At 49.7% G+C, this 57,671-nt stretch carries 52 protein-coding genes, 1 other RNA gene and 1 pseudogene (2 of these 54 running past the window's edge); 37 read left to right on the forward strand and 17 right to left on the reverse strand.

All coding sequences use genetic code 11. The features are described 5' to 3' along the window. Positions 1–185 carry the final stretch of an O-methyltransferase gene (locus BFJ94_RS02175; protein WP_120460788.1) on the forward strand. The gene continues 445 nt to the left of window position 1, outside the view, so the window shows 185 of its 630 coding nt (coding positions 446–630); its start codon lies off the left edge, out of view; its stop codon occupies positions 183–185. Positions 186–191: 6 nt separating this feature from the next. Here the strand turns inward: BFJ94_RS02175 and BFJ94_RS02180 are convergent, their stop codons facing one another. Beyond that, positions 192–1,397 (reverse strand): MFS transporter, encoded by a 1,206-nt coding sequence (locus tag BFJ94_RS02180; RefSeq protein ID WP_120460790.1) that lies wholly within the window; start codon positions 1,395–1,397, stop codon positions 192–194. A 194-nt stretch (positions 1,398–1,591) separates the two neighbouring features. Here BFJ94_RS02180 and hemE point away from each other — a divergent pair, with 194 nt between their 5' ends. The 6 genes from hemE (at position 1,592) to BFJ94_RS02210 (ending at position 8,982) form a co-directional block, all read left to right on the forward strand. Beyond that, positions 1,592–2,641 (forward strand): uroporphyrinogen decarboxylase, encoded by a 1,050-nt coding sequence (gene hemE / locus BFJ94_RS02185; RefSeq protein WP_120460792.1) that lies wholly within the window; start codon positions 1,592–1,594, stop codon positions 2,639–2,641. A 42-nt stretch (positions 2,642–2,683) separates the two neighbouring features. Beyond that, positions 2,684–3,631 carry a ferrochelatase gene (gene hemH / locus BFJ94_RS02190; protein WP_120460794.1) on the forward strand — a complete coding sequence of 316 codons (948 nt, stop codon included), beginning with the start codon at positions 2,684–2,686 and terminating at the stop codon, positions 3,629–3,631. Between the two features lie 144 nt (positions 3,632–3,775). Continuing rightward, positions 3,776–5,134: a CapA family protein gene (locus tag BFJ94_RS02195; RefSeq protein ID WP_120460796.1), complete on the forward strand. Its 1,359-nt coding sequence runs from the start codon at positions 3,776–3,778 to the stop codon at positions 5,132–5,134. Between the two features lie 326 nt (positions 5,135–5,460). Continuing rightward, a complete protein-coding gene (locus BFJ94_RS02200) occupies positions 5,461–6,105 on the forward strand; it encodes a fumarylacetoacetate hydrolase family protein (RefSeq protein WP_438803676.1) in 645 nt (214 codons plus the stop codon). Continuing rightward, positions 6,105–6,935, forward strand: a complete 831-nt coding sequence (locus tag BFJ94_RS02205; RefSeq protein ID WP_120465051.1) for a DUF92 domain-containing protein — start codon at positions 6,105–6,107, stop codon at positions 6,933–6,935. The genes BFJ94_RS02200 and BFJ94_RS02205 overlap by 1 nt, the downstream gene beginning before the upstream one ends. A gap of 43 nt (positions 6,936–6,978) precedes the next feature. Continuing rightward, positions 6,979–8,982, forward strand: a complete 2,004-nt coding sequence (locus tag BFJ94_RS02210; RefSeq protein WP_120465052.1) for an ABC-F family ATP-binding cassette domain-containing protein — start codon at positions 6,979–6,981, stop codon at positions 8,980–8,982. Between the two features lie 56 nt (positions 8,983–9,038). Here BFJ94_RS02210 and BFJ94_RS02215 read toward each other — a convergent pair whose 3' ends face one another. From BFJ94_RS02215 to BFJ94_RS02235, 5 genes are all read right to left on the reverse strand, one after another. After that, entirely contained in the window at positions 9,039–10,076 is a 1,038-nt protein-coding gene (locus tag BFJ94_RS02215) for a M42 family metallopeptidase (protein WP_120465053.1), read from the reverse strand. A gap of 69 nt (positions 10,077–10,145) precedes the next feature. Beyond that, positions 10,146–10,469 carry a LapA family protein gene (locus tag BFJ94_RS02220; RefSeq protein ID WP_120460800.1) on the reverse strand — a complete coding sequence of 108 codons (324 nt, stop codon included), beginning with the start codon at positions 10,467–10,469 and terminating at the stop codon, positions 10,146–10,148. A gap of 102 nt (positions 10,470–10,571) precedes the next feature. Then, positions 10,572–12,362: an oligoendopeptidase F gene (gene pepF, locus BFJ94_RS02225; protein WP_120460802.1), complete on the reverse strand. Its 1,791-nt coding sequence runs from the start codon at positions 12,360–12,362 to the stop codon at positions 10,572–10,574. Positions 12,363–12,581: 219 nt separating this feature from the next. Further along, positions 12,582–12,758, reverse strand: coding sequence for a hypothetical protein (locus BFJ94_RS02230; RefSeq protein WP_162944125.1), 177 nt, complete (start codon positions 12,756–12,758; stop codon positions 12,582–12,584). Positions 12,759–12,861: 103 nt separating this feature from the next. Next, entirely contained in the window at positions 12,862–13,095 is a 234-nt protein-coding gene (locus tag BFJ94_RS02235) for a hypothetical protein (protein WP_120460807.1), read from the reverse strand. Positions 13,096–13,345: 250 nt separating this feature from the next. Here BFJ94_RS02235 and BFJ94_RS02240 point away from each other — a divergent pair, with 250 nt between their 5' ends. The 3 genes from BFJ94_RS02240 to BFJ94_RS02250 all read left to right on the forward strand — a co-directional run bounded on the left by BFJ94_RS02240 (position 13,346) and on the right by BFJ94_RS02250 (position 15,877). Next, on the forward strand, positions 13,346–13,543 hold the full coding sequence (locus tag BFJ94_RS02240) for a cold shock domain-containing protein (protein ID WP_068780385.1): 198 nt from the start codon (positions 13,346–13,348) through the stop codon (positions 13,541–13,543). Between the two features lie 448 nt (positions 13,544–13,991). Next, entirely contained in the window at positions 13,992–14,942 is a 951-nt protein-coding gene (locus tag BFJ94_RS02245; protein WP_120460809.1) for a helix-turn-helix transcriptional regulator, read from the forward strand. Positions 14,943–14,974: 32 nt separating this feature from the next. Then, complete coding sequence (locus tag BFJ94_RS02250) at positions 14,975–15,877, forward strand: hypothetical protein (RefSeq protein WP_120460811.1); 903 nt, start codon at positions 14,975–14,977, stop codon at positions 15,875–15,877. Between the two features lie 290 nt (positions 15,878–16,167). Here the strand turns inward: BFJ94_RS02250 and BFJ94_RS02255 are convergent, their stop codons facing one another. Beyond that, positions 16,168–17,367 (reverse strand): MFS transporter, encoded by a 1,200-nt coding sequence (locus BFJ94_RS02255; RefSeq protein ID WP_120460813.1) that lies wholly within the window; start codon positions 17,365–17,367, stop codon positions 16,168–16,170. 598 nt (positions 17,368–17,965) lie between these two features. Here BFJ94_RS02255 and BFJ94_RS02260 point away from each other — a divergent pair. Genes BFJ94_RS02260 through BFJ94_RS02270 form a run of 3 tightly spaced genes read left to right on the forward strand, consistent with a single transcriptional unit; the run spans position 17,966 to position 21,442 of the window. Continuing rightward, positions 17,966–18,895: an ABC transporter permease gene (locus BFJ94_RS02260; protein WP_438803675.1), complete on the forward strand. Its 930-nt coding sequence runs from the start codon at positions 17,966–17,968 to the stop codon at positions 18,893–18,895. A gap of 15 nt (positions 18,896–18,910) precedes the next feature. Then, complete coding sequence (locus tag BFJ94_RS02265) at positions 18,911–19,819, forward strand: carbohydrate ABC transporter permease (RefSeq protein ID WP_120460817.1); 909 nt, start codon at positions 18,911–18,913, stop codon at positions 19,817–19,819. A gap of 42 nt (positions 19,820–19,861) precedes the next feature. Beyond that, the gene (locus tag BFJ94_RS02270; RefSeq protein WP_120460819.1) at positions 19,862–21,442 is read left to right on the forward strand and encodes an extracellular solute-binding protein; all 1,581 of its coding nucleotides are present in this window, start codon (positions 19,862–19,864) and stop codon (positions 21,440–21,442) included. Positions 21,443–21,521: 79 nt separating this feature from the next. Here BFJ94_RS02270 and BFJ94_RS02275 read toward each other — a convergent pair whose 3' ends face one another. Continuing rightward, positions 21,522–23,813 (reverse strand): helix-turn-helix domain-containing protein, encoded by a 2,292-nt coding sequence (locus BFJ94_RS02275; protein WP_120460821.1) that lies wholly within the window; start codon positions 23,811–23,813, stop codon positions 21,522–21,524. A gap of 175 nt (positions 23,814–23,988) precedes the next feature. On the opposite strand from BFJ94_RS02275, the gene BFJ94_RS02280 reads away from it, so the two are divergent. The 12 genes from BFJ94_RS02280 to pfkA all read left to right on the forward strand — a co-directional run bounded on the left by BFJ94_RS02280 (position 23,989) and on the right by pfkA (position 39,899). Beyond that, entirely contained in the window at positions 23,989–25,383 is a 1,395-nt protein-coding gene (locus BFJ94_RS02280) for an alpha-L-fucosidase (RefSeq protein ID WP_120460823.1), read from the forward strand. Positions 25,384–25,454: 71 nt separating this feature from the next. Continuing rightward, positions 25,455–26,741 (forward strand): alpha-L-fucosidase, encoded by a 1,287-nt coding sequence (locus BFJ94_RS02285; RefSeq protein ID WP_120460824.1) that lies wholly within the window; start codon positions 25,455–25,457, stop codon positions 26,739–26,741. A 63-nt stretch (positions 26,742–26,804) separates the two neighbouring features. Continuing rightward, positions 26,805–27,827 carry a carbohydrate-binding family 9-like protein gene (locus BFJ94_RS02290; protein WP_120460826.1) on the forward strand — a complete coding sequence of 341 codons (1,023 nt, stop codon included), beginning with the start codon at positions 26,805–26,807 and terminating at the stop codon, positions 27,825–27,827. Between the two features lie 9 nt (positions 27,828–27,836). After that, entirely contained in the window at positions 27,837–30,479 is a 2,643-nt protein-coding gene (locus BFJ94_RS02295) for a transglutaminase domain-containing protein (RefSeq protein ID WP_120460828.1), read from the forward strand. Then, positions 30,480–31,517 carry a glycoside hydrolase family 18 protein gene (locus tag BFJ94_RS02300; RefSeq protein ID WP_120460830.1) on the forward strand — a complete coding sequence of 346 codons (1,038 nt, stop codon included), beginning with the start codon at positions 30,480–30,482 and terminating at the stop codon, positions 31,515–31,517. Positions 31,518–32,073: 556 nt separating this feature from the next. Next, positions 32,074–32,913, forward strand: coding sequence for an MBL fold metallo-hydrolase (locus BFJ94_RS02305; RefSeq protein WP_120460832.1), 840 nt, complete (start codon positions 32,074–32,076; stop codon positions 32,911–32,913). A 506-nt stretch (positions 32,914–33,419) separates the two neighbouring features. Further along, a complete protein-coding gene (locus tag BFJ94_RS02310; protein WP_120460834.1) occupies positions 33,420–34,430 on the forward strand; it encodes a LacI family DNA-binding transcriptional regulator in 1,011 nt (336 codons plus the stop codon). Between the two features lie 545 nt (positions 34,431–34,975). Next, positions 34,976–35,638: a helix-turn-helix transcriptional regulator gene (locus BFJ94_RS02315; protein ID WP_120460836.1), complete on the forward strand. Its 663-nt coding sequence runs from the start codon at positions 34,976–34,978 to the stop codon at positions 35,636–35,638. Positions 35,639–35,661: 23 nt separating this feature from the next. Next, positions 35,662–36,480, forward strand: coding sequence for a pyruvate, water dikinase regulatory protein (locus BFJ94_RS02320; protein ID WP_120460838.1), 819 nt, complete (start codon positions 35,662–35,664; stop codon positions 36,478–36,480). Between the two features lie 60 nt (positions 36,481–36,540). Beyond that, positions 36,541–37,533: a class II fructose-bisphosphatase gene (gene glpX, locus BFJ94_RS02325; RefSeq protein ID WP_120460840.1), complete on the forward strand. Its 993-nt coding sequence runs from the start codon at positions 36,541–36,543 to the stop codon at positions 37,531–37,533. A gap of 260 nt (positions 37,534–37,793) precedes the next feature. Then, a complete protein-coding gene (locus BFJ94_RS02330; protein WP_120460841.1) occupies positions 37,794–38,873 on the forward strand; it encodes a tetraprenyl-beta-curcumene synthase family protein in 1,080 nt (359 codons plus the stop codon). Between the two features lie 54 nt (positions 38,874–38,927). Next, on the forward strand, positions 38,928–39,899 hold the full coding sequence (pfkA, locus tag BFJ94_RS02335; RefSeq protein WP_120460843.1) for a 6-phosphofructokinase: 972 nt from the start codon (positions 38,928–38,930) through the stop codon (positions 39,897–39,899). Between the two features lie 107 nt (positions 39,900–40,006). Here the strand turns inward: pfkA and BFJ94_RS02340 are convergent, their stop codons facing one another. From BFJ94_RS02340 to BFJ94_RS02355, 4 genes are all read right to left on the reverse strand, one after another. Then, on the reverse strand, positions 40,007–40,453 hold the full coding sequence (locus BFJ94_RS02340; protein ID WP_120460844.1) for a peroxiredoxin: 447 nt from the start codon (positions 40,451–40,453) through the stop codon (positions 40,007–40,009). A 19-nt stretch (positions 40,454–40,472) separates the two neighbouring features. Continuing rightward, on the reverse strand, positions 40,473–41,846 hold the full coding sequence (locus BFJ94_RS02345; RefSeq protein ID WP_120460846.1) for an MATE family efflux transporter: 1,374 nt from the start codon (positions 41,844–41,846) through the stop codon (positions 40,473–40,475). Between the two features lie 161 nt (positions 41,847–42,007). Beyond that, positions 42,008–42,208 carry a hypothetical protein gene (locus BFJ94_RS02350; RefSeq protein WP_188831392.1) on the reverse strand — a complete coding sequence of 67 codons (201 nt, stop codon included), beginning with the start codon at positions 42,206–42,208 and terminating at the stop codon, positions 42,008–42,010. 182 nt (positions 42,209–42,390) lie between these two features. Beyond that, positions 42,391–43,212, reverse strand: coding sequence for a YitT family protein (locus tag BFJ94_RS02355; RefSeq protein WP_120460848.1), 822 nt, complete (start codon positions 43,210–43,212; stop codon positions 42,391–42,393). A gap of 305 nt (positions 43,213–43,517) precedes the next feature. Here BFJ94_RS02355 and cshA point away from each other — a divergent pair, with 305 nt between their 5' ends. Next, positions 43,518–45,083, forward strand: coding sequence for a degradosome RNA helicase CshA (cshA, locus tag BFJ94_RS02360; protein ID WP_120460850.1), 1,566 nt, complete (start codon positions 43,518–43,520; stop codon positions 45,081–45,083). A gap of 76 nt (positions 45,084–45,159) precedes the next feature. On the opposite strand, the gene BFJ94_RS25720 is transcribed toward cshA, so the two are convergent. Next, the gene (locus BFJ94_RS25720; protein WP_229716858.1) at positions 45,160–45,282 is read right to left on the reverse strand and encodes a YjcZ family sporulation protein; all 123 of its coding nucleotides are present in this window, start codon (positions 45,280–45,282) and stop codon (positions 45,160–45,162) included. 185 nt (positions 45,283–45,467) lie between these two features. Between BFJ94_RS25720 and BFJ94_RS02365 the strand changes: the two genes are divergently transcribed. From BFJ94_RS02365 to BFJ94_RS02375, 3 genes are all read left to right on the forward strand, one after another. After that, positions 45,468–46,280 carry a YesL family protein gene (locus BFJ94_RS02365; protein ID WP_120460852.1) on the forward strand — a complete coding sequence of 271 codons (813 nt, stop codon included), beginning with the start codon at positions 45,468–45,470 and terminating at the stop codon, positions 46,278–46,280. A 97-nt stretch (positions 46,281–46,377) separates the two neighbouring features. Continuing rightward, positions 46,378–46,568: non-coding RNA, 6S RNA (gene ssrS / locus BFJ94_RS02370), on the forward strand. Positions 46,569–46,762: 194 nt separating this feature from the next. Beyond that, positions 46,763–47,155, forward strand: coding sequence for a DUF1499 domain-containing protein (locus BFJ94_RS02375; RefSeq protein ID WP_120460854.1), 393 nt, complete (start codon positions 46,763–46,765; stop codon positions 47,153–47,155). An 82-nt stretch (positions 47,156–47,237) separates the two neighbouring features. Here the strand turns inward: BFJ94_RS02375 and tpx are convergent, their stop codons facing one another. Then, the gene (gene tpx / locus BFJ94_RS02380; protein WP_120460856.1) at positions 47,238–47,759 is read right to left on the reverse strand and encodes a thiol peroxidase; all 522 of its coding nucleotides are present in this window, start codon (positions 47,757–47,759) and stop codon (positions 47,238–47,240) included. 110 nt (positions 47,760–47,869) lie between these two features. Between tpx and BFJ94_RS02385 the strand changes: the two genes are divergently transcribed. Both BFJ94_RS02385 and gltC read left to right on the forward strand, forming a co-directional pair. Next, positions 47,870–48,484 (forward strand): rhomboid family intramembrane serine protease, encoded by a 615-nt coding sequence (locus tag BFJ94_RS02385; protein WP_120460858.1) that lies wholly within the window; start codon positions 47,870–47,872, stop codon positions 48,482–48,484. Positions 48,485–48,656: 172 nt separating this feature from the next. Further along, positions 48,657–49,568 (forward strand): glutamate biosynthesis transcriptional regulator GltC, encoded by a 912-nt coding sequence (gene gltC, locus BFJ94_RS02390; RefSeq protein WP_120460860.1) that lies wholly within the window; start codon positions 48,657–48,659, stop codon positions 49,566–49,568. A 62-nt stretch (positions 49,569–49,630) separates the two neighbouring features. On the opposite strand, the gene BFJ94_RS02395 is transcribed toward gltC, so the two are convergent. Continuing rightward, the gene (locus BFJ94_RS02395) at positions 49,631–50,311 is read right to left on the reverse strand and encodes a zinc metallopeptidase (RefSeq protein WP_120460862.1); all 681 of its coding nucleotides are present in this window, start codon (positions 50,309–50,311) and stop codon (positions 49,631–49,633) included. A 63-nt stretch (positions 50,312–50,374) separates the two neighbouring features. Next, positions 50,375–50,806 (reverse strand): MerR family transcriptional regulator, encoded by a 432-nt coding sequence (locus BFJ94_RS02400; RefSeq protein ID WP_120460864.1) that lies wholly within the window; start codon positions 50,804–50,806, stop codon positions 50,375–50,377. Positions 50,807–51,094: 288 nt separating this feature from the next. On the opposite strand from BFJ94_RS02400, the gene BFJ94_RS26290 reads away from it, so the two are divergent. From BFJ94_RS26290 to BFJ94_RS02415, 3 genes and pseudogenes are all read left to right on the forward strand, one after another. Then, the gene (locus BFJ94_RS26290) at positions 51,095–51,346 is read left to right on the forward strand and encodes an ammonium transporter (RefSeq protein ID WP_120460866.1); all 252 of its coding nucleotides are present in this window, start codon (positions 51,095–51,097) and stop codon (positions 51,344–51,346) included. After that, a pseudogene (locus tag BFJ94_RS02410) lies at positions 51,318–51,645 on the forward strand (ammonium transporter); the annotation flags it as partial. The gene BFJ94_RS26290 and the pseudogene BFJ94_RS02410, both read left to right, overlap by 29 nt. Before the next feature lie 89 nt (positions 51,646–51,734). After that, positions 51,735–52,331, forward strand: coding sequence for a TlpA family protein disulfide reductase (locus tag BFJ94_RS02415; RefSeq protein ID WP_120460868.1), 597 nt, complete (start codon positions 51,735–51,737; stop codon positions 52,329–52,331). Between the two features lie 262 nt (positions 52,332–52,593). On the opposite strand, the gene cimA is transcribed toward BFJ94_RS02415, so the two are convergent. Beyond that, the gene (cimA, locus tag BFJ94_RS02420; protein WP_120460869.1) at positions 52,594–54,216 is read right to left on the reverse strand and encodes a citramalate synthase; all 1,623 of its coding nucleotides are present in this window, start codon (positions 54,214–54,216) and stop codon (positions 52,594–52,596) included. Between the two features lie 182 nt (positions 54,217–54,398). Between cimA and BFJ94_RS02425 the strand changes: the two genes are divergently transcribed. The 3 genes from BFJ94_RS02425 to BFJ94_RS02435 all read left to right on the forward strand — a co-directional run. Then, positions 54,399–55,697, forward strand: a complete 1,299-nt coding sequence (locus tag BFJ94_RS02425) for a DNA polymerase IV (RefSeq protein ID WP_120460870.1) — start codon at positions 54,399–54,401, stop codon at positions 55,695–55,697. Positions 55,698–55,818: 121 nt separating this feature from the next. Next, positions 55,819–56,061 carry a ferredoxin gene (locus BFJ94_RS02430; protein ID WP_120460872.1) on the forward strand — a complete coding sequence of 81 codons (243 nt, stop codon included), beginning with the start codon at positions 55,819–55,821 and terminating at the stop codon, positions 56,059–56,061. A 336-nt stretch (positions 56,062–56,397) separates the two neighbouring features. Then, positions 56,398–57,671: the 5' portion of a L,D-transpeptidase gene (locus BFJ94_RS02435; protein WP_120460874.1), read on the forward strand. The gene runs 187 nt beyond the window's last position; 1,274 of the gene's 1,461 nt are visible here — the first part of the coding sequence; it begins with the start codon at positions 56,398–56,400; the stop codon falls past the right edge of the window.

Consider the following 57,671-nt stretch of genomic DNA (forward strand, 5'->3'; position numbering starts at 1 on the left):
CGAAGCCGGGTGCGCTCATTGCCGGAGACAACACCCTGCTCAGGGGCAGGACGCTGAATCCAGACAAGAACGGGCCCTCCGTCCTGGCTATGCGGCGATTTAACGAGAGGATCGCCGCGGATGAACGCCTGATCAGCACGATGCTGCCGGCCTATGATGGTCTGGCGCTCGCACTGGTTAAATAGAACATATCAAGCGTGGGCCCGCGGCTTATTGTACAGCTTGATTCTCACCCAGAGGGTGTTCAGCAGTAATAGAATGCCGGAAATGATGAACAAGCCTTCGATGCCGATGAAGCCGGACAGAGTTCCTCCAATTAATGCTCCGAACATATTGCCCAGGGCCAGCGTGCTGCTGTTGAAGCCGAAGGCCCGGCTCTCCATTCCGTCAGGGGTATAGAAGCGGATCAGAGCATTGACGCTCGGTAACAGTCCTCCCATGAAGATCCCCATCAAGAAGCGGACGAGAATCAACTGCCAAACACTCTGGACAAAGGCCTGGGGAATAAGCATTGATGCGGCACCGATCAGACAGATGGTCAGAATTCGGTGCGCCCCGATCTTGTCGCTGATCCGGCCGAGAATCGGTGAGGTAATCATATTGGACATGCCGGTGACCGCGCTGACGAAGCCGGCCCAGAATGAAGCGTCCACTGCCGTTCCATGCAACCTCTCGACGTAAAGGGGCAGCAGCGTCATCGGACTGATCATGGCGAACTGTAATAGAAAAGTCACTGCAAAAAGAGCGGTTAACTGCTGGGTCTTCGTCAATTCGCGCAGGCCTGCCATTACGGAAATTTGCGGCGCACTGGCCGCTTCTTCTTTATTGAAGTTCTCACGCACGAACAGCAGGCAAGCGACCGAAGCGATGAACAGCAGGCTGCCGGTAATATAGAAGATGGGACGGAAGCCTACCCAATCAGCCAAGAGTCCGCCGATCAGCGGGCCGAGAATCGTTCCGGCTACGTTGCCGGACTGGATCGTCCCCATCGCAAAGCCCATTCTTTCCTTCGGAGCCGTCCCGGAAATAAGCGAGATAGCCGCCGGATTGAAGCCGGAGATGGTGCCGTTCAGCAGCCGCAGCAACAGCAGATGCCATGGCTGAGTAGCCAGACCCATGAGGGCGATGACGATGGACATGCCGAAGCCGGAGCGAAGCAGCATGATCTTCCGTCCATATTTGTCGGCAAGCTTGCCCCAGACGGGCTGGAAGATGAAGGAGGTAGCGAAGTTAGCCGCGAATATGCTGCCGGCCCATAAGCCGATCGCATGCTCTCCGTGAACATTCAAATCCCTGGATAGATAGAGGGAGAGGAACGGAGTGATCATGGTCATTCCGGCATTAACCAGGAAAGCGCCGAGCCAGAGCACAATGAGGTTAACTTTCCAGGATTTCAATGTGCCTCACTTCCTTTCTGGCTGTATTCTAGGTGTGAAAGTAACCTTTCTAGTATACCACAATTAGCTAAATTCATCGTCAAAGCCAGTTGTCATATGATTGTCATCAGTTACATAAATGTGATAGTTGTTACATCTATCCAAAGGAGTCATAATGTATAATATAGATTTTTTGAAAATAGGAGGAGAAGTGGTTGGCATATAATGATCGGTTTATTCGCGCATGCAGACGGCAGCAGATCGATACAGTTCCCGTGTGGTACATGCGGCAAGCAGGCAGGTATGATCCGGAATATCGCAAGATCAAAGAGAAATACAGTCTGCTTGAAATTTGCCGTCAGCCGGAGCTGGCTGCTCAGGTGACCCTGATGCCGGTTCGCAAGCTCGGTGTCGATGCGGCTATTCTGTATTCGGATATTATGAATCCGGTTGCTTCCATCGGCATTGACTTCGACATCGTCAAGAATATCGGGCCGGTGATCGAGAATCCGATCCGTTCAGCGGCGGATATCGACCGCTTGACACCGATTGATGTCGAACGTGATCTATCCCATATTTTAGAAACTATAGAAATTCTGGATCGAGAGCTGGAGGTTCCGCTGATTACCTTTGCCGGGGCTCCGTTCACGATTGCCAGCTATCTGATCGAGGGACGTCCGTCCAAGAGCTACATACGCACGAAAAGTATGATGTATGGCGAACCTGAGCTATGGGATAAGCTGATGTACAAGCTTGGGGATATGGTAATCGCCTATTTAAGAGCGCATATCAAACATGGCGGCAAGGCGTTCCAACTGTTCGACAGCTGGGTAGGTGCCTTGACCCGACAGGACTTTGAACGGTATGTATGGCCGACGGTTTCCCGTATTTTTGCCGAGCTGGCTGATTTAGATGTACCGAAGATTTATTTTCCGGGTGTCAGTTCTGGGGAATTGCTGCCGGCATTGACTACGCTTCAGGCGGATGTGATCGGTCTGGATTGGCGCGTATCCATCGAGGAAGGGCGGAGGCGGATCGGCGGGAAATTTGCGGTTCAGGGTAATTTGGACCCATACGTGCTCACTGCGCCTATGCCTGTAATCAAGCAGTATGCCAAGGATATCATAGATCAGGGAGTTCAGGAGCCGGGCTTCATATTCAATTTGGGACATGGGCTGTTCCCGGAGGCATCGCTTGATAAGCTGCGGGAATTGACCGAATATGTACATGAATATTCACATCAGGTGATTACTGGGCAAGAATGAATCACAGGCTATACCAATTCATTGGATGAGGTGAACGAGATCGTGAGCACGACGAAAATTGGCGTATTGGTGATGTCTTACGGCACACCGGAAAGCATGGATCAGGTGGAGGCTTACTATACTCATATCCGGCGCGGACATCCTCCGACCCCCGAGCAGCTTCAAGAGCTGACGGAGCGCTACGAGGCGATTGTCGGGGGGGTATTCCCGCTGCGGGCGAACACCGACAAGCAGGTGGCAGCATTGCAGGAGACATTGGCTCGGATGAGCGCTGGCTCGGATCAGCAGTTTATCTGCTATCAGGGCTTGAAGCATGCGCGGCCATTCATCGAGGATGGCGTGGAGCAGATGTTTCGTGATGGCATCCATCAAGCGATTGGAATTGTGCTTGCCCCGCATTATTCGGTGATGAGCATCGGGGGGTATATCAAGCGCGCTGAGGCTAAGGCAGCTGAACTAGGGATCAAGATGAGCTTTGTGCATAGCTATCATTTGCATCCGAAGCTGATCCAGGCCTTTGCGAACCGGGTGTCAGCCAAGCTGGAGCAGTTCAAGGAGGCCGGAGCGAAGCGGGATCAGGTCAAGGTACTGTTCAGCGCCCACAGCCTGCCTGAGCGCATTCTGCAGATGGGAGACCCGTATCAGGATCAACTGCTGGAGACCGCAGGGGCGGTAGCCGCTGAAGCCGGAGTGAAGGATTGGCAATTCACGTGGCAGAGTGCGGGGAGGACTGCGGACCCATGGCTCGGGCCTGATATTCTCGACACCCTACGCACCCTAAGCCAGGAACAGGTGGAGGATATTCTCGTGGCTCCGATCGGATTCGTATCGGATCATCTCGAAGTACTGTACGATCTTGATATTGAAGCGAAGACCATCGCCAAGGAGCTGGATATGCGCCTCGAACGCATTGATTCATTGGGGAACGATCCGCTTTATATGGAGACGCTTGGCGAGTGCGTGATGAAGCTGGCGGCGGATTGGGCATAGTTGCTGCCGCATGGTGGCTTGTTCAGATAAGTGACAATGATGAACCCTTCCCTGTAAAATAGGCGAGGGGTTCTATTTATTTGTACTCCCCTGATATAATAAAATCAGAAATGTTCAAATATGTTATTTAAAGGGGTCTCATGGATGTATCCACCAAGGTCAGAAAAAAATAAAAAAAGAAAGCAGGAGCAGGAACGCCGCTTGAGCCGCTTCTGGCTGGCATTGAATGGGCTGCTTATCTTCATTATCATCGTGCTCGGAACTTATTTCTATCTTGATTATCGTACGACGCAGGGGAATTTCAACAAAGAGCAGGAGGAGCAGCGAACGCCGGGTCTCTATGAGATGCCGGAGGTCTCTCGGGCCGAGGATCAACCGTCCGATGCCCCGGGGGACGTCCTGGATGAGCAGGAGCCTGATATGAATGGAGACGGGCAGGGAGGCGATCCGGACGATGAGGTGCAAGACGCGGCGAAGCCGGAATCCGAAGCTGAAGCCGAGGACGGGGATGGGGCGATCGTTGACCTCACCCCGGCTGAGGATAGCGTGGATGATGGGGAGCAGGTATGGATTCATTTTGGCGGGGACACGATTTTCTCGGGAAATGTGGCTAAAGTGCTGGAGAAGCAGGGCTATGATTATCCCTATCAGTATGTGAAGGATCTGTTCCAAGCCGATGATCTGACGGTTCTTAACCTGGAGACACCGGTCACGGATGGCGGCACAGCTGCGGAGAATAAGACATTCGTATTCAAATCCCCGCCGCAGGCTCTCGATGCGATGGCCGAGGCAGGGGTAGAGGCGGTCAACCTGGCGAACAATCATACCCTTGATCAAGGGGTCGAGGGACTGCTCGATACGATAGAGCATCTGAAGAAGAGCAAGATTCAATATGTCGGTGCGGGCAGCAATCAGGAGGAAGCCTATGCCCCTGTATATTTCGAGCGCAAGGGAATGAAGATCGCGCTGCTCGGCTTCAGCCGGGTGATCCCGCATTCTGACTGGGCCGCTGGCAAGAATAAGGCCGGTGTAGCCGCCGCCTATGATTCTACCTTGGCGGAAAAGGCGATTCGGGAAGCCCGTAAGAAAGCGGACTTGGTGCTGGTCGTTGCCCATTGGGGCAAGGAACGGGTTACGAAGCTGGAGCAGCATCAGACGACTCTCGCTCACACTTTCATCGATGCCGGCGCCGATCTGGTCATCGGCGGACATCCCCATGTGATGCAAGGAATCGAGCAATATAAGGGCAAGTGGGTCGTGTATAGCACCGGGAACTTTATCTTCACCAAATCAAATGATCCGAAGACATGGGAGACGGCGGTCTTCTCTGCCAAGTGCAGCAAGAGCCGGGATTGCCGATTGAAGCTGACACCTTACTTGACGGAGATCGGGCAGCCAGTGCCGATGGAGGAGAAGGATGGATCGAAGCTGTTGCAAGAAGTGGAGGCTATGTCTCCAGGAATCAAGATCAATGCCTCTGGCGAGGTGAGCACGAAATCCTGATTAATACGGACTACATACACAATCATCGCCGATTCGTTATGAATCGGCGTTTTTTTATGACCCTATACTGGGGAGAATGGAGCTTATGACATGAGTGGAAGCGGGGATAGAAACTTGCAAAAAGAGGCGTATCTATGTCACAATCGACGTAGGTACGCTGAATTCCGTGCTGGACATTTGTGCGAATTTGACAACGGGTACGAAAAGGGGCTCACGACCATTTTCTCAGGGTACAGGCCACGAGGTGCCCGTTGTTTTTGGTTTATTCTGCTTATAGCATACATATCTTATCTTGTTGATTAAAGGGGAATCATCCAGTGAACAGAATGGTATCTAACGTATATTGTGTGGGCCGTAATTATCGCCTGCATGCCGAAGAGCTTGGCAATGCAGTGCCGACTGAGCCGATGATCTTCATGAAGCCGTCGCATGCAGTTGTACCACTAATTGGTGCGCAGCTTGATTTGCCTCAGGAGCGTGGCGAGGTTCACTATGAGACCGAGCTTGTCCTGCGGATCGCCCGTGATTATAAGCCGGGTATGACGGTCGATGAACTCGTCGATGTCATGGCGTTCGGGATCGACTTCACGCTACGCGATGTTCAGAGTCGCTTGAAGGCTGCCGGGCATCCCTGGACAGCGGCGAAGGCCTTCCGTAGCTCGGCTCCCATCACTCCTTATATCGCGTTTCCTGGAGCAGAGGAAGTGGCGGAGCAGGATTTCGTACTGCGCAAGAATGGCGAGATCGTTCAGTGTGGGAATACCGCGAATATGATCTTCCCATTGCAGCAGATAATTGACTTTATAGCGGAACGCTATGGTCTGGGTGAAGGGGATCATATCTTCACGGGAACCCCGGAAGGGGTTGGCCCTGTGTTCAAGGGAGATCAGTTGGAAATCTCCTATGGTTCCACTGTGCTAGGAAGCTGTGAGATTGTCAGCGGCCCGGCACCTCTGGAGCAGCCGATATGATAGACTGGATCATCGGAGCGTTATGTGCTCTCGTTATCGCTGGGGCGGCTTACTGGAAGCAGTCTTTATCCTTATCGGGCGCGGTGGCGGCTGTTGCAATGGGCACGGTTTATTATGGAGCGGGCAATCTGTTCTGGTTCGGGACGCTGATCCTGTTCTTCGTCACCTCTTCGGTATTCTCCAAGCTGCGGGGCGACCGTAAGGCCGAGCTGGAGAAATCCTATGCGAAGAGCGGCAGGCGTGACGCTGGTCAAGTACTGGCGAATGGCGGGCTCGGAATGCTAGCCTGCATTCTGAATGTCATCTGGCCGAGTCCGGCCTGGGGCTGGTTCTTCATCGGCTCCATGGCGGCGGTCACCGCGGATACCTGGGCTACGGAATGGGGCGGCCTCAGCAAGACACCTCCTCGCTCAGTATTGAGCTGGAGGACCGTTCCGCCGGGAACGTCTGGGGGCGTCTCAGCGCTGGGCAGTATGGCTGCATTGATCGGCGCAGGCATTATCGGAGGAGCCGCCTGGTTGCTGCTGAGTTGGACTGGAGAGACGCAGGCAGGGACACAGGACTTGATCCCGATTACACTATGGAAATGGGTAGTTATCGGCGGCGTGTCGGGTTTTTCCGGTGCTATGGCCGATTCGGTATTGGGAGCGACGGTGCAGAAGATGTATCGCTGCTCGGTATGCGGCAAGGTGGTTGAGGTGGAAGCACACTGCGGGCAGACGACAGTGTCTGATCGCGGCTGGAGCTGGATGAGTAATGACGCGGTAAATTTAATAAGCTCTGCGGCTGCTGGCTTGATGGCCTGGGGGCTGGGAGTTATTTTGGCATAGCAGGAGCACTGCATTACTAGAACAGAAAAGTAGGGACATGACGATGAATATAATGACGGTTGAGCATTTAACGAAGACCTATGGCGAGAAGATTCTGTTTCAGGACGCTTCATTCGGGATGGATGAGCATGATAAAATCGGCGTGATCGGGGTAAACGGGACCGGTAAATCGACATTTCTACGGGTTATTGCCGGCCATGATCAGGCAGATGAGGGGAAGGTATCTGTAAACCGAGATGTCCGTATTTCTTTTTTGCCGCAGAATCCGGAATTTGATGCTGAACTGACCGTTCTGCGCGGGGTGTTCCAGGTAGAGGACCCGCAGCTGAAGGTAGTATCCGAATATATGGAGACGATGGAGCTGCTGGAAATGCTGCCGGGCGATCCTTCATTAACGGATAAAATACTGCGGCTGACCCAGGAAATGGATCAGCTCCAGGCCTGGGATTTGGAGAATGAAGCGAAGACGGTTCTGTCCAAGCTCGGGATCACGGATTTCAGTCAGAAGATAGGCAGCTTATCCGGCGGCCAGCGGAAGCGGATAGCTCTCGCTTCTGCGCTAATTATTCCGTCGGAGCTGCTGATTATGGACGAGCCTACGAACCATCTCGATAATGACACGGTCGCTTGGCTTGAAGCCTTCCTGCAGAAGCGCCGCGGCGCCCTCCTGCTGATTACACATGATCGCTATTTCCTCGATCGCGTCTGCAATGTCATGCTGGAGCTGGATCACGGTCGTCTGTTCCGCTATGAAGCGAATTACAGCCGCTTCCTGGAGCTGAAGAGCGAGCGTGAGGAACGTGAGGCTGCCTCGGAACAGAAACGGCAGAATCTGCTACGCACGGAGCTAGCCTGGATTCGCCGTGGGGCCAAAGCGCGTTCTACGAAGCAGAAGGCCAGGATCGAGCGCTTTGAGCAGCTGCAAGCTCAGGAGACGGAGTATAAGAGCGACTCACTTGATATTTCGGTGGCTTCTACCCGGCTGGGCCGCAAGATTCTGGAGATCAACGAGCTCAGCAAATCCTTCGGGGAGCGCCAGCTGATTGCCGGCTTGAATTATACGGCCGTCCCCGGAGATCGCGTTGGAATTATCGGCCCGAACGGGAGCGGAAAATCGACGCTGCTGAATATGATTGCCGGACGGATTGAGCCTGACGGGGGCGAGATCGTCCTCGGCGCGACGGTCAAGCTGGGCTACTATACACAGGAGCATCAGGAGATGGACGGCAAGATGCGCGTCCTGGATTACATCAAGGAGGAAGCCGAGCTTGTAACTACGGCAGATGGCTCGCGTATTTCGGCCAGTCAAATGCTGGAGCGCTTCCTGTTCACAGGCGCCATGCAGTGGACCCCGATTGAGAAGCTGTCTGGCGGGGAGAGACGTCGCCTCTATCTGCTGCGTGTTCTGATGAGCGCCCCGAACGTGCTCTTGCTTGACGAACCGACCAATGATCTGGATATTCAGACCTTGACGGTACTAGAATCCTATCTGGATGAGTTCCCGGGCGCCGTATTCACGGTATCCCATGACCGTTACTTCCTCGATCGTAGCGTGGATAAGATTATGGCCTTCGAAGGTGACGGCCAGGTTGCTGTTCATGTCGGCGATTACAGCGACTATCAAGAGCGTGTACAACGCGGCGAATCTGGCGGAGCTGCGGCGGATATGGGAGCAGATCGCAGCGACGGTCGCAGTGGTGATCATCAGGGTGGCAAAGGTCACAGCGGTAAAGGCGATGGGAGCAATAACGGGATAGCTCAGGATAATGGAGCTAGCTCCGATAGTAGGGGAGCGCGAACGGAGCGGTTGAAGTTCAGTTACAATGAACAGCGTGAGTATGAGGCGATCGATGGAATGATCGAGGCGGCCGAGACGCGGCTCACCGCGATTGCCACCGAAATGGAGCAAGCGGCGAGTGATGCGGTCAGGCTGCAGGAGCTGATGCAGGAGCAGCAGACCGTAGAGGCTGAGCTGGAGCATTTGATTGAGCGCTGGACGTATTTGAACGAGCTTGCCGAGAAAATAGAGAATCAGCGTAATCAATAATGAGAGCAAACGGGAAAAACCTGCATTTCTGCAGGTTTTTTGCTGTTTGCTAGTTATTATTCCGTAACGTAAGCGGTGAGTAGTCTAGTTGTGTTGATGACGGCTTGCTTATGCGTGCGCTCCATAGCATGTGAAGCATGCACGCCCGGTCCGATCAGAGCGGCGCGGATGTCGTTGCCGGCGCGCAGGGCGGCGGAAGCGTCTGAGCCATAATGCGGATAAATATCGACCGCATGCGGAATTTCAAGCTGCTTGGCCAGCTCGATCAGCCGGCTGGTCATATCATAATCATAAGGGCCGCTGGAGTCCTTGGCGCAGATCGACACATCCGTCTCTTTGCAGCTGAGGTCATCGCCCATCGCGCCCATATCTACGGCGATCATCTCGTCGATGCCCTCCGGCAGCCCGGCAGCTCCATGACCGACCTCCTCATAATTAGAGATAAGGAATACGAGATCATGCTTCGGCGTCCAGCCCTCGCGCTTGCTCGATTCGATCAATCCGAACAGAGCGGCCACGCTGGCCTTGTCATCGAGGTGGCGGGATTTCACATATCCGCTTGGCGTAACTATAGCCCGGGCATCGAAGGAGATGAAGTCACCGACAGAGATGCCGAGCTTCAGAACATCCTCTTTATTCTCTACCCTTTCATCGATGCGAACTTCCATATTTGCTTCTTCCCGTTTATAGGTGCGGGCATCATCATAGACATGTACAGAAGGATGCAAAGAGAGAATCGTTCCGGTATATTTCTTGCCATCACGAGTGTGGATGACACAGTATTCATTCTCGATGCTGTTCATCAGGAAACCGCCGACGGAAGTCAGCTTCAACGTACCGTGCGCAGTGATGGAGCGAACCATCGCGCCAAGCGTGTCTATATGTCCACTGAGTGCAATGCGGCGGGAGGAATCGCTGCCCTTCAAGGTAAGCAGCGCACCACCCTTCGCATTTAGCGAGCAGGGCACGCCTAGCGATTCGGCTTCAGCGCGAACCAGCTCGATAGCTTCATGCGTATAGCCGGTTGGGCTGGGGGTATCGAGCAATTTTTTTAATAGATCTAGAATATAAGCTTCATTCGGTTGGATATTCATCATTATAATCCTCCATTGTTCATTCGATGCTACTGCCGGGAAACGTCGCTGTCAAAGCTACGTCTTCCGTTACCCATTAGTCGACGGCTGTTCTTCAGCAGGCTGCTCTTCCGGCTTCGTTTCCGGGAAAACATAACCCGTAGCTTCCTGAATATGTACAAGCTTGGCGTTCAAGGTTTTGACTTCCTTCTGCAGGCGGTAGCCGCGGAAAATACCGAAGGAGCCGACGATAATTCCGCCGAGCAGCGTACAGCCGAGAATGAGGAGAATCTTCGGTAGGCTGACCGTTCCGAACAGCAGGTTCACATCAACTGTATCGACATTGATTACCGCGAATACAGCAGTAATTAGCGCGAAGACCAGTGCCAGGATAAGAGACCATTGAATTTTCATATGAGGAAAACACCTCCTTCTTATTGACAGTATAAAATCCCTCTCCCACAAGGGGCAAGGGATTTTTTAATGGCACTATTTTTGGATTGGAGCCGGTCTATGTTATTTCGTCAGCTCTTCCATTTGCTTGATAACATCCTCGAACACGCTCATGGCCTCACGGATCGGCTGTGGAGACGACATATCGACCCCGGCTTTGCTCAGAATGTTAATGGAATAGTCGCTGCCTCCGCTCTTCAGGAAGCCGAGATAGCGATCGACCGCTGGCTTGCCTTCTTCAAGGATCTTCTTGGAGAAGCTGGTAGCGGCGGAGAAGCCGGTCGCATATTTGTACACATAGAAGCTGTTGTAGAAATGCGGAATCCGCGCCCATTCCATCTCAATATCCTGATCGACCTTCATCTCATCACCATGATACTTCAAATTAAGATCATAGTAGATCGACGACAGCTCTTGCGGAGTTAATGACTCTCCAGCTTCTGCGCGCTCATGAACGATCTTCTCGAACTCAGCGAACATCGTCTGCCGGAAGATCGTCGTGCGGAACTGATCAGCATAGTAGGTCAGCAGATAGAGTCTCTTCTTCGGATCCGTAGACTTCTTAAGCAAATAATCCATCAGCAGCGCTTCATTCGTCGTTGAAGCCACTTCGGCCAGGAAGATGGTGTACTGCGCATCCCGGTATTTCAGCGCTTCGTCTGAGAAATAGGAGTGCAGGGCGTGACCCATCTCATGCGCCAGCGTGAACATGCTGTTCAGGTTGTCCTTATGGTTGAGCAGCACGTAAGGATGTGTGCCATAAGCTCCCCAGCTGTATGCTCCGGTCCGTTTGCCTTCATTCTCATAGACATCGATCCAGCGGTTATCGAAGCCCTGCCGCAGCACGTTGAGATAATCCTCGCCAAGTGGTTCCAAGCCATCGAGCACGGTTTGCTTGGCCTCTTCATAAGTAATATCCCATTTATATTCCTCGACCAGCGGAGCGAACAGATCATACATATGCAGTTCGTCTACGCCGAGGAGCTTCTTCCGCAGCTTCATATAGCGATGCAGAAGCGGCAGGCTCTCGTGGATCGTATCGATCAGATTGGTGTATACCTCTTTGGGAATATTATCGCCATACAGGTACATTTCCAGCACAGAAGGGTATTTCCGGACACGGGAGTAGAACATATTCTTGTTCACATTGGCGCTAAAGGTAGCGGCAATTGTATTCTTTTGCTTGGAATATGTCTCATAGAGAGCCTTAAAAGCACGGCGGCGGACGTCCCGGTTCGGATTCTCCAGGAACTGAATATAGCTGCCATGGGTAAGCTCTACTTCCTTACCGTTCTCGTCCTCGATCTTCGGGAATTTCATGTCGGCATTATTGATCATACCGAAGATATTCTGCGGCGCTTGCGACAGATTGCCGACTTGGGCGAGCAGCGCCTCTTCAGTCTTGCTGAGGACATGTGCTTTCTCGCGTTTGATCTCCTGCAGGGTGAACTTATAGTCAGCCAGATCTGGATTATCGATCAGGGCATCCAGCTCCGTCTCAGGTAACGACAAAATTTCCGGCGTGATAAAAGACAACGCTTCGCTTACCTCAACACTTAGTTTTTTGGCTTTTTGAACAAGTGCCTGATATGTAGGGTTCGTTGTATCTTCATCATGGTGAAGATGGGCGTATACGTACAACCGTTCGAGCTTGTATGAGATATCATCTTCCAGTGCGAATACATCCTTAATCGGCTGCGGTCCGCTTAGCTTGCCTTCGAATTCAGCGGCCTTCTTCTTCAGTTCCTTTAATTCCTTGTAGGATTCATCCCAGGCCTGTTGGCTGGCGAACAGGTCCTTCAATTCCCATGTTTGGTCATGCTCGACCTCGGATCGTTTCGGTAATTTGCTCATTGGTATCCTCCTCTGTTTTGGATAAGATGAAATGGCTGATGCTGGTTGATGAAAGGCGGTCTCGGCGAATATTCCGGAGAGCAGCAGGCAGCTGGACAGCAGGAGAGGAAGTACGGAATGTTGATTCAAGTTGGTAATACCTCCCTTAAGATATAGGGACTAGTATATCCTGACTTGAGGTGTAATATTTGCCGGCAGCTGTACTCCGGAACCCCTGAGTCAACCCAGACTCAAAAAACTGTAAACAATTAAGGCAAAGGCTGCCACGATCATTACGATCGCAGTGATGGCAAGCCCGCGCTTCAGCTTGGGCGGGATGGAATTCTTGCTGAGAATCAGTACCAGCCCAAGACAGAAGGCGCAAATAATGAAGATAAGATAATTGGAGCTCTCCATGAACATACTCGCTTTCTACAATTTTAGAATCGCAGCTGCCAGTTGGAAAACCGCGATTGCATCCCGATTAATGTACTTACGTACTTACGAAACAAGGTCTAGACTAGACAAGCTTAAAGGCATTAATGATCTCATTCCATTCTTCTTCCCGACCGACGAAGTCTTCCTTCGGAAACCGGTCATTAGCCCATTTCATAAGAGCAGGGCGGCTTAGAAAAGTATGGGATTCTTCACCCCATTGGTCCGAGATTTCACGCAGTATGATATATTTGCCTTGAACCTCCACTGTCATCATATTCCATTTGTCATGCTTGTATATTTGGTGTTTTTTAATCATTACGACTCTCCGATCTGTACGTCATTTGTGCGAATTTTGTGTGATGAATTACTTCGAATTTTAATCAACTTGAATTGGAATATTTTTAAGAAAATGATAACGCACTGTCTGAAGGAAAGCAAATAAAATAGGCTTGTATAGACTGGTAATAAACATTTTTAAGTGAAATGACACATTGCATTGTTCAGGGGCATAGAGTATAATATGGTTATTCGTCAATGATGGCGATTATTTTTAGGAGGTTGTTCATTTGAAAGGTACAGTTAAATGGTTTAACGCAGAGAAAGGCTATGGCTTTATTCAAGTTGAAGGCGGCGAAGACGTATTCGTGCATTTCTCCGCAATCCAAGGCGACGGATTCAAAACTTTGGACGAAGGCCAAGCCGTTGAGTTCGAAATCACTGAGGGTAACCGTGGACCTCAAGCTGCTAACGTAATCAAATTATAAGAACTATTCCGATTAACGGATTACTTATAAAGTTTGGTTCCAAGCGCGACATTCAAAGACACAGCTCTAACTAGGGCTGTGTTTTTTTGCATTTCGGGCAGGGAAGCCAGCATTGGCGATCTCGGCGATCGGCTTGGTGTTATGAAAGAGTCCTTGCTGCCTTACCGCCGACCTCTAACGAAACTCCAGAACGCTATTTTCCCGAAATCAGCGGTAAAATAATTTTAACGAAACCTCGTATCGTATTCTGGGGAAATACACCTTTTAGATCCCTAATTTGCTCAAAAAGCGCTACCCAGTTTCGTTAAGATGGAGAACGGTGCTTTTTGGCCCCAATAGCGCTGTCCAGTTTCGTTAGCGGTTGGACGATACATAAATAAAATTGACGACAATCAGTTGTCACCAATAGTCTGATATATTGAAGATGGAACGGGGGACAGGATCAGCGATGAAACGGATGGATCGAATGATGGCGATCGTATTGGCGCTCCAGCATCAGACGGAAACAGCGCAATCGCTGGCCGATAAGCTGGAGGTATCGAAGCGAACGATTCTGCGCGATGTACAGGCCCTGTCTGAGATCGGCGTTCCGATCTATGCGACGAGCGGTCCGGGCGGCGGATACCGCTTGATGGAGGGCTACAGATTGCCCCCGCTGCAGCTGGATGCGGAGGAAGCACTGGTGCTGCTGCTTGCGCTGGACGGGATGACGAAGTACAGCGACAGCCCCTTTCAACAAGCCAGATGGACCGTAAGGGACAAGATCCGCTCCGTGCTCCCGGAGCAAACCTTAGGTCGGATTGCTCCTTTACTGGGACATGTAGAGATGGAGGTGCCGGATCGTCGTTATAAAACTCCATTTTTAAGCGACCTGATGAACTACGCGGCGAGCGGAGAATGGCTCTTAACGCTATACCGTTCCCAGAACCATAGCCGACATCTGACTATCCGTCCTCAACGTGTATATGCCGCCCATGGTTTCTGGTACTGCGAAGCATACTCGGTTCAGCATGGAGAGGTACGGACATTCAGGGTTGATCGCTTCGCTGAAATGGAGGTGTCCGTCGTCCCGCAATCCGAAGAAGGCAACGGTGAGCTGCGCTTCATGAGCCCTTCCAAGGCGACCGAGCATGAGCAGACCGTACATATCTATGCGAAGCTCACCTATCGCGGGGCGCTGCTGGCGGAACAAGATCCTCATATGGGTCATTTGGTCAGACAGACGGGAGATGAGAAGTGGGAGGTCGCCTTCGATTGTCCGGGATCGGAATGGAATTGGGCGGTGGATTTTTTCTACTATATCGGGCTTGATGCTGAAGTGCTGGAGCCTGTCCGACTTCAAGAAGAGATCCGTCAGAAGGCGGGGCAGTTGGTGCAGAAGTATTCGAGGCATGACTGACAGAAACCGGAGTAAATGAGGAGGCTCGTAGAATGAAGACGGAAGGAAAAAAGGTATTGGAGCGCAGCAAGGATTTCATCTATAGGAACGCAAGATTGCTGGACCGGATGCGATTCGCCTACCATTTCGAGAACGGTACTAAGGCGGATGTACTCCGAGCGCTCCAGGCTTATCAGAATGAGGATGGTGGCTTTGGAAACGCGCTGGAGCCGGACATGCGCTGTCCGCACAGTCAGCCGGTAACTACGGAGTCAGCTCTGTTAATCATCCAGGAGGTGAGCGGCTTTGACCATGTCATGCTCGAGGGCATACTCTCTTATCTGCAGGGGATCAGCCTCCCTGGGGGCGGGCTGCCACGGGCTACTACAGCTGTGAACGACTATCCTCATGCGCCTTGGTGGACCACGGAGCAGGATCATATGCCTTCCTTAAATCCTACGGGAAGTATAGTCGGCATACTGCGGAAACAGCAGGAGCGCACTGAGTTCCAAGCTGAGCACTGGTTCCAGGAGCATATAGGCTTTGTATGGCGCTGTCTGGAGGAATCGGCTACAGGTCCTGGAGATTACCATGATGCGATGCAGTGGATCTCCTTCCTGGAATCGGCTTCTGGTGAGCCGGAACGGACGGCTCATTATAAGAGGGTTCTTGATAAATGGCTGACGGGACCAAACGGCATTGAGATGAACATTCATGCTGAAGGCTATGTCCACAAAATCCTTGACTATGCTAGAACGCCAGATAGTTATGCTTCCCGGCTCCTTCAGCCGGATGATGTCGAGCGGCATCTCGATGGGTTGGTAAACAGTCAGCAGGAGGATGGGAGCTGGAACATAACGTTCCCGGCAGTCAGTCCGGCTGGCGAGCAGGAATGGCGCGGCTCATTTACGGTCGACCACCTAATTACGCTGAAGGCGTATGGACGTCTCGACTAGGCTTCACTTCATATACAAAGATAAAGGCCGCCCATACAGGGTGGCCTTTAATGATATGTACGCCTGTCAGGGGCGTCATCCTTAAACTACGCGGGCGTTCAGCTCAGTGTCATGAACGAGCCCTTGCTGCCCTTCCGCCGACCTCTAACGAAACTCCAGAACGTTATTTCCCCGAAATCAGCGGTAAAAAAATTTTAACGAATCCTCATATCGTTATTCTCGGGAAATCCTCTTTTTAGACCCCAATTGGCTCAAATAGCGCTACCCAGTTTCGTTAGAAGGAAGCTTCTTCAAACGTTCTTCGAAGAGCCAGTGGATTTCCCTGCCCTCAAGCCGGGGCCGCGGTGCAGATAACGGCTGGCGAAACCGAGACAAGCGGCGAGCGCGAATCCCATCGCAATGAGATAGAATTGTCTGCGGCCGAGCTCCTGGAACACCATGCCGCCGAATGTGCCGCTCAGCAGACCCGAAGCGCTGGACCAGACGATGGTGAACAAGGCCATACCTGTCGCCCGGAATTCATCTGGAATCAGTCTCGTCAGCATTCGGATCGAAGTGACGTAGAAGATCCCGAAGGACAGACTGTGCAGCAGCTGAATACCGACGATCGCATAGGCGGAGTCCGTTAGACCGACAAGCAGGAAGCGGGTTGCAAAGACAAGACTAGCAAAAATAAGCAGCGGCAGCTCTTTGAATCTCTCCCCATAGAGACTAAGGAACAGGAAGATTGGAATTTCCGAGCAGGAAGAGGCCAGTTGCGCCCAGCCGATGATATTCTCCCCGGCACCGAGATCCTTCAATGTAATGGTCAGGAAGGCATCGTTCATCCGCACGGAAAGAGCGAGACAGAAGACACAGCCGAAGAACCACAGCAGCTCCTTCTGACGCAGGATCGACCAGATGCCGGACATATTCATTTTGGCGACCGGAGTGCTCTGATCTTTGATGAACAAGGTAATGATCAGGGCGATAGCAGCGATGGTCATCGTGACCCACATCGTCCGATGCGAACCGATCAAAGATAACACATAACCGATGACAAGCGCGAAGAAGGCGTAGCCGATCGAACCGAAAATACGTATCGTTATAAAGCTCTTACCATGCTCCCTGGCGGCGTTAATCGCCATCGTATCGGATAGGGGCAAGACGGGATAATAGAAAAAGTAAAACACGGTAATAATCAGCATAATCACGGAAAATGAGGTTGAAATCGAGAGTATATAGGACATAATAATCTGTCCGATTAGTAGAATGCACATGATCTTCTTGATCGTTCTATATCTATCACTAGCTATGCTCCATAGCAGATTAGCAAATAAGGAAATCATCGGCCCCAGTGCATACAGAATACCGATTTGACTACTGGTGAAGCCCAGCCCGGCATAGAACAGAGGGAAATAGGTGCTCACCAAGACAGTCGTTCCATAAATAGTGAAGGAGAAAGTGCGCAAGGATGTCAGATTAGACCGGGACAGGGAAGACGATTCCATAAATGGATGCAACCTCGTTTCGATGTAGTGGTCCGCTTGATGAAGCAAGCAGCCGTCTGCATTTACAGATAACGCTAGTATAGCATAATCGGCTGAAAAAGGAGGCGGATTTTGCCACTCGTAGCTAAGACCTTGAAGAGCAGCCTCTTCGGTGCTCGCGTACCCACTACATATGCTGTGTTCCTCATACCCTAGCCTCATCCCACCTTCTCGGTGCCGAAACCTCTCCTTTTTTAACTCGATTCCATATGTCTATTTTGATCCACCTTAAAATGGCGGACTGCGGGGATTGGTCAAATTTGATATTGAATTGAAAACGTTCTCTTTTTGAGCAAATTAAACACATTATCCCCTTGTCAAACAGGATTGTCAAAATGGATGAAGCCTGATGTGGCGAGGGTTCGGCGCACTCATAAACCACATATTTACGTTTAGTTGCTCGTGCCCTATCGTTAAACGTGTAAGCGCTAGCAATCCTGCAGGATTCGCAAATAGCACTAAAAAGAGAGCTTCGAAATCATCCATGAAATCATCAAGAAATCATACTGAAAGGGGTGATCCTATGCAAGACGCCAAAACAGCTGTTTCAGGTGAAGTAATGTTAAAGCCTAAGAAAAGCACCGGTAATAACCTTTGGAAAAGAATCAAACAGAACTGGGAATTGTACATCTTTATTGCGCCCGCCTTTTTCTACTTCCTTATTTTCGCTTATGGGCCGATGTACGGCATTCAAATCGCGTTTAAGAACTTTATCCCGACCAAAGGAATTACAGGAAGCCCCTGGGTTGGATTCGATCACTTTGAACGCTTTTTCCATTCGTATTACTTTTGGGACTTGCTCTGGAACACACTGAGTATCAGCTTGTATGAGTTAGCCGTAGGATTTCCAATTCCAATTATTTTGGCTCTTGCTTTCAATGAAGTCAGAAACGGATTTTTTAAGAAGCTGGCTCAGACGGTTACCTATGCACCTCACTTTATCTCTGTAGTCGTTATGGCCGGGATGATTATCGCCTTCTTGTCCCCGTCCACAGGGATCATCGTTCACTTTATTGAGGGATTAGGTTTTCAAGCGCCTAGTTTTCTGACAGATCCAAGATGGTTCAAAACAATTTACGTATTGTCGGGGGTATGGCAGAGCGCAGGCTGGGGAACGATTATCTACTTGGCAGCGCTTTCCGGGGTGGACCCTGGACTTCATGAAGCGGCCGTAATTGACGGGGCTTCGAGGTTCCAGCGCATCCTTAATATTAACATTCCAACGTTGCTGCCTACGATGACCATTTTACTTATTCTGAGCATAGGAAGCTTGCTGGGGGTAGGATTTGAGAAAATATTGCTGCTGCAAAATCCGCTTAACATGAAATCTTCGGACGTGATTTCCACCTTCGTGTACCGCTCCGGACTCGTGGATGCACAGTATAGCTTCTCAACAGCAATCGGCTTGTTCAACTCTATAATCAACTGCATCCTGCTGGTTACTGTCAACCAAATCGTACGCCGGACGAGCGAGAATAGTTTGTGGTAGGAAGGAGGGGCACGAATGGTATCAGGTATAAAAGAAACCAAGCGCGATAAATTGTTTTTGCTCTGCAACTACTTTTTTGTAATCCTAGCTTTTGTAATCGTTCTATATCCTTTGATCTATATGATCAGCGCATCGATCAGTAATCCGAAATACGTCGCTTCCGGCGAGATGTGGCTGTGGCCGAAGGGAATTACCTTTGATGGATACAGGCGGGTGTTTGAGAATTCGAGTATCTGGATCGGTTATGGGAACACCATTTTGTATACGGCGGTCGGAACGACGATCAATCTGTTGGTTACGCTGCCAGCGGCATATGCTTTGAGCCGTAAGGACTTTGTCGGACGGAATTTCTTCATGGGCATGTTCATGGTCACGATGTTCTTCGGCGGCGGCTTGGTGCCGAGTTACTTGCTGATCAAACAACTTGGCATGGTCAATACGATGTGGGCCTTGGTTATTCCATCAGCGGCATCGATCTGGAACATTATCGTCTCCCGTACCTTCTTCCAGAGTTCTATTCCGAAGGAGCTTCCGGAAGCGGCTCAGGTCGATGGATGTACCAATATGAGACTGTTCATAAAAGTAATTCTCCCACTGTCGATGCCGATTATCGCTGTTATGGCATTATTCTATGGGGTCGGTCATTGGAACAGTTATTTCTCGGCCATGATCTATTTGAATGACGCTGCGAAATATCCGCTTCAACTAGTGCTGCGGCAAATTCTGGTCCTTCAGGAAATGTCCGCGCAGGGCGGCGGGGCGATCGATGTATCTACAGCGGCTGCTATGAATAGTAAGGCGGAAATCGCCGCTCTGGTCAAATATGCAGTCATCATTGTAGCGACTTTACCAGTTATTGCTGTCTATCCGTTCTTACAGCGTTATTTCGTTCAGGGTGTTATGATTGGCTCGGTTAAGGGCTGATCTTTGCAAGCGAAAACATACTAAAGAAGGAGCAATGACATAATGAAAAAAATTTGCAAGGTATCATCCATTATTCTTTGTCTCACTTTATCTGCCGGCCTGTTAGCGGCTTGTGGATCATCCGGTAATGGGGACTCTGCGGCTAAAGTGGAAGGAATTAAGAAAGAAGGATTCCCGATCGTTGAAGAGCCGCTTACACTCACTATGATGTCTCAGGACGCAGGGGTTGCAGACTGGAATGATATGCCTGTGCTTCAGGAGATGGAGAAGCTGACCGGAATCAAATTTACTTATCAGCTTGCACCGATCGATAGCTTCGCCACGAAGAAGAACCTTGTATTCGCCAGCGGTGACCTGCCGGACGTATTCTACGGTGCTGATCTTAAGTCAGCGGATCAGGTAACCTATGGGACACAGGGCGTGCTTATCCCTCTGGAGGGTTATATCGATGATGGATATGCACCTAATATCAAGAAAATTTTTGACGAGCATCCAGAGATTCGCCAATCTTTTACGACTCCTGACGGACATATCTATGCACTTCCGAACGTGGACTTATCCGCAGTGTGGTACCGCAGTCCGATGTGGTATAACGGCAAGTTCTTGAAAGCCCTGAATATTACGGAGCTGCCGAAGACGACAGAGGAGCTGTATGACTATTTGAAACGGGTGAAGGAAGAGGACCCGAACGGCAATGGCAAGAAGGATGAAATTCCGCTGACTTCCGTGAAACTCGATGATTTGCGCATGTATTTCCTCGGCTTCTGGGGAATTTACAGTGAAGGTATTTATGCTGATAAGGACGGCAAGGTTCGCTATGCACCTCAGGAAGAAGGATACAAAGGGTATCTGACCTTCTTGAACAAGCTCTGGAACGAAGAACTGCTCGACCATGAGACCTTCTCCCAAACGCCTGAGCAGAAGAAGGCGAAGGGGCAGAACAACCAGATCGCCTTGTTCAACGACTACTATCCTTACTTTACGCTCGGCGGGGAGCCTAGCACAGAGCATCCGCTGATGACACCGGTGAAGAGTGAGATTGATGGTTCTCCGGTATACGGCAAGCATCCAGGACTTTCTGCTCAAGGAACCTTTGCGATTACGAGTAAGAACCCCGCTCCAGAAGCGACGATGCGCTGGATCGATTATCAATATGGCTATGAAGGAGCAACCTTGTTTGCTCAAGGACCTGAGGATCTGTTGTGGAAATACAAGAACAAAGACACGCATGAGAAAGAGTGGCTGCCGGTTCCAGGAGGCAAGGATCGTGAGGAATACCGCGGTACGGTCACGCCTAACTACGGCATTCTGACACCGGGTATGAACTCCGCTGAGCTGACAGTAGGTTTGAAGAGTGATTTTGATAGATGGATCGATGAGGAGAATCAAGAGAAGCTCGTACCGATCGGCAAGTCGCCATTCCCTAACGTATATTTGACGAATGATGAACAGAGCGAAGCCACAGCCTTGTTCTCTGACCTGAACACGTACGTACAGCAAATGGAAGCCAAATTCGTAACAGGTCAAGAGTCGTTGTCCAATTGGGATAAGTATGTAGACCAAGTGAAGAAAATGGGCGCGGACCGCATCGTTGAATTGTATCAAGCGGCATACGATCGTTAATACGGGACAGCAAGATTCGCAAAATTCAAATGAAGCCAACATTTCCCGGCCGTTTCCGACCGGATGTTGGCTTTCATTATTATTCACCGTCCAAATCGGTTTTCGTTCCGGGTACGGTGTGCTGTGAGAACATTTTGCGGTATTGTCCTGGCGTATAGCCCGTCTCTTTTTTGAACTTGCGGATGAAGTTCGGTGCATCGAGATAGCCGACCTTCTGGATGATCTCCTTGAGCGGATCATTGGTCGTCTTGAGCTGATATTTGACCTCTTCTTCTCTCTTATGCCACACATACTGGATGAAGTTAAGCCCGACCTTCTCTTTGAAGGTGCGGCTGGCATGGGAAGGCGAGATATCGAATTCGAACGCTACCGTCTCCAGACTAAGGGCATTGTCCATATAATGCTCATCAATATAAGCGACGATCTGATCAATGATAGACTGCTCTTCCTTGTGGGTATCCTGCTCAACCTGCTCGCAGATTTGCGAGGCCAGCTTAAGCAGATCGCTCTCCAGCTCATCCAAAGAGTTGCTATAGAGCAGATTAGGAGCTATCTCCTGCATCAGATGATGATGACTGCCTAGCTCGGAAGCGGTCTTCAAGATCGTATTCAGCAGATCGAAGCAGATACAGCGGATATATAATGCCGATAGCTCAGAGGGCTGCAAACCGACGAAGGCGTTATGAATCATCTGCGCCGCTACATCATAGCTGCCCTGCTTCAAGCTCTGTGATAGCTTAATCAGACTATTGGCCGGGATCCAGAATGTATGATCTGGCGAATCGGACAGCTTATCGAAGTAATTGACCGAGCCTTGTTCCGTGGATACACGTAGATCAAAGGCTGAACAGGCTTCAATATAAGATTGGTTCAGCTGGCTCAGGCTTGAATAGGCCGTACCGACCCCGATGGTAGGAACGATATCGAAGCTGTCTAGCAGATTGCTGCGCACGGCTTCGGTGATCAGCCGCTTATGGGCGAATTCATCGGATGAACCATTAAGATCGAAGTTGATAATCAGCCCGATTTGATCCATCCGTGACAATTCAACTCCATAACCATGGGCACCTAGCTCCGGAAATTCAATCTGGGTCAGCAATCCGATAATCTCCTGATGCTCCTGAATACCATTCTGCGTATCTTCATTCCAGCCGATAACCATCACGAAGTAATGAGAGCGGTTGAAGTCGAGATCGAAGGCCTCGCGAAGCTCAGGCGTAAGGTCCTGGGAGTTACCATATTTAAGCAGCATGGACAGAAAATGATGTCGTGCGAACGGTTCCTGCAGGTCGACCCGCGAGGAGTATTCCTGCAGCAGAGTGCGGATGCTCTCCAATTCATTACCGGCAGTGGTGCCGCTTAGATTCGAACCGGATTTGGAGGCGGCAAACTCCACCAGCATGGAAATCGGCTGATATTGCATTCTGGCCAGTACGAGCGCGATCGCTATACCGACAATGACAACGATGGAGAACAGAATGATCATGAAGCTGCGTATATGCAGGACACTGCTGAAGAACTGTGAGCTCGGCATGATCGTGACATAGGTCCAGCCATTGGACTGGGATTTGACGGCGACGATGGAGTGAGCCTCACCGTTAATAACGCGGTCCTCGATACCTGGCTTAAGATCAGCGAATAGCGATTTGGTTTCAACCGTGCTTAACGCTTCACCCTGACGGTTGTCCACCAGAATATGTCCCTCATTATCGAGGATATAGGTCTGTCCCTTGTAGCTCCCCAGGATCGAATCGACCAGGCTGGTCAGCTCGGATTCATTGATCAAATACATGATCGTGGCATGGGGGTTGGGACTGTTGGGTGTAATCGGAACCAAGTAAGCCAGCATCGATTTCTCCACTCCGGAGGGGTTGCTGACGATGTCTGACGGTCGTATCGCAGGGTATTTGGCTGAATTCAAATCATGAAAAAGGGCATTCTCATCCCATGTTTTAAAGCGAAGATTATTCGTGAACACATTGATATTATTCAGGCCCTTACTGGAGTAGATTTTATCGTCCTTGTGAAAGTACAGATAAATCTCGCCGATGATGGAGCTGGTGGCCCTGTATTGGTCGAGAGCCTGGATAGACTCGGAGCTGTAGATTGGATCGTGAACCTGATAGTACGTAAGTCTTCGGTCGTAAGAGATGCGGGTAGCGATTTCATTAAGCTCCTTCATCCGGCCGTCGATCACTACTTTGGCTTGCGTTAATTGGGCGAGGCGTGACTGTTCGATCTCTGTCTGCAGACTAGTGATAGCGTTTTTATAAATCAGCACGCTCATGAACACTAAAGGAATAATCAGAATGAATAGATAAGACCAGATATACTTCAGAAATAATTTGGACTTGAAGTAGTTCAGTTTCAAAATTCTGCCCCCTAGTAAGATGTCATTCTCTCTTTTATTTTTAATGATACCAACAAAACGGAGATTTAGACATAGATATAGACAAGATTTACAGGCGGAATGAAGGTGGACAAAATTTAATTTTCTGACAAGAATCTATCTTTTGGCAGGAGAGCCTATATATCGGAGGGAAGACATGAGTGAGAATAAATGGATAGATGACGAGCTGGAATCCGTGGTGGAACAAGGGGTGCATAATTACAGCAGTGAGGAGCATTGGGTCAAGCCGGAAGATCCGCTGCTGCTGGAGCGTCTGGAGTGGTTCAAGGATCAGAAGCTCGGACTGATGATGCACTGGGGCCCCTATTCCCAGCTTGGCCTTGTGGAATCTTGGGCGCTGAGTGATGTGGACGAGGAATGGTCACGGAATGAGATCGATTGGGATATCGATGCGGAAGAGCTGAAGCGGCAGTATTTTAATCTGAACAAGACGTTCAACCCGCTGCGCTTCCAACCGGATCTATGGGCGGACCTGGCCGCCAGCAACGGATTCAAATATCTGAACTTCACGACCAAGCATCATGACGGATTCTGTATGTGGGATACGAAGACGACGGATTATCGGATCACAGGCCCGGATTGCCCGTTCCATACGCATAAATATGCCGATATCACGAAGCAGCTGTTCGATGCCTTCCGCGCCAGAGGGCTGGGCATTTCCGCATACTTCTCCAAGGCGGACTGGCATACGCCTTATTACTGGGCGCCAGGGATGCGGCCGGGAACGACGACATCGCGGGGGCCGACCTATGATCCGAAGCAATATCCTTGGCTGTGGGAACAATTCGTTAAATTCACCCATGAGCAGATTATGGAGCTGATGACGAACTATGGCCGAATCGATGTGCTATGGCTGGATGCTGGTTGGGTCAATGACTATCGTGATCAGAACATCAGACTCGGTGAAGTGGTCGAGAGGGCCCGGGAAATCCAGCCTTGGCTGCTATCAGCAGACCGTACGGTCGGAGGTCCTTATGAGAATCTGATCACGCCGGAGCAGACGCTGCCGGATCGAGCGCTGCATGTGCCGTGGGAGAGCTGTATTACGATGGGCTCGGCATTCTCATTTCGCTATGAGGACAATTATAAATCGGTGCGCCAGCTGATCCATCTGCTGGTGGAGATCGTGGCCAAGGGCGGCAATCTGGCCTTGAACGTCGGCCCTCAACCGGACGGCCGGATTTCGAAGACAGCGATTTCCCGGATTCAAGGAATGGGAGAATGGTTGAAGGTGCATGGTGAAGCGATTTATGGAACGAGGATTTGCGAGCCTTACTCGGTCGGAAACATCCAGTTTACACAAAAGGATGACAAGGTCTACGCCTTCTATCTGTACAAGAGTGAGCAGGAGAATGTACCGCAGGAACTGATTCTTCCACTGCAGAGAGAGATCAGCCTCAGCCGGATCGACTTGATCGGCGGCAGTGACGCGCTGGAATACCGCCGGACGGAGCAGGGAATCGTGGTCCGGCTGCCAGAGGCGGAGACCGGGGGCAAGGCCCCGATCGCTCATGTATTTCGGATTCAATAATAGATGACGGAGCAACAGGTGATAGATCGACTCTATTTTAGCAAAATGGAAATGGAAGGGTGTTGAGCAGAATGCAGCAATGGTTTGAGGAAGCGAAGCTGGGTATTTTTATACACTATGGCATTTATGCAGTAGACGGAGTTTCGGAATCATGGTCCTTTTATAATGGCAGGATGTCCTATGAGCAGTACATGAAGCAATTGGATGGATTTACGGCGTCGCGATTCGATGCGGATGAGTGGGCCGACCTGATCGAGAAGTCCGGGGCCAAATATGCGGTGCTGACGACGAAGCATCATGATGGGGTGGCGCTCTGGGATACGAAGTACAGCGATTTGAATGTCGTGAAGAAGACCCCGGCCGGGCGTGATCTGATCAAGGAATATGCTGAAGCAATCACCAAAAGAGGCATCCGCCTGGGGATGTACTACTCGCTGATCGACTGGTCGCATCCGGACTATCCGAGCGTATATGAAGGCGGCAAGGTGCCGGAGGATCTGAGCAAGGTTAATCGCTTCTCAAGCCCGTTGGACGGGGTTCAGGATGAAGAGAAATGGCAGAGATTCCTGGAGTTTAACAATAATCAGCTGCGCGAAATTCTGACTAATTACGGCAAGGTGGATCTGCTCTGGTTCGATGGGGATTGGGAGCGGAGCGCGGAGCAATGGAATCTGCCGGAGTTCAAGCATTATCTGCAGTCTTTTAACCCCGATCTGATCATTAATTCACGGCTTCAAGGCCATGGTGACTATAAAACACCGGAGCAAGGGCTGCCGATTACGAGACCGGAAGGTCCGTGGGAGTTCTGTACGACGATCAATAGCTCTTGGGGTTATGTGCCGAGGGATAATCATTATAAATCACTGAATCAGATTATCCGTATGTTCTGTGATTGCATCTCTATGGGCGGGAATATGCTGCTGGACATCGGCCCTAGAGAGGATGGAACGATCGACCAGAGACAGGTCGATATTCTGCTTGGGCTCGGCGATTGGATTCACACCCATGAAGAAGCGGTATATGGGACGCAGGAAGGGATTATGACCAGGTACTATCTTGGGGGAAGCACGCTGTCCAAGGACAAGAAGACGCTGTATCTCTTCGTATATGATACTCCGAAGGAGAGTATATGTCTCAAGGGGCTCTGCAATCCGATCAAGAAAATTACGGTGCTGCATTCAGGCAAAGAGCTGACCTATGACATTCACGGCGGCGTTCCTTGGTTCAATATCCCGGGTACGACCTGGATCCATCTGACGCCTGAAGATACGCATGAGCAGGTCACGGTGCTTAAGCTGGAATTTGACGAGGAAGTGGAGATGTACGGGGGCTCCGGGGCCGTTGTTACCCATAATTGATCGTCAGTGGTCTGTGGCATAAATAGCATAATTATAAATTAACCTACGTTCGGAGGAGACAACATGAATCTGAGTGGAGTACCGGAGCCGAGAATCGAGTATAACCCGAAGCATTATATTTGCCGCCGTGCGGCGGGACCGCTCGTGCTGGACGGCCGACTTGACAAGCCCTTCTGGCAAGGGGCGGAATGGACGGAGGATTTCGTAGATATCGAGGGCGATCTCCGTCCGAGACCCGCCAAGCAGACCCGCGTCAAGATGCTCTGGGACGATGAATATTTCTATTTTGGAGCGGAGCTGATTGAGGATCAGATTTGGGCGACGCTGACAGAGCGTGATTCGGTTATTTTCTATGATAATGATTTTGAGATATTCATCGATCCCGACGGCGATACGCATCAATACTATGAATTCGAGATGAATGCCCTGAACACGGTATGGGATCTGCTGCTCGTCAAGCCTTACCGCGATGGAGGGCCGCCGGTGAACGGCTGGGATATCAGCGGTCTGAAGACGGCGGTTCATATCGATGGAGAGCTGAATTGCCCCGATGCTGAGAACCGGAAGTGGAGCGTAGAGGTGGCGATCCCTTGGAAAATCCTGAAGGAATGCGCGCCGGAGGTGCGCTCGCCACTTGCAGGTGAGTTCTGGCGGGTGAACTTCTCTCGCGTCGAGTGGCGCACCGAGGTGAAGGACGGCAAGTACAGCAAGGTGATTAACCCGGATACAGGCCAGCCGTATCCAGAGGACAATTGGGTATGGTCGCCGATGGGAATTATCAATATGCATTATCCCGAGCTGTGGGGATATGTCGTATTTGCGGATGCCAACGGGCCGGATACTTTTACCTTGCCGCAGGATGAGCTTATCAAGTGGGAGCTGCGGAAGCTGTATTATCGCCAGCGCAATTATTTTGAGAGCAACGGTCAATTTACTCAGGATGTAGAGGTGCTGCTGGGCGGGGAGAAGCTCGGGATCACGCCGACGATGGAGACGACGCGAAGCCTGTTCCAGATCACGGCTCCATCAGCGGACGGAACTGCTATGTATTGCATTCGTGAAGACGGAAAACTGTGGAAGGAGTGAGCGGAGAAGATGACTAACAACAAGGTACTCTCATTGGATTCTAAGACGATGGAATTGATCGATCGCAAGCTGCGCGTCAAGCGGGAGATGGCCCGCGCCAAGGAGCATGAGCTATTCGATGTGTTCGAACAGGATTTGACAGAGGAGGAGACCTGGGCGCTTAAATATCTCTATACTTATATGTCAGTTAATGATATGGCCGATTACGATAGCGACTTATTTCTCAGCTATGTGCGCAAGTCGCTGGAAATCCGCAAGAAAATGCCTTGGGGAAGTCGGGTGCCGGATCATTTATTCCTCCATTTCGTATTACCTTACCGGGTAAATACAGAGAATATCGAGGATTCCCGTGGCATTCTGCATCAGGAGCTGTTCGAGCGCACGAAGTCGCTCTCCATGGCTGATGTGATTCTGGAGACGAATTACTGGTGTCACGAGAAGGCGACCTATATTGGCAGCGACTTGCGGACCATCGCTCCGTTGTCGTTGATTCGGAATGCGCGCGGACGCTGCGGTGAGGAATCGACGCTAGCTGTGGCGGCCTTACGCAGTATTGGCATCCCGGCCCGCCAGGTGTATACGCCGCGCTGGGCGCATTGCGATAGTAACCATGCCTGGGTAGAGGCCTGGGCTGATGGTACCTGGTACTATATCGGCGCATGCGAGCCGGAGGCCCGCTTGAATCAGGGCTGGTTCAGCCCGCCGGCACGCAGAGCGATGCTGATCAACACTCGAATTTATGCCGATTATCCGGGGCCAGAGGATATTACGCTGGCGGACGAATGGTTTACGGAAATTAATTTGCTTGAAAATTACGCTCCTGCGCGGGTGATTACCGTCTCTGTCAAGGATGGGGAAGGCCAACCTGTCAGCGGGGCTAAGGTGCGCTTTGAACTTTATAATACGGCTGAATTTTATCCGATTGCCACGATCCCGACGAATGAACAGGGAGAAGCCGTCTTCAAGACAGGTCTTGGCGATTTGTTGGTCCGTGTAGTGAAGGATGGTCAGTGGGGCGAGGGGAAAATAACGGTGGCGGACAATGATCGCTTCGAAATTGTCCTGGATCAGACGGAACAGCCGAGCGGAACGCAGGATCTGGATATGGTCCCGCCGCCAGAACGCGAGGGCGAAGCAGTTGCTCCATTGAGCGAGGAAAGTGTGGAGCGTCATAATCGCCGTCTGGAGGCAGGCACGAAGATCCGCACCTCTTTCGAGGATACGTTCTTGAACGAAACGGCTGCCTCAGAGCTGGCTGCTGAAGTCGGACTGCCTGCGGATCGGGTATGGAATATGCTGCAGAAGGCGCGTGGCAATAGCCATGAGATCGCTGCATTCTTGCGCGAGCAATCGAGAGAGCATGGGGAGTGGTCGCTGCGCCTGCTTGAGAGCCTGAATGAGAAGGATCTGGTCGATACGTTCCGGGATACGCTGGTTGATCATTTGCATGGAGCGTTGGCTCTGAAGGGAGATCTTCCGGAGGATGTATTTGCTCAATATCTACTGTGTCCGCGTGTATTGTATGAGATGATCGTGCCGTACAGACGTTTCTTCCAGGAAGCATTCACCGAGGAAGAAGTGGCGAAGTTCAAGGCTGATCCGGCCGTGCTTGCTAGCAAGCTGGACGAGAACTACAGCCGGCGGGAGGATTTGCCGAACCTGAAGGGGAAAGGCAATCCAGTAGGCACATATAAGCTTATGGCAGGCGATCCGGTATCACTGGATATTCTGTTCGTCGCGATTTGCCGCAGCTGGGGCATTCCGGCGCGGATGCATCCAAGTGAATTGAAGCCGCAATATATGGCCGACGGCGGTTGGGTCGATGCTGTGCTGGATGCATCTGTACCTTGCGAGGAAGCCGAAGCCGCTAAGGCTTGGGGCAATATCCGGCTGCTTAAGGATGCCCAGGCTCCTGCTGACGCCCCGGCGGCTTCTTACTTCGAGAACTTCTCATTTGCCCGGCTGGAGCATGGAGTGTATAAGACGCTGATCTTCTCGGAGGGTCAACAAGATGTGTACGATCAGCTGTTCGAAGTGGAGCCAGGTTCATACCGATTGACCACGGGCGTTCGTCTGAAGGATGGAACGGTGCAGGTACGTTTCACTTATTTCCAGGTTCGTGCTGGGGAACAGACGGATGTGGTATTAACCTTCCGGCATGAGGAGCATGAAATTCCGGTGCTGGGAACTATGGATCGGCAAGTTCCGCTCACGACACTGGATGGCGCAAGCTGCAAGCTGGATAAACTGATTGGGGATAGCGGCGCGATTGTCGCCTGGATTGAACCGGAGCGTGAACCAACCAAGCATCTGTTCCGTGAAATTGGCGAACTGACGGAAGCATTTGCCGAACTGGCGGCTCCGATAGTATTGATCATCGGGGATGCGGAGTGGACCGCGTCCTTTGATACGGCCCATTATCCGAAATTGCCTGGAACTACTGTATTTGCTCGTGATGCTTCATATGCAGCTTTGCTGGATGTCATCTCGCAGTCCTCGGCTCATGATGCTGGTTATCCGCATCTGTTCGTGTTGGATGGCGCCGATCAGATCCGCTACATGACTTCAGGATATAAGCTTGGTACTGGAAAGGAATCACTCCAAGTATTATCGGCTGTCAGACAGAAGTCCAAGGATCGGAGTGAAGTATAAATGACGAAGCGGGCATATATCGTCGATGGCTATATCGTGGATGACAAGCTGCCGAGTATGACTAAGGAAGATCTGTCGAAGCTGACGCATCTTAACATCGCCTTCGGTCATATCATCGATCAGCAAATTTCCACCGCTCATTTGAAAAATTTAGGAGTATTGCAGAGGATCAAGGGTGAGCATCCTGAACTGAATCTACTGCTGTCTGTAGGTGGCTGGAGCGCCGATGGCTTCTCGCAAGCGGCGGCAACTGAGGTGGGGAGAGCTAGCATGGCCGAATCAGCCCTTCGGGTCTTAACGGATTATCCATTTGATGGTATCGATCTGGATTGGGAATATCCTTGCTATGGTGAAGCCGAGATCGCGTCCAGATCCGAGGATAAGACGAATTTCACCCTGCTGCTACGGACTTTGCGGGAAGCACTCGATCGTAAAGGAGCCGAGGACGGACGCCATTATATGCTCACGATCGCTGCAGGAGCCGATCAATATTATATTGATGGCACCGAGATGGATAAGGTCCAGGAGTATGTCGATTTCGTGCAGTTGATGACCTATGACATGCGCGGCGGCTTCCAGGTGCTGACCGGGCATCACACGAATCTGTATACACCGGACGGCGATTTGTTCCGCATCAGTACGGATGCATCTGTGAAGCTGTTCATACGCGCCGGAGTACCGCGGGAAAAAATCGTCATCGGGGCCGCTTTCTATTCGCGGCTCTGGAACGAGGTGCCAGACCGTCATTTCGGTCTCCACCAAATGGCTGGCACCACCGGCGGATATGGCCCGGATTATACGACACTGGTTAAGGACTATATCAATAAGAACGGGTACACTCGTTACTGGGATGCGAAGGCATGTGCGCCATATCTGTTCAACGGATCGAGCTTGATCTCCTACGATGATGAGGAATCGATCGGGCATAAGTGCGAATATGTGAAGGATAGCGGCCTGGCTGGCATCATGTTCTGGGAATACAGCTGCGATGAGACCCATCGTCTGCTAGATGCAATATCCAGCGGACTTCGTCATTAAAAGTCATAAATAGAGAAGGCTGAAGGTGAATAGCATCATCCGGTCAATCCGGATGAATGGCACATAGTCGTATTGTGCTAACTGCTTGCCACCCGCAGCCTTCTTTTTTGGGAGATACCAACTAGATTCTGCACCAAATCCTTATGCAACTATTCACGCACCCAATTTCCGTATCGCGCCACAGTCGAACCTATGCAGCAATCTTGCCAATATCCTCACAAAGCCCCCTTACATCAAACTCTAACGAAACTTGATATCGCTATTCACGTCCAAAAGGGCCTCTGAAAATTGTAACGAAACGGGGTAACGCTATTTCACCCAAATCGCGACTTAATCCCCTAATTTAGCCCCGATAACGATTATGGTGTTTCGTTAGAATCATGAGGAGTGGTAAATCGTCGCAGTAGCTTTCTCCGTAGGTAGATAATGGTGGATTATCTTAGTGAAGAGCAGGTGCAGAGATATGAGCATTCAATAAACACCAGGTTGTCTGATGATAAGCTTCTTCGTAAAATGATAGTGTGATCAGTGGGTGGAAAATGGGGGGACATTGGCTGTGATTCAATATACTAACGGTGCGGTAACGGTTTTTCAAAGTGTTCTGTATCAGACGACATCTACGGTGGTTGAGTTGGGGGATGCGATTCTGATTGTAGATCCGGCTTGGCTTCCGGGAGAGGTCGAGGCAATTAGGAGCTATGTGGATTCGGTACGGGGGGATAAGGCTTGCTATTTGCTGTTTACGCATGGGGATTTTGATCATATCATCGGCTATAAGGCCTTTCCAGGTGCCAAGACGATTGGAAGTGCAGGACTCGCTGAGTATCCGGAAAAAGAACATACTCTACAGATCATTCGCGACTTTGATGCCAGATACTACGTTACGCGCGATTATCCCATCGAGTTCCCGAAGCTGGATATCGTGATCGGAGAGGATGGACAGGAGGTGATGATGGGTTCCACCATGCTAACCTTCTATCTGGCACCAGGACATACCGCGGAAGGTATATTTACACTGATCGATTCGGCGGGACTTTTTGTAGCGGGGGATTATTTGTCTGATTTTGAGCTGCCGTTTATTTTTGATAGTGCGATAGCTTACGAGGAGACAATTCGCAAGGCTAAGCAGATTGTGCAGACTCATTCGGTTAAGTTGCTCGTTCCGGGGCATGGGCAGTGTACGGAGCAGCTTATGGAGATGGAGCGCAGAGTGGATCTGGCCTTGGGTCATTTGCAGCGATTGAAGCAGGCTGTTATCGCAGGCGATGAGCAGGCACTCGAACAATTACGACTGGAGCATGGCTTTGTTTCCCCGGCAACGGATCGTTGTCATCGGGAAAATATAAGCATGATTCAGAAAGAGTATCTGAAGCAGGGAGAGTCTGGAAAAATCTAAGGTTGTGTCGGATGGGTAGCACAGACCCAGGCGAGTTGCAGAAATACACTTATTTTTGGAAAATAGTACATGAAATCGGATATAGATGCGATAATACACTTATTTCCTGCATTTAAGCCTCGATTTTAAGAAAATCGTCCAAATAGATGTATTAAAGCACTTATATTCTCTACAGAGCGCTTAATAGAGCAATATAGTTGCATATTTGCACTTATCACGTCCACGCAAGTCACACCATCACACTCGCCCCACACGTCACACATACCACACACATCCACATCTATACATACACCGATCACATACCGAGCACAATCGCACATAGCAGCAATCACAAAATAGTCCCCGGCGAACCGTCGCAAGTCCGACATAAATTTAGCCAAGTGTAAAAAATATCTCAGAAAATAATTTTGACATCTGTTACCCTTTCTTTAAAATAAATGTCAGATTTGAAATGCGTTTTGCGGGGTCAACCTGTATTCTGAAGGAAAGTGTGGTAACAGGGGGCAATGAAAGATATAAAAATTATCGATGTAGCAAAGCAAGCCGATGTGTCGCCAGCCACGGTGTCTCGGGTGTTGAATGGAAGCAAGCTTGTCAATGTCAAGACTCGGCAGAGAGTGATGCAGGTGATCCGTGAACTCGAATATATCCCTAACAATATGGGTAAGCAGCTGCGTTGTCGCAAAGCGATGACCTTGGCGGTTGTGGTCTCGGATGTACTGGCCTCATATTATGCAGAGATTATTAAAGGGATCGAGAATATGGCGAACTCGCTGAACTACCGGGTGTTGATTTGCGATGCGCAGAACCAGAGGCAAAAGGAACTGGAATTCCTGTCATTGCTGATAAACCATACGGTAGATGCTCTAATTATGGTCACTCCGAGTCTCTCAGATGAGGAACTCAGTTCTTATGCAGATGATGGTTATCATCTCGGGGTGATCGGGCGGAAGGTCGAGAATCCGCGGATTCCCTGTTCTTTTACGGACAATATCAGCTTAGCCAGGGATGTTGTCTTCCATCTGGCCGAGCAGGGGCATCGCAAGATCGCTTTTTTAAGCGGTTACATGAGTGCGACCGACAGTATCAAACGATTGGAAGGGTTCATCAAAGCGCTGGAAGAAGCGGGGATTCCGTTAGAGCAGAGCTTGATTGAGAATGGCGACTTTTCAGAGATAGGCGGATATGGGGCATTCAAGCGATTGCGCAGCCAGCGTCAGGATTTCACCGCCGTCTTTACCGCGAATGATGAGATGGCGCTTGGCGTGTATAAAGCCTGTGCCGAGCTGGGCATATCGATCCCTGAGCAGTTAGTGGTCGTAGGTGTGGATAACATTCGTCTGACGAATTATGTTGTGCCACGAATCAGCTCAATGGAGCAGCCTTTATACATGTTAGGCTCTGTGCTGGCCGAGAAATTGATCGATCAGATGAATGGGAACAGGCTGGCGGATAAGAGGCAATTTAAGCTGGAGGCGGAGCTTATAGTCAAAGAATCGTCATGCATGCAAATTTAAAAAGCGAAGCTATCCTGGGCTCAGGATGGCTTCGCTTTTTTATCTTAGGGAAGGGGGAGCGCGCCTACCTAGCCCATAAGTGCAAATATGCAACTATATTGCTCTTTCCTCCCTTCCATAGCTCATATAACTGCATTTCTACAACTATTTGACTGGATTCTCTTCCATATGGGGCTTTTTCCGGGAAATAGATGTATATATGCAGTTATTTTCTAATTTCAGAGGTACCTTTCCGGGAATAGTTGTATTTTTGCAGCTATATGGCAGATTATTGCTTGCACCACAGCATCCCGCTCACTGTACTGCCTGCATAACGGCACCGTCTAGCATTTCTGCTCATATTGCGGCATTAGCGGACTAGCTTTGGCACGATTGATAGGCATAAACTGAAAAAGGGAACCTATTTTCAATATATGACATACTATTTATTGATAAATCGATCAATATTGTGTATTATATATTTATCTCAAAGGGATACATATCCGATTCCTTTAGGATTAAGGATATACCGACTCCGAGTAGAGTGGCATATTGGGCAGTAGCCCATACTTGGAAATGGGAGGGGAATTGTAATCGAACTAACACCACGTCAATTGAAAATTATCGATATTGTGAAGAAAAGAGCTCCGATTACTGGTGAGCAAATTGCCGAAAGTCTGAATCTAACGAGACCGACCATCCGGAGCGATCTTTCCATATTGGTTATGCTTGAATATATCGATGCTAAACCAAAGGTAGGGTACTTTCCAGGCAAGAAGGCTGTCGCCCGGGTTCCCGGAGGGGATTTGCTGAAGGAGACGAAGGTCAAGGATATCCAGAGCAATCCGATTATTATCCGCGAAGCAACTACGATTCAGGATGCTGTAGTGACCTTGTTCCTGCAGGATGTGGGTACGCTGATTATTTGTGATGCCGATGGCAAGCTGGCCGGGGTCGCTTCACGCAAGGATTTTCTGAAGGTAACGCTCGGAAATCCAGCGGCAGTCTCTATGCCAGTGAGTATGGTAATGACCAGGCAATCCAAGATAGTAACGGTTTCTCCTGAGGATTCTGTGCTTGATGCGGCACATAAGATGATTTTCTATGAAGTCGACAGCTTGCCGGTCGTTGTCCAGAGCGATAAGGATGACACTTCCAGACTGGATGTTGTCGGCAAGGTGACTAAGACTTCAATCATTAAATTGATACTAGAAGTGGAAGTCAAATAGGAGAAACCGGGGGGATAAAGAGAATGGAGCAAGGTTCGCATTATATTACAATCGTATCCGATTCGATCGGGGATACCGCTGATGCTGTGGTACAGGCGGTGATACATCAATTTCAGAATCAGCAGGTCACTATCCGCCGTTACGGTAATGTCAGAAGTGAGGATGAACTGAAAAAGCTGATGGAGGAGACGGCACAGTTTAACGGATTTGTCGCTTATACTCTCGTTCAGCCTGAACTCCGGGAGATGATCCGGGAGGAAGCAGTTCGACTCGATCTCCGTATCGTCGATATTATGGGGCCGATGATGCAGGCCTTCATCGATACCTTCGATGATGCGCCGCAGGAGCGGCCGGGTCTGCTGCATCAGATGGACGATAAATATTTCCGCAGAATTGAAGCGATTGAGTTCACCGTTGCCTGTGATGACGGGCGTGATCTTGGAGCGATGCTGAAGGCGGATATTGTGCTGCTTGGGATGTCGCGCACCTCGAAGACGCCGCTAAGTATTTTCCTGGCCCATCGGGGTAAGAAGGTAGTCAATTATGCGGTTGTCCCGGAGGTTGGGCCGCCACAGGAACTGTTGAGTCTGCCGCCGAATAGGGTGATCGGACTGACGATGAAGCCGGAATATATGCTCCAGATTCGCTCCGAACGGCTTAAGATGCTGGGTCTGCCGGAAGGCTCCCAATATGCCAGCCTTGAGCGGATTCGCGAGGAGACGGAATATGCGATGGCGTTATACGCCAAGCTGGGCTGTCCGGTGATTGATATAACGAACAAGGCAATTGAAGAGACGGCCGGGATTATTATGGGATATATCCCTGATTCGCCAGAAGCGTAGGCAGTTTGGCTATAATTAAGCTTTTAACATAAAGGATTAATATTATTGGGGGGAAAACAGATGGAACGAGAATTAGCTTTGGAGATCGTACGTGTAACTGAAATGGGGGCTCTATCCTCGGCGTGCTTCATCGGCAGAGGTGATAAGAATGCTGCTGATCAGGCTGCTACAACGGCTATTCGTTCCATGTTCGATTCGGTATCGATCGACGGGACAGTCGTCATCGGTGAAGGTGAGATGGACGATGCACCGATGCTCTACATCGGAGAGAAGGTAGGGAACAAGCAAGGTCCTTCCGTCGATGTAGCGGTAGATCCGCTTGAGGGTACAGAGGTTGTAGCCCGCGGCTTGGAGAATGCCCAATCCGTCATCGCTATCGCTGATAAAGGAAGTCTGCTGCATGCGCCTGATATCTACATGCAGAAGCTGGCTTGCGGCCCGCAGTTGGCCGGTAAGCTGAGTATCGATGATCCTGTAGACGTAACCTTGCAGAAGGTGAGTCAAATTACAGGCAAGGCGATATCCGAGCTGAGAATTATGGTGCTCGATCGGGAACGCCACAGAGAACTGATCGACAGCTTGCGTCAAGCAGGCGTTCGCGTCAAACTGCTTGATCATGGTGATATTGCCGGGGCGATTGCGACGGCTCTGCCGGACAATGAGGTTGATCTGTACATGGGCTCCGGTGGTGCTCCTGAAGGGGTGCTCGCGGCTGCCGCTCTGAAATGCCTCGGCGGTGAAATCCAGGGTCGGCTTCTGCCGCGAGGACCGTTCGAGCTGCAACGCTGCCATATGATGGGGCTGGAAGATCCGCTGCGCGTCTTGTACATGGAAGACATGGTGGGCAATGGCGATGTCCTCTTTGCAGCTACTGGCGTAACCACCGGTGAATTCTTGACCGGGGTACGATTTATCGGCGACGACCGGGCCGAGACTCATTCGGTCATTATGCGGGCGCAGAGCCGTACGATTCGTTATATCCGCAGCATTCATTTTCTGCCGAGTAAGCAGATCGATATGGATGCGGGCTTCAGACATGCTGAAGCGATGTAACAAGTGGCCGAATTTGGCCGAAGTATCTTTTCCAATTTAATGTTTTTTGCAATTAGGTTTTAAACTCCGTTCTTGCGGAGGAGCTTGACTAATCCTAGTCAGGTTCCTCCGATTTTTTTGTATAACACGAAATTTATCTAAAAGTTTAAGTATGTGATTTAGTTTATTTGTACAATAAGGTGGAACATATTATAATATAGAATGATTTTCAGTATGCAGATTTAACCGTGCAGATCTATCAACGTTGTGGAGGCAGGCCATTGATTGAACTTGAGCAGGACCGGAACCAATTTCCGCGTGAACCGTTAAGGCTGATGAGCCGGGTATATAAGTTCATCCTCCCGGATGTTCGTAGGGAATTGGAAGGTTGGAGGAAAGTCGCAGGGGAGATTCCTGATCCAGAGCTGAGAAATCAGGCGCTGGCCAGCATTCAGACAAAGGAATTTCATTGTCAGGGTGGGGCTGTTTATGCAGCGGCAAATTTGCCGAAACGACATGTTTTAATTCCATTGATTGTTGCTTTTCAGACGATCAGCGATTATTTAGATAATTTATGCGATCGAAGTACCTCAATGAATGCGGATGATTTTCGTTTATTGCATCAAAGCATGCTGGACGCAGTGAATCCAGGGGCCGAGACTAGAGACTATTACGCTTTACGTGAAGAGAAGGACGATGGAGGTTATTTGCATCGGCTAGTTCAGACCTGCCGGGACAATATCGCTCTGTTGCCGGGATATGATGCGGCCAAGCCTTATATCCAGGATCTTGTCGGACTCTATACTGATCTTCAGGTATATAAGCATATTGATCCAAGTCTCCGTGAAGATGCCCTGATCAAGTGGTGGGATCAACACAAGGAGCTTACCCCTCATTTACAGTGGAATGAATTTGCTGCCGCCACTGGCTCGACATTAGGGGTATTTATGCTGTTCCTGGCAGCGAGTAACGAGAGTTTAGATGAAAGCAGTGCGAAGACGATTCGCGATGCTTACTTCCCGCATGTCTGTGGTCTACATATTATGCTTGATTATTTAATTGATCAGGAGGAAGATGAGATTGGCGGGGATTTAAATTTCTGCAGTTACTATGACAGCAAGGAAGTCATGTTGGAACGGATCGCCTATATTGTGGACGGCGCCCGGCAAGACATTAAGAAGCTTCCGGCTTCATCTTTTCACAGGATGATTATCGAGGGTTTGCTCGCGCTGTATCTGTCAGACCCTAAGGTAAGTGAACAGCAGGAAATTTATGATGTTTCAAAGCGTTTGATGAGAAGGAGCCCGCTTATGAGGCTGTTCTTCTTCGCCAACAGCATGTGGATCCGCAAACGCCTTTAAATTATGTATTATTAGAGATGTAGAGATTTATTTAATGATTAGGAGGAAATCATCATGTCAGCAGTTAAAAAAATCGCAGTCCTAACCAGTGGTGGAGATTCCCAAGGCATGAATGCGGCAGTGCGCGCTGTTGTACGCAGCGGATTGTATTATGGTTTGGAAGTATACGGAGTTCAAAGAGGGTATCAAGGTCTGTTGAATAACGATATATTCTCCATGGATATCCGTAGTGTAGGCGACATTATTCAACGCGGTGGTACGATTCTTCAATCCGCACGCTGTCTGGAATTCAGAACGCCTGAAGGCCAACAGAAGGGCGCAGATATTCTACGCGAACGCGGCATCGACGGCCTGGTAGTTATCGGTGGCGACGGCTCCTATCAAGGTGCTGAGAAGCTGAGCAAACTGGGGATTAAGACGATGGGCTTGCCTGGTACGATCGATAATGATATCTCGTTCACCGACTATACAATTGGTTTTGATACTGCGGTTGGTATCGTTGTGGATGCCGTTAATAAACTGCGTGACACGATGTCTTCCCATGAACGCGCTTCTGTAGTAGAAGTTATGGGTCGTCATTCCGGTGATATCGCCTTGTATTCCGGATTGGCTTCAGGGGCAGAGACTATTCTCGTTCCTGAGGTACCGTTTGATCTGAATGAAGTGGCTGACCGCATGAGACAGAACTTCGACAATGGTAAGAGACATAGTATCGTTATCGTAGCTGAAGGCGTAGGTAAGGGTGAAGAAGTGGTTGAAGCGATCAAGAAGCGCCAGCCTTCCCTGGAGCCGCGTGCAACGGTACTTGGACATATCCAACGTGGCGGATGCCCGACTCCGTTCGACCGCAACCTGGCGAGCAGACTCGGAGATTTCGCGGTACGCAGCCTGATTGCTGGTGAATCGAACAAGGCCTGCGGCATGATCGGCGGAGAGATGGTATTGACCGATATCGAGAAGGTCGTTGCTACCAAGAAGCCATTTGATATGAAAATGTACGAATTGGCGTCCCGTTTGTCCCAATAAGCTCTTAATTTACTTCTATATAAGTAAAAAAACACGAGGTTCCGTATATGGAGTCTCGTGTTTTTGCTTAATTGCGCTGCTAACGAACTCGCAATCGTATTTAGTGACTACTTCATCAGGAGCTTATCGATTGCGGCCAGAATATCTTCGGTGGAGGGAAGGCCCTTCTCCGCGAAGGCGATTTTGCCTTCCAGGTCGATGACGAATACGGTTCGCTGCTGGGTCAGGAAGCCGAGCGACTTGCCTATGCCATACAGACGGCGGATGGCCCCACCTTCGTCTACTACGAGCGGGAAGCGATAGCCTTGCTTGGCAGCAAATTTCTCGTGGCTGTCCTTAGAGGCAGGATTCACACCCAGAACTATGGCTCCTCTCTCGGCATATTCTGACTCGGCATCACGTACAGCACAGAGCTGCTTCGTACATCCCGGCGTCTCGTCCATCGGATAGAAAATAAGTACAATCGGCTTCTGTCCAAGCAAATTTGTAAGATCGATGGTACCTTGTGTACTGTCCGCCTGGAAGAGGGGGGCTTGTTCATGCGGTCTCAGCATAGAGAACACTCCTTCATAATCAATGAGATTGTTCGACCGGTATCATGCGTTGGGCAATTCCTCGCTGTATGACATAGAGACGATGAAGCAAAAGCACCGCGGCCGCAGCCAGACCTGAGATGAGTCCGATCCAGTATCCATAGGGTCCCAGGTCGGTATATTTAGCAAGAACGACGCCGAGCGGCAGGCCGATGATCCAATAGGCGAGCAGGCTGATCCAGAATGCCGGGTTTACATCTTTATAGCCGCGCAGCGCGCCTTGGGTCGGTGTTGAAATAGCATCGGAAATTTGGAAGAACACCGCGTATACAAGAAAATGTGTAATCAAATTAATAACGGCCTGATCGCTGGAATACAGGCTAGCGACGTTGTGACGGAACACCATGAGCAGGATGGCAGTGACGAGCGATAAACCGATAGCCGTACTGATCCCGATGACGGCGTATTGCTTGGCATCTTTGAGTCGAGACGCGCCTGTCTCGAAGCCGACCAGGATCGTAAGCGCCAGACAGATGCTCAGTGGGAGCATATACAGGGTCGAAGCGAAATTGTTCGCCGCCTGATGGGCTGCGATCGTCAATGTATCGAAGCGGCTCATCAATAGCGTAACTGCGGCGAATACAGCTGTCTCGAAGAACATAGAGAAGCCGATCGGTACGCCCAGCTTCATCAGTTCCTTCCATTTATTAAGCGAGATGCGGTGCAGCTTGGCGAAGACACCGAAGGAGGCAAAAGGCTCCATTCTATGCGCAATCAAGACCGCGATCAGGAAGATACACCAATAGGTAAAAGCCGAAGCGATGCCTGAACCGATCCCGCCAAGTCTTGGAAAGCCGAGACGTCCGAAGATGAGCAGATAACCGGCTCCGATATTCAGAGGTAAGGAGATCAACGAGATTATCATCGATACTCGGGTCTGTCCCAAGGCATCGATGAATGAACGGATTACGATATATCCGAATAAGGGCAGGATGCCTGTCGAGATCGAGACGAGATAATAGAAGGCGACATGATGAACCTTAGGCTCTAATTCCATCCTATTCAGAAGCGGTGAAATTAGAAAAGCCCCGACGATAAGGACGAAGATGCTGACGGCGACTGCGAGCCATAAGGCTTGCATCACGTTATAGCCAACCTTGTCCTGCTTACCCGCACCGATTAACTGTGACACAATAGGGGTGATCCCCATCAGTACCCCGCTAAGTCCGGTCTGAATCGGAACCCAGAGGCTAGCGCCGATGGCTGTGCCCGCTAGATCGCCGGGACTGGCATGTCCAGACATGATCGTGTCGAAGAAAGTCATTAACGACATCGTAATCTGTGTAACCAGAATGGGGATCAGAATATGTAGAAACTGGATGTATTTTTGCTTCAAGGTATAAGTTTCTTTCATCACGTAAGACTCCATTCATTGTAGCAGCAATAATAGATGATAAAAAGATAGCCCTGCCACGAATGGTCAGGGGATTAGGTAGAAATAAAAAGCGCAAAAAACCGCTTCTTCTGCTATCAAGCAAAAGAAACGGCTTGGTGAGGCAGTGCTTATCTTTTATTTTAATGAAGAAATGCTGAATTTTGATGCTCGCAGATGCTGTACTGGATAATCTCCAACGCATCTTCCGGTTCCAAGATGGTCAGACCATCACGGAGGATGATCATAGAGTTGAGCTCCTTCTGATCCAAGAAAGGCAGCATATCCGGAAACCACTTTCTAACAATTTGTGCCAGTTTTACCGTTTCCATTTCCACTTCCATCACCCTTTCCTCCTAGAATCATTCTTAATTCGAATCATTCAAAATCGGAAAAGCACGAGCTTGTGAAATCAGGTAAAGCGAAGGCAAAAAAGTTGTATGAGGTTATCTAAGGAACCGTTTGACATTATTATAGCATATTGACGCAAAATTGGAACGGCACCGAATTTCAGATTATCAGGCCATCAGCGTCTGCGGAAGGAGCCCATTACGCCCGTTGTTTCCACAATATTGACGAAGGCCGTTGGATCGGTCCTCCTGATAATGTCCTTAAGCTCGGTGAGCTCATACATCGTCGTCACGGTCATTAGCATATCTTTTTCTTTATGGGAAAAGGCGCCTTCAGTCTTGATCTTCGTAACTCCACGCGGACGGGCCAGCAGTAGATCCAATAACTCCTCGGTTCGGTCGGTCACGATGAACAAGGTAACTTTATTATGGCTCACGTGGATCATATCTAATACTTTGCCGGTTAAATAAATGGATACCATTGAAGCCAGAGCTAAATTCCAGTTGCCGTTAAGATAGCCCATGGCTAGAATGACCACTCCATTCATAAAGACCAGAATGCTGCCAACCGGAAAATCACGGTAACGGGTAATGGCCGATCCGAGGATATCGAACCCGCCTGATGAGCCGCCAACCCGGAAGGAGATGCCGCTGCCGATACCGACGAGCACACCGCCGAAGACCGCTGACAGCAAGGTGTCGGAGGCTAGTGCCCGTTCCGGGATGAGCGCCATCATGAGGGTTACACCAGCGACAGACAGGATGCTAAGTCCAATGAAACGTCTGCCAAGCAGGAATAATCCGATGATTAACAGTGGGATATTGTAGGCGAGATACATCGTGCTAATATTAAATGGTGTAAAATATCCCGTCAGCATAGCTAATCCGGAGACACCGCCGCTAAGCAGATGTTGTGGCACGAGGAACAAGTTGAAGCCTGAGGCGATAAAGGCCGCCCCAATCAAGATGATGATACAGTTCCTGATCTCCTTGAACACTAGAAAATCCTCCTCTAAATAATAAGTAGTATACCAAGCTGCATTCTACTGGTATTTATGAAATGATTTGTGCTATAATGTTTGAGATGTTCTTGAGTAGGGATCTCTTTCCACTTTGATGGTCAATGTATTTCGGTGAAATGGCCAGTTGAATTTAGGTTAATTCGTCGTCAGATGATTATTTTGATCCAGAGCCTATGTAAATTTTTCGGGCCGACTGGACAGTCTATAAACGATTAAACGCTACTTAAGAATACAGTTAAGAAGGTGGAATGTCCACTATATAAAAGGAGTTTGAGGACAATTTGAACACATTTTCAGAATTCGGCCTAGAGCCAAAAGTATTACAAGCTATAACGGAGCTTGGATTTGAGGAAGCAACTCCGATTCAGGTTAAATCGATCCCGATCGCGATGCAAGGACGCGATATGATTGGACAAGCGCAGACAGGTACAGGAAAGACCGCCGCATTTGGTTTACCGCTTATTAATAAAATTCCTAGAGATGAAGAGCATATCGTTGCTCTGATCATGACGCCTACCCGTGAATTGGCGATTCAGGTTGCTGAAGAAATCGGCAAGCTGGCCCGCTTCAAAGGTACTCGTTCTTTGGCTATCTATGGTGGCCAGGACATTGTACGGCAAATTCGTGCACTGAAGAGAAAGCCACAGATTATTATCGGTACCCCAGGTCGTTTGCTGGACCATATCAACCGTAAAACAATCAAGCTAGATGATGTTAAGACCGTTGTTCTTGATGAAGCTGACGAAATGCTCGATATGGGCTTCATGGAGGATATTCAATCCATCTTGAAGCTTGTCCCCGAAGAACGTCAGACGATGTTATTTTCCGCGACTATGCCTGTAAATATCCAGAAACTGGCGCAAAGATTTTTGAAAAATCCTGAGCAGGTCTCGGTTATCCCTAAGCAAGTAAGTGCCCCGCTTATTGAGCAAGCCTATGTGGAGGTCAATGAACGTCAGAAATTTGATGCCCTTTCCCGTTTGCTTGATATGGAGTCCCCTGAGCTAGCGATCGTATTCGGACGGACGAAGCGCCGGGTAGACGAGCTGTCTGAAGCTCTGCAGAAACGAGGTTACTCCGCGGATGGCCTGCATGGTGATTTGTCGCAGAATCAACGTGACAACGTGATGCGCAAATTCCGTGACGGAAGCATCGATGTGCTCGTGGCGACCGACGTGGCTGCCCGCGGCCTGGACGTATCCGGCGTGACGCATGTCGTTAACTTTGACCTGCCGCAGGACCCTGAGAGCTATGTACACCGTATCGGTCGTACCGGTCGTGCGGGTAAGGAAGGTAAGGCGTGGAGCTTCGTGACTCCGCGGGAGATCGATCATCTGCACTTCATCGAGCGGATTACCCGTCACAAGATTGCCCGTAAACCGCTGCCTACACTTGCTGAAGCGATTGAAGGCAAGCAGCGGATCGCTGCTGAGCGTATCCTGGAGATCGTGGAAGAAGGAGAGCTTAGAGAATACAAGGGGATTGCGATTCAATTGCTGGAGCAATATGATTCTGTCAATCTGCTGGCAGCTGCCTTCAAACTGATCACAGGTGAGAAGAATGACAAGGCGTCCATCGAATTGACTCCGGAAGAGCCAATTCGCGTAAAACGCCGTAACCCGGACATCCGTTCCAGCGGGCGTAAGCCTTCCGGATACGGCAATCGTGGTGGTGGCTACCGTCGTGATAATCGCGAGGGTGGAAACCGCGGTGGTTACAAAGGCGGCTACAGCAAGGACGGCGGACGCGATTCCCATCGCGGAAGCTCCTCTGATCGCAAACCGCGTTCCAATTACAATAATAGTGAACGCAGATCGAAGAATGGCGGAAGCTACTCCGATAAGTAATAGCTCGCTCCGCTGAGTTTTGTTTGGAATAGCAAAGAAGACGAAGGGTCACTTCGTCTTCTTTTTGTTGCTATTTCTACCACACGAAAGTCCGGCTAACAATAACAAGCAGAATGAACAACACTAAAATTGTACCTGTAGACGTCCATCCGCCACCACAGCTACCACAACTTCCGAAACCACCAACAACACCAGACATGGGATAACCTCCTTCATAATAAATCTTGTTGAGTTTTGTAAGTTACGGTATATCTTATGCTGGGTAAATGAACCAGTCTAGACTCTTACCTATGTATGTACAAAATAGGCGCTGGATAGTCGGCCATGAATCATGTATAGTTATTAATATAGACAGATTCTGTTACTGATGGAGGGAGATTTTTTTTGGAGACTAAAGGTTTGATGGGTGGTTTATACAAGATCACCGAGTGGATCATGCGAATCGCCGGTAGCAATTTGTACTGGATTATTTGTTCTTCGCCATTCCTTTTTGTAGTATTTTTCAAGTTGATTTATAGCGCGGACCCAGCAGCACAGCCTGAAGTTGCAACATACTGGGCTATGGCTATTTTGGCACCGTTTACACTTTTTCCCGCTACAGCGGCCCTGTTCTCGGTGACGAGGAAATGGGTGCTCGGCGAGACGGATCTAAGTATTACCAAGCTATTCTTCAAAGGCTACAAGAACAATTACAAGCAAAGCATGCTCGGCGGTATTTTCTATACTCTGTTAATAGTAGTGATGTGCGTCGATTATCAAGTATACATGAAGCAGTTCAAGAATATGCAGCTGTTAGGAATCGTGATGCTGGTGCTGCTATTCTTCCTGTTATTGTCCTTATTTAATTTCTTCTCGCTGGTTGCTCATTTTGAGATGAAGGCATCCATGCTGATCAAGAATGCGGTCCTGCTCACCGTTCTAAGGCCTTTCAGAACACTGTCCACATTCCTCTGTGCAGTGCTCGTCGGGTTTATCACCTTGAAGTTCACTTGGTTGATTCCGTTCGGCTTTGCAACGCTGATCGCCTGGATGGCCTACTTCAACTTTAATATAGCTTATAATAAGGTGCAGGAGAAGGTCGAGAGACTACGAAAGCTCGATGAAGAGGATAATGAACAAGCGGATGGGGAAAACGCTGGAGAAGTGGATACGACCCCTGCAGAGCTGCCTGAAGGAGAAGACAAGGAGAAGAACTGATTGTCAGCTTTGGGACAAGCTGTTAGGCTGCCCGCGAAAATGCGACATCTATCAAGTTTCTAATTGATTTACGAAGTCAGAAGTTCTATAATGTTAATACGTCCTGCGATGTGCGTTTCGGTTAATTGTTGTTTTGAACCAATGACAAAGTCTCGGGAGACTTACATTACGCCGTAGCTGAAAGGCCCTATCCAGCGGATTAGGGGACTTCATAAGCGGCGCTGCGGTCACCCACCTGCTAAGAGCAGGTTCGAGACACGATAATCGGACGGCATAGGCGGGTCTTCTTTAAATATTGGACATGGCACTTTGAAGGATTTTTTGTGAAAAAGTCCTCAAAGTGCCTTTTTATTTTCCTAGCTGGGTTGGGTTCGACTTTGTTTGTGCTTGAATCAATGTTACACTACAATATAGAGGAAAATTAATCTATAATATGAGTTATACTTACTATTTCTTGCCGAGTATGAAGGAGGAAGAGCAGGTTGTCGCTAAAAAGAACATTAGTCGGTATTTTTCGCAGCTATGACGGTACAAGTGATCGCTCGAAGACACCTGAATTAAAAACGAGATATTATCAATTATCCAGGGATAAGGCCTGGGAAGAAATAAGCTCAACATTGAAGAAGATTCCCGGATATAAAGTGCTGCATGAGGTTCCTACGGTAGGAGAGATTACGCTTGAGAAGCGGACCAAATTTGGACGGGTCATGGATATTACGGTATCTTTAGTCTCTACGGGACCTGTTCGTACCGCAGTCGATGTTTACTCTGCTACTCGTGGTTCCATGGGCGATCTGGGAGCGAATTATCGCAATATTCTCCAATTGTTCGCCATACTGGATAAGAAGCTATCCGCCTATAAGGTAACATCGTAATTCGTATTAAGGTGTGAAAAGCGAGCAGGGAGGCTCTCCTCCTTACTCGCTTTTCTTGTCATTATATGAATGGGCTGGAGTGTTACGCTAGCAGATTCTTCACAGCAGCGATTGGCGCATCATAATTCGGATGCTCGCCCATCTCAGCCAGAACTTCGACATAACGGATCGTATTGTCCTTGTCAAGTACGAAGACAGCGCGGTGATCGAGGGCGAATTCCTTGATCAGGACGCCGTAGGCCTTGCCGAAGGAATTGTCTTTGTAGTCGGATAAGGTAACTACGCGATCCACTCCAGCAGCGCCGCACCAGCGGGCTTGGGCGAATGGAAGGTCTGCGCTGATCGTCAGAATCACGACATCTTCGCCAAGCTCAGCAGCTTCTTGGTTGAAGCGCCTTGTCTGAGCGTCGCATACACCTGTATCGAGGGAAGGTACGACACTGATCAGCTTGATTTTGCCGGCATAGTCGGCGAGGGTTGCTTCTTCAAGCAGGTTTTTATTTAAGCGGAAATCGGGAGCCTTATCCCCGACCTTTAATTCAGGTCCAATCAGGGTAATTGGATTGCCTTTGAATGTAGCTACATTAGTACGTTCTTGTGTCATCTGTCTTCTCCTCCTATTGATTAGATAAAGTTTCTAATTTTAATTATAATCGTTTTAAAAAGAGATTGTCCAACTATATAAAAAAGGATGGAGCATAAGGAGGAAAATATATGATCTTTTTGCGCTACGAAGATTGGAGAAGTTACTTGCGTTATTACCCGGTCACGAGCCTGCTCTTGGCTGCTAATATCGTGATGTTCATCGTTGAAATGGTATACGGAGGCTCTAACGATAATTATACTTTGCTGAGGCTGGGCGCCGTTACGAATGTCCCTACGCTTGATACCGAGTGGTGGAGATTGTTCGCCGCTATGTTCCTGCATGCGGGATTCAGGCATTTATTTTCTAACTGTTTTGCGATTCTGGTCTTCGCACCGCCTCTGGAACGATTGATGGGGCATTTTAAATATATTTTGTTATATCTATTAAGTGGAGTGATCGGTAATATTATCAGCTTGGCCGTATATCAGCGTTCGGCGGATTACCATATAGCAGTTGGGGCCTCGGGGGCCGTCTATGGCATATATGGCGCGTTCCTGTTTATCGCTTTGTTCCAGCGTCACCTGATGGATGAGAACTCCCGCAAAACACTGTATAGCCTGCTGATGATCGGTGTTGTCTACTCCCTTGCTGTTCCGCAAATTAACTGGATTGCTCATTTTGGAGGTCTATTGGCCGGTTTCCTGGTTTACGCTATTCTGAGCAGATTTGTAAAGAAACGTTGAACCAATAGAAAGTACATGGTAAATTAAAGAAGTACAGGTCTATAGGTGACTTTGTTAACAGATTAAGCGTTAACATTCTGCTCTGCTGTCCTATGAACTATAGTCCGGTACTTTTGAATGGTCCTGGTTTCAAAGGATCTTGAACAGAAGTGAAATGGAGCGATCAGATTCTGTGGAATTAAGACAACTGCAGTATTTTGTAAAAGTGGCGAAGAAGGAGCATGTCACACAGGCAGCTGAGGAGCTGCATGTGGCGCAGTCAGCGGTAAGCAGACAGATTCACCAGCTGGAGCAGGAACTGGGCGTTAACTTGTTCATGCAGAAGGGCAGGAACCTGCATCTCACGGCGGTAGGGCAACTGTTCTGCAGCAGAGTGGAGACGATTCTGAAGGATTTGGACCGGGCAGTCACTGAAGTTCACGAGTTTCTCGATCCGGAGCTTGGCGAGATCCGGCTTGGATTTCCGAACAGCCTTGGAATTCATTTTATACCCAGCATCGTCTCGGAATTTCGTAAATTATATCCTAATGTTAAATTCCGCTTCAGACAAGGGACTTATCCTACATTAATCCGCGATGTAGTCTCCGGGGAGGTTGACCTGGCGTTCATTTCCCCTTTTCCGGAGAGCCATGATCAGGTCATCGGAAATATCGTCTTGACCGAGGAATTGGTAGCTATTCTACCGCCCGGACATCCTTTGGCGGGGGAGCAGAGCATCAGGCTGAACCAGCTGAAGGATGATAACTTCATTTTATTTGGAAACGGTTACTCTTTGCGCCCGATCGTGTGGCATGCTTGCCTGGAAGCAGGTTTTACCCCGAAGGTGGCGTTTGAAGGTGAAGAGACAGATACGATTCGCGGACTTGTCGCGGCGGGAATGGGGGTAAGCTTGCTGCCGGAGATGGCCCTGTATCAGAGCTTCCTGCTGCAGCCGAGCCGGGTCCGAATCTCCCAGCCGAAGGTGACAAGGACGATTGGCCTGATCCATCGCACCGATGAGAAGCTGCCGCTCGTCGCGCAATCATTCAGAGGATTCTTACTCGAATACTTTGGACTTCAAATTGATACTCCGCCGAGTCAGTGATCGGCGGTTTTGTTTTGAGAAATACAGTATAAAAAATGCACCCATTCAGGGTGCATTTCCATTTAATCACGATTGCTGGTGAAAATCAGAATGTAGCGAAGCAATTCCAGCACGGAGATGAGCGCGGCTGCAACATAGGTTAAGGCAGCGGCGTTCAGCACTTTAGCGACGCCTCGTTCTTCATCGTTGGTGACGAAGCCTTGGACGAGCATGATCTTACGCGCCCGGTTGCTGGCGTTAAACTCGACGGGCAGGGTCACGATTTGAAATAATACCGCTGCCGAGAAGAAGATGATGCCAAGTCCGATAAGATTGAAAGCGCCAAATATGAACCCTGCCAAGAGCAGGAATGGAGCTACGCCGGAAGCGAAGTTCACCAAAGGGAACATGCGATGACGCAGTACAAGCATCGGATACGATTCCTTGTGCTGAATAGCATGGCCTACTTCATGGCAGGCAACCGATACGGCTGAGATGGAGCTTTCATAATATACGGGTTCAGATAGTCGCACGACCTTGTGGATCGGATCATAGTGGTCGGTCAGGGCTCCGCGGACAGGCTCGATCGGGATGTCGTACAAGCCGTTGGCGTCGAGCATGCGTCTTGCCGCATCATGTCCAGTTAACCCGTACATATTTTGCACCTGAGCATATTTGTTAAATGTACCTTTTACCCGGAATTGAGCCCATAGGGATAAGCCAAAGGCGAGTAAAATCGGTATGAGCATGATGTCTGAGTACATTTATCATTCCTCCATAGATAGTAAAGTGTGCTAGACAATCAAGGAAATCAGTTCGCTAATATTCTAGTTAAATGGGTTATGGTTCATCAGGATCTGAATCGCTTCGATGCAAGCGAGGCTCTGCGGCATTAGATTGGAATATGCGCGCCGCGCCTGACCTGGTTTAAGGTTGGAGATTAACGGTTCGATCTCCTTAACCTCACGTTCGAGCTGCTGCATCTTTATTTCCAGAGAGCTAAGTATTTCATTAACTTGCTCTTCCCCGCTTACAGAACTCCATTGATCTAACTTCTCGCGAATTTCCTCTAGCGTATATTTTTCATGTTTCATTTGATTAATACGTTCGAGTCTCTTCAAGGTTTCAGAACTGTACAATCGGTAATTCTTCCGGGTACGTTTCTCAGGCCCGATCAGACCAAGCTTCGTGTAATAATCTATTGTTCGCTCACTGACATTCGCAGCTTTGGCTAGTTCACCTATGCGATACAACTTCATATCCCCAATAGATTCACCCTCTCTCCATATAAATAATCTCAGTATGTTATCTCTATATATAGGATATATGATAACTGATATTCAACTATACAGTCAAACGTCACACTTGCTAAAAGGCAGTCTCTAGCTTAATCTCATGTAAGCATTTAATGACATTTGGTGTTAAGTATTCCGCGATTGAACGGTTATTTTTCCTAAAAAGCATTGTTATGCCGCTAAATCCAGCCATATAATCAGTTTAACCATTCAAAAATGTTAGATAACATTACATTTAGGGGCTGATTAGGGATGAGAAAGAAATGGGTCTACGGATTGCTGGTATGGATTGCCGGATTATCCAATCCTGTCTCTGCATATGCAGCGGAGTCCAAGGTGAGCGGAGAAGTATTGCAAGTAGGGATTAACTCGGTATTCGTCTTTATAGCGGCGATGTTGGTATTCTTCATGCAGGCAGGGTTCGCGCTGCTCGAGGCAGGCTCGTTACGGATGAAGAACGCCGGACATGTAGCGGGCAAGATGGTTCGAGCGGGCTGGGCTTGATGATCCGATTGCCTTTTCCGTCCATGGGATTGCTGGAGTGTGGGGAGCTATTTCCACCGGGTTATTCGCAACACCAGGATTGGCGGAGACGACCGGGGTGGGATCGGCAGGACTGTTCTATGGCGGTGGGCTGGGGCAATTAGGCGTGCAGCTGCTGGGTGTAATCGGGACTCGGCGGTATGAAAATGTTGATGGGGCTTCGTGTAACGGAAGAGGAGGAAATGATAGGGCTGGACATTAGCGAGCATGGCGGATATGGCTACCCTGAACAGATGAGTTTGCTGAAGTTCTCAGAATGAGATTGCACTTCCGAAATAGCTGTAACAATTCTGGAAATCAGGGTACAATATACTAATAAGGTTACATTAAATTTGAAGGAACGGATGTCATGAGACGACATAAATGGATTTTAGCCGGTTTGATTATCTTATTAGCTGCCGTATTGTACGTGAATTTGGGCGATGGAGTTCTGCCCTTCTGGGGCAAGGAGGGGAAGCAGAAGGAAACAGCAGCGGCCCAATCCAGTCAAGCGCTGACAGAGCTGCTCGCCAAGGGAACGCCTAAACCGGGGACTCCTGCGCCTTCATTCTCTCTGGAGGATTTAGAGGGGCAGACCTATTCTGTAGGTGGCGAGCGGGACAAGGCGCTACTAGTGAATTTCTGGGCTTCATGGTGCGACCCCTGCAAGGAGGAAGCGCCGGATCTAGTTAAGCTGGCGGAGAAGTATAGCGATTCTCTGGATGTATACGCGGTGAACGTTACTTTTTACGACAAGCCTGACAAGGTTAAAGAGTTCGTTCAGGAGTATGGCTATATCTTCCCGGTGCTGCTCGATAAGAAGGGAGAGGTTTACCAGAAGTATAACGGTATCGCTTTTCCGACGAATGTCCTTATTAATAAGGAAGGAAATATACAGGAGGTTATCATCGGTTCGCTCTCTCGGAAGGAACTGGAGGCCAAGTTGAAGGAATTGGTGAAGTCGTAGTGGTAATGGGTAGCTCGTGACCTGTTGGGCTGTTCTGTGTTGGATAGCAGGGAAAATCCTGCAAAAGTGCAGGCTTTTGAGGAGAAAATCGTACATCGGGGGATTATTTTGCTGAATTCCTGCATTTTCGCAGGCTTTTGTTCGCGATATGCCTTTAAAGTAGGAAAAGCCTGCATTTTCGCAGGCTTTTCCTATATTCACATAGCGCGAGCGCGGGAATCAAGAGATTCGTATAGCGAGTATAGTGAGCTGAGCTAAAGAGTTAGTGATTGACGAGCCCCTTCTCAACCGAGCGGATCTCCTCGATGCCTTCGCGCTTGTCTTGGCCAAGCAGCGCATACTGGAAGCTGTCAACGAGCGCTTCCCAGCTGGCCTCGATGACGTTGCCGGAGACGCCGACCGTGTTCCAAGAGTTCTCCAGGTTCTGCGATTCGATCAGTACGCGAACCTTCGAAGCGGTCGCCTCTTTATCATCCAGCACACGAACCTTATAGTCGGACAAGTGGACATCGTTCAGGCCGGGGTAATAGCTGATGAGCGCTTTACGAAGCGCATTGTCCAGCGCGTTGACAGGACCGTTCCCCTCGGCCGCGGTGTAAATGGGTGTGCCGTCCACATTCAGCTTCACGAACGCTTCGGAGACGACCGGCTTGCCTGCCGATTTCTCGACCAGCATTTTGAAGGACTCGAACGTGAACAGCTTCTTCAGTTCTCCGTTAGCCTCGCGCAGCATCAGCTCCAACGAAGCGTCGGCGCCTTCAAATTGATAGCCTTGATGCTCTAGCTCCTTAATTCTCGAGATGACTTCACGTGTGCTTTCTTTGTTAGGATCGAATTCAATCCCCATCTTCTGCGCTTTGGACAGAATATTGCTCTGCCCGGCCAGTTCGGAGACGAGCACTCTCTGGTGATTGCCTACCCGTTCCGGCTCAATATGCTCATAGGTACGTGAATCACGCAGAATGGCTGAGACGTGAATGCCGCCTTTATGCGCGAAGGCTGCAGTACCGACATAGGGCTGGTTGACTGGCATATGAACATTGGCGATCTCGCTGATATAACGGGCGGTGTTCGTAAGCTCTGCGAGTTGCTCCGCTTCCAGCACCTCATATCCAAGCTTGAGCTGCAGATTAGGGATAATGGAGCAGAGATTCGCGTTGCCGCAGCGCTCTCCGTAACCGTTCATCGTGCCTTGGATCTGTTCGGCACCAGCACGAACGGCACTTAAGGTGTTGGCTACGGCCAGCTCGCAGTCATTATGTGTATGGATGCCCAGCCTGGCTGTACCGGCGATCTGTCCGCCCAGCACGGTGACGATATCGGATACTTCGTGTGGCATGGTGCCCCCGTTCGTATCGCACATAACGAGCCAATCCGCTCCAGCTTCCTCGGCTCTACGCATCACGGCTACAGCATATTCAGGATTGTTCTTGTAGCCGTCGAAGAAATGCTCGGCGTCGAACATCACTTCGAGTCCGTGCTGCTTCAAATAGGCGATAGAATCATAGATCATCGCCAGATTCTCTTCGAGGGTGGTCTGCAGGGCGGTGTGAACATGGAAGTCCCAGGACTTCCCGACAAGAGTAGCCGCCTGAGCGCCGGAGTCGATGAGCCGTTGCAGATTGGCGTCTTGCTCGGCCAGACTGTTCTTGCGGCGCGTACTACCGAATGCCGTAATCTTCGCATTCAAATGCAAATCCTTGACGCGATCGAAGAATTCGATATCCTTACTATTGCTGCCGGGGATGCCGCCTTCAATGTAATGGACACCTAATTGATCCAGCTTCTTGGCAATCTTCAATTTGTCCTCTGCGGATAAGCTAATGCCTTCTCCTTGAGTACCATCGCGCAAAGTTGTGTCGAAGATAGTTAGAGCTTTTGACATAGTGGAAGTATCCCCCTTTGGAAGTCATCAGAATAAGCACCGATTTAGGTATATTTTCTAATTATAGCATCCTGATATTTTAAATGTAATATAATTTTCGTTAAAAATTCGCTATCGTTATTGACCATTTTTCAGAGGAAAGGGTATGCTGAAATTATTAGTATATAAATGAGGGGAAACGCTTGGATAATGTCGATAAATACTATCCTGCCAAGGGGCGGGTTGTGCTGCATGTCGATATGAACGCTTTCTACTGCTCAGTGCATGAGGCGGAGGAGCCGGAGAAGTACCGGAATCGCCCGACCGCCGTGGCTGGCAGTGTGGAGCTGCGCAAAGGAGTCATCGTCACCAGCTCTTATGCGGCTCGTAGAAGAGGCGTAGCTACCGGCTTGACGGTCAGCCAGGGGCTGAAGAAGTGCCCGGAGCTGATCGTGATTCAGCCAGACTTCCATTTGTATCGGAAATACTCCAGAGCCTTTATGAATATAGCATATAGCTACACGCCGCTATTGCAGGCCGTATCCATTGATGAATGCTATCTGGATATTACCGGCTCGAAGCAATTCGGAACGCCACTGGATATCGCCCGGACGATTCAGTCTCGCATTGCCAGCGAGCTTGGCTTGCCTTGCTCGATCGGGATCGCGCCGAATAAGCTATTAGCCAAGATGGCCTCGGACATGAAGAAGCCAAACGGCATTACGGTGCTGAGGATCCGAGATATTCCGGCATTGCTCTGGGATAAGCCTTGTAATGAGATGTTCGGGATCGGTCGACGTACGGCGGAGAAGCTGAAGAAGCTGCGCATCTATACGATCGGACAATTGGCTACGGCCGACGAGCGGCTATTAATAGAAAGATTCGGCGTTGTCGGACGCTGGATGAAGCAGGCGGCGAATGGCCATGACGACTCGCCGGTTATCGATGAGCGGGAGAAGAATAAATCGATTGGGCACACGACGACTCTGCCACGAGATATCAGCGAGATGGAAGAGGTGCAGCGGGTGCTGCTGAATCTGGCCGACCAAGTGACAAGGCGCTTGCGCAGGCAGCAATTGATGGCTCAGACCGTGCAGATTACGATCCGTACGCCGGATATGAAGACGATCACGAGATCGCATAGTCTTGAGACCGTAACAGAGCGGGCGGAGGAAGTGTACGCAGAAGCGTGCAAGCTGTACAAGCAGCATTGGAACGTAGACAAGCCAGTCAGGCTGCTGGGAATAACGCTGCAGAATTTGATCCCCAAGGAGGAATCGGCGCTGCAGCTTGATCTGTTCGACTATGAACAGCAGCCGAAGAAGGAATCGCTGACCAAGACGATGGACATGCTGCGCGATAAATTTGGCGAGAGCGCTGTGCTGACGGCGGGGATGCTATCGGATGATCCTTCGGCGCTGATCCGCAACCATAAAGTCCGCGGTACTTCGCTGCAGACGGATTTTCTTCTGACGAATAATGAAGTGAATGATGAGGAATGATCAACGGTTTCGATTGGAATAATGCGGAAAATGAATTGAAATTGCTTGGCATTTATATTATATTGTTCATGGTGATAACAAAAGCACCGGACTTGTACCGTTTATTCAGGAGGCAGAAAAAATGGCGAAATATACTTGGGTTGAGAAGGATACTTGCATCGCTTGCGGCGCTTGCGGCGCTACGGCACCAGATATTTACGATTATGATGACGAAGGCTTGGCTGAAGTAATCTACGAAGGCGATAACAACCGTGGTGTAACCGAGATTCCGGAAGACCTATTTGATGATCTTCAAGACGCTTGTGATGGATGCCCTACGGACTCTATCAAGGTAGCAGACGAACCATTTAACATGGAAGGTTAAGATAGCGGGGTTAACCGGCTGCTAATAACATCATAAGACAGAGATTCTACACTGGACGATGGCGCCTGATTATGAAGTGAAGCTTCAGATTCTATTCATCTCATCGGCTGCTCGTCCGGGCTCGCAGTCTCTATTCATAGTCGAAGCCTCTCCTTCCTATCATGGAAGGGGAGGCTTCTATTTTGGTTTAGACAATGTATCTGCAGATCTAGTTCTGAACTCCGTACAAGTAGGACAATAGATCGTTTTCTGATAATAGATAGAGAAAATTCGACTCTTTTGCCGATATATAGATTAGATAGAGTTTATGCTAAATATATATTTCGGAGGAGAGCCATGAAGAACTCGGCTTACCTGAAGGGTTACGTAAAGAATCATCCTGAGAATAAAATGGCCTGGTATTTACTGGGTAAAGAATATGAGAGTGCGGGGCAGGAAGCGAAGGCCCAATACTGCTATATCCAAGCTGGAAGCGTCTATGAAGCCTTTGAAGCGACCAAAGTGCCTGCGGATTTATGGCAGGAATATCAAGACAAGCTGGTGGAGGAGTCCAAACGGAAGGAGAAGAAGAAGGGGCTGATTCGAAAGATCGGCATCGTACTTGTCTTTTTGCTGCTCATTAATTTATCTGCTGCTTACGCGCCAGGGCAATTTGCCGTGGTTCCGTCTGTGGAGGACGATTCAGGTCTCACTGTTGAAGATATCTCTAATTTATCTGTAGAGGAATTGGGCCTCGCTGTGAAAGATTCCGATCCGGGAAGTGAAGCGGCATGGCTGGGGGGCGAGGGCGTCTCAGCTCTGACGACGGAGTTCACTGCGGGCGCGTATGAGAGCAATCCGGATAATCCATATAAATCGCTGGAGGATATGTATGGCGAAGAACTGGCTACGACGGCTTCCAGATTGGTTGTGCTCGGCATGAAGAAGAAGGCGGAATGGCTGATCTGGACGAAGGATATGCCCGTTGTATATGAGTTGGACAGAAGCCCGCAGGATGGTGTGATGAAGGTTCAGTCCTATGATCCGAAGGCTTGCCTATGTACACCTCCAGATGCGAGTGGACTGCAGAAGGAAGGAAAGGCGTGGATCGAGCGGCAGGAGTCGCTAGTGGTACTGTCTACAGCGATCCGTAATTATAAGCAGCAGAGCGGAGCATGGCCGGAGCATCTGGATCAACTGGTACAGCCGTTCCCGGACAATTGGCTGGCTGGTAGGAATCCACTGATGAGGCGTGAATTCAGTCGTGTCTTGGATATTCAGAAGAAGGCTGCCACTGGCAAGGCAGGAGAAGCCAAGGGGCAGAACGTAAGCGAAGATGAGCTATTCGGTAGCGCAAACGGTGAAGCTCTGTTCTTCATAGAGCCTCTGCGAATTGTCGTAGATAAGGATGCGCATGTACTGGCGGTAGTAAGCGGGAAGATTATACTGCGAAGCTACAAGATCGGACTTGGCGGCAGCAAAACTCCGGAAGGAACTTATCAAATCAACGATAAGGTGATTAACCCGAATGGACGGGATGATGGAGAGTTCGGGAGCCGGGGGATGCAGCTGTCAGATACGAATTACGCCATTCATGGAACGAATGAGCCGGATAGCATCGGCAAGGATGA

The organism is Paenibacillus aceti (assembly GCF_003614185.1).
Taxonomy (GTDB): domain Bacteria; phylum Bacillota; class Bacilli; order Paenibacillales; family Paenibacillaceae; genus Fontibacillus; species Fontibacillus aceti.

Coding starts and splice junctions, on each gene's coding strand:
- BFJ94_RS02260 (WP_438803675.1), top strand. CDS start 17,966: ATGTTAAAGCCTAAGAAAAGCACCGGTAATAACCTTTGGAAAAGAATC.
- BFJ94_RS25720 (WP_229716858.1), bottom strand. CDS start 45,282: ATGTCTGGTGTTGTTGGTGGTTTCGGAAGTTGTGGTAGCTGTGGTGGC.
- BFJ94_RS02285 (WP_120460824.1), top strand. CDS start 25,455: ATGCAGCAATGGTTTGAGGAAGCGAAGCTGGGTATTTTTATACACTAT.
- cimA (WP_120460869.1), bottom strand. CDS start 54,216: ATGTCAAAAGCTCTAACTATCTTCGACACAACTTTGCGCGATGGTACT.
- pepF (WP_120460802.1), bottom strand. CDS start 12,362: ATGAGCAAATTACCGAAACGATCCGAGGTCGAGCATGACCAAACATGG.
- BFJ94_RS02280 (WP_120460823.1), top strand. CDS start 23,989: ATGAGTGAGAATAAATGGATAGATGACGAGCTGGAATCCGTGGTGGAA.
- BFJ94_RS02250 (WP_120460811.1), top strand. CDS start 14,975: ATGAAGACGGAAGGAAAAAAGGTATTGGAGCGCAGCAAGGATTTCATC.
- BFJ94_RS02400 (WP_120460864.1), bottom strand. CDS start 50,806: ATGAAGTTGTATCGCATAGGTGAACTAGCCAAAGCTGCGAATGTCAGT.
- BFJ94_RS02245 (WP_120460809.1), top strand. CDS start 13,992: ATGAAACGGATGGATCGAATGATGGCGATCGTATTGGCGCTCCAGCAT.
- BFJ94_RS02255 (WP_120460813.1), bottom strand. CDS start 17,367: ATGGAATCGTCTTCCCTGTCCCGGTCTAATCTGACATCCTTGCGCACT.
- BFJ94_RS02350 (WP_188831392.1), bottom strand. CDS start 42,208: ATGGAAGTGGAAATGGAAACGGTAAAACTGGCACAAATTGTTAGAAAG.
- BFJ94_RS02385 (WP_120460858.1), top strand. CDS start 47,870: ATGATCTTTTTGCGCTACGAAGATTGGAGAAGTTACTTGCGTTATTAC.
- BFJ94_RS02195 (WP_120460796.1), top strand. CDS start 3,776: ATGTATCCACCAAGGTCAGAAAAAAATAAAAAAAGAAAGCAGGAGCAG.
- pfkA (WP_120460843.1), top strand. CDS start 38,928: ATGTCAGCAGTTAAAAAAATCGCAGTCCTAACCAGTGGTGGAGATTCC.
- tpx (WP_120460856.1), bottom strand. CDS start 47,759: ATGACACAAGAACGTACTAATGTAGCTACATTCAAAGGCAATCCAATT.
- BFJ94_RS02320 (WP_120460838.1), top strand. CDS start 35,662: ATGGAGCAAGGTTCGCATTATATTACAATCGTATCCGATTCGATCGGG.
- BFJ94_RS02270 (WP_120460819.1), top strand. CDS start 19,862: ATGAAAAAAATTTGCAAGGTATCATCCATTATTCTTTGTCTCACTTTA.
- BFJ94_RS26290 (WP_120460866.1), top strand. CDS start 51,095: ATGAGAAAGAAATGGGTCTACGGATTGCTGGTATGGATTGCCGGATTA.
- BFJ94_RS02415 (WP_120460868.1), top strand. CDS start 51,735: ATGAGACGACATAAATGGATTTTAGCCGGTTTGATTATCTTATTAGCT.
- BFJ94_RS02340 (WP_120460844.1), bottom strand. CDS start 40,453: ATGCTGAGACCGCATGAACAAGCCCCCCTCTTCCAGGCGGACAGTACA.
- BFJ94_RS02430 (WP_120460872.1), top strand. CDS start 55,819: ATGGCGAAATATACTTGGGTTGAGAAGGATACTTGCATCGCTTGCGGC.
- BFJ94_RS02395 (WP_120460862.1), bottom strand. CDS start 50,311: ATGTACTCAGACATCATGCTCATACCGATTTTACTCGCCTTTGGCTTA.
- BFJ94_RS02235 (WP_120460807.1), bottom strand. CDS start 13,095: ATGATTAAAAAACACCAAATATACAAGCATGACAAATGGAATATGATG.
- BFJ94_RS02215 (WP_120465053.1), bottom strand. CDS start 10,076: ATGAATATCCAACCGAATGAAGCTTATATTCTAGATCTATTAAAAAAA.
- BFJ94_RS02290 (WP_120460826.1), top strand. CDS start 26,805: ATGAATCTGAGTGGAGTACCGGAGCCGAGAATCGAGTATAACCCGAAG.
- BFJ94_RS02220 (WP_120460800.1), bottom strand. CDS start 10,469: ATGAAAATTCAATGGTCTCTTATCCTGGCACTGGTCTTCGCGCTAATT.
- glpX (WP_120460840.1), top strand. CDS start 36,541: ATGGAACGAGAATTAGCTTTGGAGATCGTACGTGTAACTGAAATGGGG.
- BFJ94_RS02295 (WP_120460828.1), top strand. CDS start 27,837: ATGACTAACAACAAGGTACTCTCATTGGATTCTAAGACGATGGAATTG.
- BFJ94_RS02265 (WP_120460817.1), top strand. CDS start 18,911: ATGGTATCAGGTATAAAAGAAACCAAGCGCGATAAATTGTTTTTGCTC.
- BFJ94_RS02300 (WP_120460830.1), top strand. CDS start 30,480: ATGACGAAGCGGGCATATATCGTCGATGGCTATATCGTGGATGACAAG.
- BFJ94_RS02210 (WP_120465052.1), top strand. CDS start 6,979: ATGAATATAATGACGGTTGAGCATTTAACGAAGACCTATGGCGAGAAG.
- BFJ94_RS02200 (WP_438803676.1), top strand. CDS start 5,461: ATGGTATCTAACGTATATTGTGTGGGCCGTAATTATCGCCTGCATGCC.
- BFJ94_RS02345 (WP_120460846.1), bottom strand. CDS start 41,846: ATGAAAGAAACTTATACCTTGAAGCAAAAATACATCCAGTTTCTACAT.
- BFJ94_RS02230 (WP_162944125.1), bottom strand. CDS start 12,758: ATGGAGAGCTCCAATTATCTTATCTTCATTATTTGCGCCTTCTGTCTT.
- BFJ94_RS02310 (WP_120460834.1), top strand. CDS start 33,420: ATGAAAGATATAAAAATTATCGATGTAGCAAAGCAAGCCGATGTGTCG.